The organism is Modestobacter sp. SYSU DS0511, assembly GCF_054050755.1.
On record NZ_JBJGZY010000021.1, the window covers coordinates 1 to 55,136 of the forward strand.

General features: G+C 76.4%; 60 protein-coding genes and 1 riboswitch (1 of these 61 running past the window's edge). Of the genes, 33 read left to right on the top strand and 27 right to left on the bottom strand.

Annotated elements, in window-relative coordinates; genetic code table 11:
• Positions 1-143 precede the first annotated feature (143 nt).
• Positions 144-1,007: a F510_1955 family glycosylhydrolase gene (locus ACI783_RS11955; protein WP_457140634.1), complete on the top strand. Its 864-nt coding sequence runs from the start codon at positions 144-146 to the stop codon at positions 1,005-1,007.
• Positions 1,008-1,084: 77 nt separating this feature from the next.
• Here ACI783_RS11955 and ACI783_RS11960 read toward each other — a convergent pair whose 3' ends face one another.
• The 3 genes from ACI783_RS11960 to ACI783_RS11970 all read right to left on the bottom strand — a co-directional run bounded on the left by ACI783_RS11960 (position 1,085) and on the right by ACI783_RS11970 (position 2,306).
• Positions 1,085-1,228, bottom strand: coding sequence for a hypothetical protein (locus ACI783_RS11960; RefSeq protein ID WP_457140635.1), 144 nt, complete (start codon positions 1,226-1,228; stop codon positions 1,085-1,087).
• A gap of 80 nt (positions 1,229-1,308) precedes the next feature.
• A complete protein-coding gene (locus ACI783_RS11965) occupies positions 1,309-1,686 on the bottom strand; it encodes a nuclear transport factor 2 family protein (RefSeq protein WP_457140636.1) in 378 nt (125 codons plus the stop codon).
• An 83-nt stretch (positions 1,687-1,769) separates the two neighbouring features.
• Entirely contained in the window at positions 1,770-2,306 is a 537-nt protein-coding gene (locus tag ACI783_RS11970) for a DUF1707 SHOCT-like domain-containing protein (RefSeq protein ID WP_457140637.1), read from the bottom strand.
• A gap of 128 nt (positions 2,307-2,434) precedes the next feature.
• Here ACI783_RS11970 and ACI783_RS11975 point away from each other — a divergent pair, with 128 nt between their 5' ends.
• Genes ACI783_RS11975 through ACI783_RS11985 form a run of 3 tightly spaced genes read left to right on the top strand, consistent with a single transcriptional unit; the run spans position 2,435 to position 4,384 of the window.
• Positions 2,435-3,415, top strand: coding sequence for an aldose epimerase family protein (locus ACI783_RS11975; RefSeq protein WP_457140638.1), 981 nt, complete (start codon positions 2,435-2,437; stop codon positions 3,413-3,415).
• On the top strand, positions 3,376-4,134 hold the full coding sequence (locus tag ACI783_RS11980; protein ID WP_457140639.1) for an MOSC N-terminal beta barrel domain-containing protein: 759 nt from the start codon (positions 3,376-3,378) through the stop codon (positions 4,132-4,134). Before ACI783_RS11975 ends, ACI783_RS11980 begins: the two co-directional genes overlap by 40 nt.
• A gap of 34 nt (positions 4,135-4,168) precedes the next feature.
• Positions 4,169-4,384 carry an RNA-binding S4 domain-containing protein gene (locus ACI783_RS11985; RefSeq protein ID WP_457140640.1) on the top strand — a complete coding sequence of 72 codons (216 nt, stop codon included), beginning with the start codon at positions 4,169-4,171 and terminating at the stop codon, positions 4,382-4,384.
• A gap of 188 nt (positions 4,385-4,572) precedes the next feature.
• Here ACI783_RS11985 and ACI783_RS11990 read toward each other — a convergent pair whose 3' ends face one another.
• Positions 4,573-5,547 (bottom strand): endonuclease/exonuclease/phosphatase family protein, encoded by a 975-nt coding sequence (locus tag ACI783_RS11990; protein ID WP_457140641.1) that lies wholly within the window; start codon positions 5,545-5,547, stop codon positions 4,573-4,575.
• A gap of 129 nt (positions 5,548-5,676) precedes the next feature.
• Here ACI783_RS11990 and ACI783_RS11995 point away from each other — a divergent pair, with 129 nt between their 5' ends.
• The 4 genes from ACI783_RS11995 to ACI783_RS12010 all read left to right on the top strand — a co-directional run bounded on the left by ACI783_RS11995 (position 5,677) and on the right by ACI783_RS12010 (position 10,637).
• The gene (locus ACI783_RS11995) at positions 5,677-7,272 is read left to right on the top strand and encodes a CYTH and CHAD domain-containing protein (protein WP_457140642.1); all 1,596 of its coding nucleotides are present in this window, start codon (positions 5,677-5,679) and stop codon (positions 7,270-7,272) included.
• An 88-nt stretch (positions 7,273-7,360) separates the two neighbouring features.
• Positions 7,361-8,593, top strand: coding sequence for a metallophosphoesterase (locus tag ACI783_RS12000; RefSeq protein ID WP_457140643.1), 1,233 nt, complete (start codon positions 7,361-7,363; stop codon positions 8,591-8,593).
• A 20-nt stretch (positions 8,594-8,613) separates the two neighbouring features.
• Positions 8,614-9,564: a hypothetical protein gene (locus ACI783_RS12005; RefSeq protein ID WP_457140644.1), complete on the top strand. Its 951-nt coding sequence runs from the start codon at positions 8,614-8,616 to the stop codon at positions 9,562-9,564.
• Positions 9,565-9,731: 167 nt separating this feature from the next.
• Positions 9,732-10,637 carry a hypothetical protein gene (locus ACI783_RS12010; protein WP_457140645.1) on the top strand — a complete coding sequence of 302 codons (906 nt, stop codon included), beginning with the start codon at positions 9,732-9,734 and terminating at the stop codon, positions 10,635-10,637.
• 4 nt (positions 10,638-10,641) lie between these two features.
• On the opposite strand, the gene ACI783_RS12015 is transcribed toward ACI783_RS12010, so the two are convergent.
• Complete coding sequence (locus ACI783_RS12015) at positions 10,642-11,670, bottom strand: ATP-dependent 6-phosphofructokinase (protein WP_457140646.1); 1,029 nt, start codon at positions 11,668-11,670, stop codon at positions 10,642-10,644.
• A gap of 86 nt (positions 11,671-11,756) precedes the next feature.
• Here ACI783_RS12015 and ACI783_RS12020 point away from each other — a divergent pair, with 86 nt between their 5' ends.
• The gene (locus ACI783_RS12020) at positions 11,757-12,497 is read left to right on the top strand and encodes a GntR family transcriptional regulator (protein WP_457083335.1); all 741 of its coding nucleotides are present in this window, start codon (positions 11,757-11,759) and stop codon (positions 12,495-12,497) included.
• Between the two features lie 18 nt (positions 12,498-12,515).
• Here the strand turns inward: ACI783_RS12020 and ACI783_RS12025 are convergent, their stop codons facing one another.
• Positions 12,516-13,706 carry a GAF domain-containing protein gene (locus ACI783_RS12025; RefSeq protein WP_457140647.1) on the bottom strand — a complete coding sequence of 397 codons (1,191 nt, stop codon included), beginning with the start codon at positions 13,704-13,706 and terminating at the stop codon, positions 12,516-12,518.
• A gap of 69 nt (positions 13,707-13,775) precedes the next feature.
• Between ACI783_RS12025 and ACI783_RS12030 the strand changes: the two genes are divergently transcribed.
• Positions 13,776-15,659, top strand: a complete 1,884-nt coding sequence (locus tag ACI783_RS12030; protein WP_457140648.1) for an EAL domain-containing protein — start codon at positions 13,776-13,778, stop codon at positions 15,657-15,659.
• On the opposite strand, the gene ACI783_RS12035 is transcribed toward ACI783_RS12030, so the two are convergent.
• Complete coding sequence (locus tag ACI783_RS12035) at positions 15,620-16,270, bottom strand: MBL fold metallo-hydrolase (protein WP_457140649.1); 651 nt, start codon at positions 16,268-16,270, stop codon at positions 15,620-15,622. The genes ACI783_RS12030 and ACI783_RS12035 overlap by 40 nt on opposite strands.
• A gap of 159 nt (positions 16,271-16,429) precedes the next feature.
• Here ACI783_RS12035 and ACI783_RS12040 point away from each other — a divergent pair, with 159 nt between their 5' ends.
• Complete coding sequence (locus ACI783_RS12040) at positions 16,430-16,660, top strand: hypothetical protein (protein WP_457140650.1); 231 nt, start codon at positions 16,430-16,432, stop codon at positions 16,658-16,660.
• Positions 16,661-16,699: 39 nt separating this feature from the next.
• Here ACI783_RS12040 and ACI783_RS12045 read toward each other — a convergent pair whose 3' ends face one another.
• Positions 16,700-17,479, bottom strand: a complete 780-nt coding sequence (locus ACI783_RS12045) for an enoyl-CoA hydratase-related protein (RefSeq protein WP_457140651.1) — start codon at positions 17,477-17,479, stop codon at positions 16,700-16,702.
• Between the two features lie 148 nt (positions 17,480-17,627).
• Here ACI783_RS12045 and efeB point away from each other — a divergent pair, with 148 nt between their 5' ends.
• From efeB to ACI783_RS12065, 4 genes are all read left to right on the top strand, one after another.
• Positions 17,628-18,896 (top strand): iron uptake transporter deferrochelatase/peroxidase subunit, encoded by a 1,269-nt coding sequence (gene efeB, locus ACI783_RS12050; protein ID WP_457140652.1) that lies wholly within the window; start codon positions 17,628-17,630, stop codon positions 18,894-18,896.
• 118 nt (positions 18,897-19,014) lie between these two features.
• Positions 19,015-19,506 (top strand): NUDIX hydrolase, encoded by a 492-nt coding sequence (locus ACI783_RS12055; protein WP_457140653.1) that lies wholly within the window; start codon positions 19,015-19,017, stop codon positions 19,504-19,506.
• A gap of 42 nt (positions 19,507-19,548) precedes the next feature.
• Positions 19,549-20,646, top strand: a complete 1,098-nt coding sequence (locus tag ACI783_RS12060; protein ID WP_457140654.1) for a glycerate kinase — start codon at positions 19,549-19,551, stop codon at positions 20,644-20,646.
• 196 nt (positions 20,647-20,842) lie between these two features.
• Positions 20,843-22,582, top strand: a complete 1,740-nt coding sequence (locus ACI783_RS12065) for a protein kinase domain-containing protein (RefSeq protein ID WP_457140655.1) — start codon at positions 20,843-20,845, stop codon at positions 22,580-22,582.
• A 9-nt stretch (positions 22,583-22,591) separates the two neighbouring features.
• On the opposite strand, the gene ACI783_RS12070 is transcribed toward ACI783_RS12065, so the two are convergent.
• Both ACI783_RS12070 and ACI783_RS12075 read right to left on the bottom strand, forming a co-directional pair.
• Positions 22,592-22,897 (bottom strand): hypothetical protein, encoded by a 306-nt coding sequence (locus tag ACI783_RS12070; protein ID WP_457140656.1) that lies wholly within the window; start codon positions 22,895-22,897, stop codon positions 22,592-22,594.
• Positions 22,894-23,733 carry a hypothetical protein gene (locus ACI783_RS12075; RefSeq protein ID WP_457140657.1) on the bottom strand — a complete coding sequence of 280 codons (840 nt, stop codon included), beginning with the start codon at positions 23,731-23,733 and terminating at the stop codon, positions 22,894-22,896. The genes ACI783_RS12070 and ACI783_RS12075 overlap by 4 nt, the downstream gene beginning before the upstream one ends.
• A gap of 111 nt (positions 23,734-23,844) precedes the next feature.
• Here ACI783_RS12075 and ACI783_RS12080 point away from each other — a divergent pair, with 111 nt between their 5' ends.
• Positions 23,845-25,125, top strand: a complete 1,281-nt coding sequence (locus ACI783_RS12080) for a competence/damage-inducible protein A (protein ID WP_457140658.1) — start codon at positions 23,845-23,847, stop codon at positions 25,123-25,125.
• 5 nt (positions 25,126-25,130) lie between these two features.
• Here ACI783_RS12080 and ACI783_RS12085 read toward each other — a convergent pair whose 3' ends face one another.
• Positions 25,131-25,646 (bottom strand): N-acetyltransferase family protein, encoded by a 516-nt coding sequence (locus ACI783_RS12085; protein ID WP_457140659.1) that lies wholly within the window; start codon positions 25,644-25,646, stop codon positions 25,131-25,133.
• Between the two features lie 54 nt (positions 25,647-25,700).
• Here ACI783_RS12085 and ACI783_RS12090 point away from each other — a divergent pair, with 54 nt between their 5' ends.
• The 3 genes from ACI783_RS12090 (at position 25,701) to ACI783_RS12100 (ending at position 28,522) form a co-directional block, all read left to right on the top strand.
• Positions 25,701-26,096, top strand: a complete 396-nt coding sequence (locus ACI783_RS12090; RefSeq protein ID WP_457140660.1) for an SRPBCC family protein — start codon at positions 25,701-25,703, stop codon at positions 26,094-26,096.
• A gap of 30 nt (positions 26,097-26,126) precedes the next feature.
• Positions 26,127-27,746 (top strand): acyl-CoA dehydrogenase family protein, encoded by a 1,620-nt coding sequence (locus ACI783_RS12095; RefSeq protein ID WP_457140661.1) that lies wholly within the window; start codon positions 26,127-26,129, stop codon positions 27,744-27,746.
• A gap of 86 nt (positions 27,747-27,832) precedes the next feature.
• Positions 27,833-28,522, top strand: coding sequence for an NYN domain-containing protein (locus ACI783_RS12100; RefSeq protein ID WP_457083302.1), 690 nt, complete (start codon positions 27,833-27,835; stop codon positions 28,520-28,522).
• Here ACI783_RS12100 and ACI783_RS12105 read toward each other — a convergent pair.
• Positions 28,519-28,866 carry a PRC-barrel domain-containing protein gene (locus ACI783_RS12105; protein WP_457083300.1) on the bottom strand — a complete coding sequence of 116 codons (348 nt, stop codon included), beginning with the start codon at positions 28,864-28,866 and terminating at the stop codon, positions 28,519-28,521. The two genes, ACI783_RS12100 and ACI783_RS12105, sit on opposite strands and share 4 nt — an antisense overlap.
• A gap of 77 nt (positions 28,867-28,943) precedes the next feature.
• Between ACI783_RS12105 and ACI783_RS12110 the strand changes: the two genes are divergently transcribed.
• On the top strand, positions 28,944-29,378 hold the full coding sequence (locus ACI783_RS12110) for an AAA family ATPase (RefSeq protein ID WP_457140662.1): 435 nt from the start codon (positions 28,944-28,946) through the stop codon (positions 29,376-29,378).
• Here ACI783_RS12110 and ACI783_RS12115 read toward each other — a convergent pair.
• Both ACI783_RS12115 and ACI783_RS12120 read right to left on the bottom strand, forming a co-directional pair.
• Positions 29,375-29,857, bottom strand: coding sequence for an ATP-binding protein (locus ACI783_RS12115; RefSeq protein WP_457140663.1), 483 nt, complete (start codon positions 29,855-29,857; stop codon positions 29,375-29,377). The genes ACI783_RS12110 and ACI783_RS12115 overlap by 4 nt on opposite strands.
• A 78-nt stretch (positions 29,858-29,935) precedes the next feature.
• Positions 29,936-30,253 carry an STAS domain-containing protein gene (locus ACI783_RS12120; RefSeq protein ID WP_457140664.1) on the bottom strand — a complete coding sequence of 106 codons (318 nt, stop codon included), beginning with the start codon at positions 30,251-30,253 and terminating at the stop codon, positions 29,936-29,938.
• A gap of 394 nt (positions 30,254-30,647) precedes the next feature.
• Between ACI783_RS12120 and ACI783_RS12125 the strand changes: the two genes are divergently transcribed.
• From ACI783_RS12125 to ACI783_RS12140, 4 genes are read left to right on the top strand one after another with little or no spacing between them, the layout of a single operon-like run.
• Entirely contained in the window at positions 30,648-31,289 is a 642-nt protein-coding gene (locus ACI783_RS12125; protein WP_457140665.1) for an ABC transporter permease, read from the top strand.
• The gene (locus ACI783_RS12130) at positions 31,282-32,514 is read left to right on the top strand and encodes an ABC transporter ATP-binding protein (RefSeq protein ID WP_457140666.1); all 1,233 of its coding nucleotides are present in this window, start codon (positions 31,282-31,284) and stop codon (positions 32,512-32,514) included. Before ACI783_RS12125 ends, ACI783_RS12130 begins: the two co-directional genes overlap by 8 nt.
• The gene (locus tag ACI783_RS12135) at positions 32,511-33,347 is read left to right on the top strand and encodes an ABC transporter permease (RefSeq protein ID WP_457140667.1); all 837 of its coding nucleotides are present in this window, start codon (positions 32,511-32,513) and stop codon (positions 33,345-33,347) included. Before ACI783_RS12130 ends, ACI783_RS12135 begins: the two co-directional genes overlap by 4 nt.
• The gene (locus tag ACI783_RS12140; RefSeq protein ID WP_457140668.1) at positions 33,347-34,333 is read left to right on the top strand and encodes a glycine betaine ABC transporter substrate-binding protein; all 987 of its coding nucleotides are present in this window, start codon (positions 33,347-33,349) and stop codon (positions 34,331-34,333) included. The genes ACI783_RS12135 and ACI783_RS12140 overlap by 1 nt, the downstream gene beginning before the upstream one ends.
• Positions 34,334-34,363: 30 nt before the next feature.
• Here the strand turns inward: ACI783_RS12140 and ACI783_RS12145 are convergent, their stop codons facing one another.
• Positions 34,364-35,335, bottom strand: coding sequence for a nucleoside hydrolase (locus tag ACI783_RS12145; protein ID WP_457140669.1), 972 nt, complete (start codon positions 35,333-35,335; stop codon positions 34,364-34,366).
• A 1,159-nt stretch (positions 35,336-36,494) separates the two neighbouring features.
• Between ACI783_RS12145 and ACI783_RS12150 the strand changes: the two genes are divergently transcribed.
• Positions 36,495-38,339 carry a gamma-glutamyltransferase family protein gene (locus ACI783_RS12150; protein ID WP_457140670.1) on the top strand — a complete coding sequence of 615 codons (1,845 nt, stop codon included), beginning with the start codon at positions 36,495-36,497 and terminating at the stop codon, positions 38,337-38,339.
• Between the two features lie 84 nt (positions 38,340-38,423).
• Here ACI783_RS12150 and ACI783_RS12155 read toward each other — a convergent pair whose 3' ends face one another.
• On the bottom strand, positions 38,424-39,533 hold the full coding sequence (locus tag ACI783_RS12155; RefSeq protein ID WP_457140671.1) for a hypothetical protein: 1,110 nt from the start codon (positions 39,531-39,533) through the stop codon (positions 38,424-38,426).
• A gap of 93 nt (positions 39,534-39,626) precedes the next feature.
• Between ACI783_RS12155 and ACI783_RS12160 the strand changes: the two genes are divergently transcribed.
• A complete protein-coding gene (locus ACI783_RS12160) occupies positions 39,627-42,179 on the top strand; it encodes a SpoIIE family protein phosphatase (RefSeq protein ID WP_457140672.1) in 2,553 nt (850 codons plus the stop codon).
• Positions 42,180-42,186: 7 nt separating this feature from the next.
• On the opposite strand, the gene ACI783_RS12165 is transcribed toward ACI783_RS12160, so the two are convergent.
• The 8 genes from ACI783_RS12165 to ACI783_RS12200 form a co-directional block, all read right to left on the bottom strand.
• Positions 42,187-42,627 (bottom strand): ATP-binding protein, encoded by a 441-nt coding sequence (locus ACI783_RS12165; protein ID WP_457083276.1) that lies wholly within the window; start codon positions 42,625-42,627, stop codon positions 42,187-42,189.
• Between the two features lie 217 nt (positions 42,628-42,844).
• Positions 42,845-43,168, bottom strand: coding sequence for a DMT family transporter (locus ACI783_RS12170; RefSeq protein WP_457140673.1), 324 nt, complete (start codon positions 43,166-43,168; stop codon positions 42,845-42,847).
• 44 nt (positions 43,169-43,212) lie between these two features.
• On the bottom strand, positions 43,213-43,782 hold the full coding sequence (locus ACI783_RS12175; protein WP_457140674.1) for a thiamine phosphate synthase: 570 nt from the start codon (positions 43,780-43,782) through the stop codon (positions 43,213-43,215).
• A gap of 10 nt (positions 43,783-43,792) precedes the next feature.
• Positions 43,793-44,608 carry a thiazole synthase gene (locus ACI783_RS12180; protein ID WP_457140675.1) on the bottom strand — a complete coding sequence of 272 codons (816 nt, stop codon included), beginning with the start codon at positions 44,606-44,608 and terminating at the stop codon, positions 43,793-43,795.
• Position 44,609: 1 nt separating this feature from the next.
• Positions 44,610-44,813: a sulfur carrier protein ThiS gene (thiS, locus tag ACI783_RS12185; protein ID WP_457140676.1), complete on the bottom strand. Its 204-nt coding sequence runs from the start codon at positions 44,811-44,813 to the stop codon at positions 44,610-44,612.
• Positions 44,810-45,991, bottom strand: a complete 1,182-nt coding sequence (gene thiO / locus ACI783_RS12190) for a glycine oxidase ThiO (protein ID WP_457140677.1) — start codon at positions 45,989-45,991, stop codon at positions 44,810-44,812. Before thiO ends, thiS begins: the two co-directional genes overlap by 4 nt.
• Positions 45,988-46,608 (bottom strand): thiamine phosphate synthase, encoded by a 621-nt coding sequence (gene thiE, locus ACI783_RS12195; protein WP_457140678.1) that lies wholly within the window; start codon positions 46,606-46,608, stop codon positions 45,988-45,990. The genes thiO and thiE overlap by 4 nt, the downstream gene beginning before the upstream one ends.
• Positions 46,605-47,939: a purine-cytosine permease family protein gene (locus tag ACI783_RS12200; RefSeq protein ID WP_457140679.1), complete on the bottom strand. Its 1,335-nt coding sequence runs from the start codon at positions 47,937-47,939 to the stop codon at positions 46,605-46,607. Before ACI783_RS12200 ends, thiE begins: the two co-directional genes overlap by 4 nt.
• A riboswitch (TPP riboswitch) is annotated at positions 47,931-48,042 on the bottom strand. It overlaps the preceding gene by 9 nt.
• A 121-nt stretch (positions 48,043-48,163) precedes the next feature.
• Here ACI783_RS12200 and ACI783_RS12205 point away from each other — a divergent pair.
• From ACI783_RS12205 to fabG, 5 genes are read left to right on the top strand one after another with little or no spacing between them, the layout of a single operon-like run.
• Positions 48,164-48,766 carry a thiaminase II/PqqC family protein gene (locus ACI783_RS12205; RefSeq protein WP_457140680.1) on the top strand — a complete coding sequence of 201 codons (603 nt, stop codon included), beginning with the start codon at positions 48,164-48,166 and terminating at the stop codon, positions 48,764-48,766.
• The gene (locus tag ACI783_RS12210) at positions 48,763-49,395 is read left to right on the top strand and encodes a TenA family protein (RefSeq protein ID WP_457140681.1); all 633 of its coding nucleotides are present in this window, start codon (positions 48,763-48,765) and stop codon (positions 49,393-49,395) included. The genes ACI783_RS12205 and ACI783_RS12210 overlap by 4 nt, the downstream gene beginning before the upstream one ends.
• Entirely contained in the window at positions 49,388-50,077 is a 690-nt protein-coding gene (locus tag ACI783_RS12215; protein ID WP_457140682.1) for an ABC transporter ATP-binding protein, read from the top strand. Before ACI783_RS12210 ends, ACI783_RS12215 begins: the two co-directional genes overlap by 8 nt.
• 3 nt (positions 50,078-50,080) lie before the next feature.
• The gene (locus tag ACI783_RS12220) at positions 50,081-51,649 is read left to right on the top strand and encodes a DUF6297 family protein (protein WP_457140683.1); all 1,569 of its coding nucleotides are present in this window, start codon (positions 50,081-50,083) and stop codon (positions 51,647-51,649) included.
• Positions 51,650-51,705: 56 nt separating this feature from the next.
• Complete coding sequence (fabG, locus tag ACI783_RS12225) at positions 51,706-52,461, top strand: 3-oxoacyl-ACP reductase FabG (protein ID WP_457140684.1); 756 nt, start codon at positions 51,706-51,708, stop codon at positions 52,459-52,461.
• 97 nt (positions 52,462-52,558) lie between these two features.
• Here the strand turns inward: fabG and ACI783_RS12230 are convergent, their stop codons facing one another.
• Entirely contained in the window at positions 52,559-53,338 is a 780-nt protein-coding gene (locus ACI783_RS12230) for an SDR family NAD(P)-dependent oxidoreductase (RefSeq protein WP_457140685.1), read from the bottom strand.
• A gap of 24 nt (positions 53,339-53,362) precedes the next feature.
• Here ACI783_RS12230 and ACI783_RS12235 point away from each other — a divergent pair, with 24 nt between their 5' ends.
• Positions 53,363-53,860, top strand: a complete 498-nt coding sequence (locus tag ACI783_RS12235) for a hypothetical protein (protein ID WP_457140686.1) — start codon at positions 53,363-53,365, stop codon at positions 53,858-53,860.
• A gap of 59 nt (positions 53,861-53,919) precedes the next feature.
• Here ACI783_RS12235 and ACI783_RS12240 read toward each other — a convergent pair whose 3' ends face one another.
• A complete protein-coding gene (locus ACI783_RS12240) occupies positions 53,920-54,072 on the bottom strand; it encodes an acetamidase/formamidase family protein (protein WP_457140705.1) in 153 nt (50 codons plus the stop codon).
• Positions 54,073-54,348: 276 nt separating this feature from the next.
• Here ACI783_RS12240 and ACI783_RS12245 point away from each other — a divergent pair, with 276 nt between their 5' ends.
• Entirely contained in the window at positions 54,349-54,849 is a 501-nt protein-coding gene (locus ACI783_RS12245; RefSeq protein WP_457140687.1) for a hypothetical protein, read from the top strand.
• Between the two features lie 30 nt (positions 54,850-54,879).
• Here ACI783_RS12245 and ACI783_RS12250 read toward each other — a convergent pair whose 3' ends face one another.
• Positions 54,880-55,136, bottom strand: partial view of a dihydrofolate reductase family protein gene (locus tag ACI783_RS12250; RefSeq protein ID WP_457140688.1) — the end only. The gene runs 298 nt beyond the window's last position; 257 of the gene's 555 nt are visible here — the last part of the coding sequence; its start codon lies off the right edge, out of view; it ends in the stop codon at positions 54,880-54,882.

Below are 55,136 nucleotides of genomic sequence, written 5' to 3' on the forward strand. Positions count from 1 at the left end.
CACAGCCAAAACGCTCAGATCGCCCATATGCACGGCATGCACACCCAGCGCGCGGGATGACCCGGCCGCGGCGGGGCGGTCGCTCAGCCCCCCCCCGCCCCACACCGGCCCGGTCCGTCCTCGCACCGCCCTGGAGCTCTCCCATGCCCACGAACCGCATCGCTCGCGCCGCCCTCGCCGGCGGCGTCCTGCTCACCCTCCTCACCGGCTGCGCAGCCACCGATGACTCCGCCGCGCCCGCGCCGGGCGACACCCTCGGCACGCTGCCGGCCGCGCACGTGCACGCCGTCGCCGTCGATCCCGGTGACGGTGCGCTGTTGGTGGCCACCCACGAGGGGTTGATCACCCTCGGCGACGACGGCCGACCGGCAGCCGTCGGCCCGGTCATCGACCTGATGGGGTTCACCGTCGCCGGCCCCGACCACTACCTGGCCTCGGGTCACCCCGGGCTGCACACCGACCTGCCCAACCCGGTCGGGCTCATCGAGAGCACCGACGGCGGGAAGACCTGGACGCCGCTGTCGCGTGCCGGGGAGTCGGACTTCCACGCCCTCACCGCCCTCCCCGGCGGCGGTGCGCTGGGCTACGACGGAACGCTGCGCCGCACCAGCGACGGCACCACCTGGGAAACGCTGGTCATCCCGGCCGAGCCGCACACCCTCACCGCCACCCCCGACGGGCAGGTGCTGGCCACCACCGGCGCCGGGCTGCTGCGCTCGGCCGACGCCGGCACGACGTGGGCGCCGGTGGACGGCGCTCCGCTGCTGCAGGTGGTCACCTGGTCCGGCGACGGCACGGCCGCGGTCGGCATCTCCCCGGACGGGGCGGTGTGGACCAGCACCGACGCCGCGGCCACCTGGACCCACCGCGCGCAGCTGGACGGGACGCCGTCGGCGGTGGCGGCGACCACCGACGACGGTGACCCGCGCGTCCTCGTGGTGACCGACCACGGCCTGCTCCAGTCCACCGACGGCGGCACGACGTTCACCACGCTGTTGCCGGCCTGAGCTCGGCGCTGGTCAGCGGGTCGGGCGAGAACGGCCGCATGTCCTGCGGCCTTCGTCGTCCCCGGGCGCGTCGTCGCTCAGGGGTTGTGCGTCACCTGCTCGGCGAACCCGAGCAGCTGCTCCTGAGTGAACGCCTCGGGCCCCCGCAGGAACCGGTCGCGCCGGTCGAGGTAGCCGGTGTCGACCGGCACCAGCCGGGCCGGCCGGTGGTGCACGGTCACGTCCGTCCGGACGACGGGATCCGGATCACGGACGACGGCGCCCCGGCCACCGCCCGGTCGCCGGGGCGCCCGGCGCCGGGTCAGGCGGTGCCGCTGCGGCCCTGGAGGAAGGCCGCCGAGTCGTAGTAGGTGCGCACGCCCGACAGCTGCTCCTCGTCCCCCTCGATCACGGTGACCCCGCGGTAGGTGAACGGCTTCCCGTCGCGCAGCGTGCCGGTGGAGGTCCACTCCAGCGCCGCGCTCGACTCGCCCACCACGGTGTGCGTGAACGTCGTCTCGATGTCGCCGAAGACGTCGCGGTAGTCGGTCCAGAAGGCCTGCGCGCCCTCCCGGCCCCGGGTCTCGTGGTGCTCGTCGAGCTTGACCAGCTGGGTGTCGTCACCGGCGAGCTCGACGAGCGGGCCGGGGTCCCGGTCGGCGTCCAGGCGGTGCAGCGCGTCGGCGAAACGGTCGGTCATGGTGTGCACGGGGGGCCTCCGGTTCCGGGGTCGGTCCCCGCCCGCTACCCGCGCCGGGGCCGGCTGACCCGGACACGCCGGGGTCAGTCCCGGTGGCCGTGCGGGAGCCGGTGGTGCTCGCCGGACCCGCGACCGTGCCCGGCGCCGATCGTCTGGACCGCGAGCACCAGCCCCCACGGCCCGATCACCCAGACCGGCCAGAAGTAGAGGAGCTCCCCCGAACCCCAGGAGCTCATCGCCCAGACGGTCAGCACGATCAGCGCGGTGGCCGCCCAACTGCCCCAGGCGGCGCGCACCGAGGAGCCGCCGGCCCAGGCGTGCGGCCCCCCGAACGGCCCGCCGTTCCCGCCCCAGGGGAAGGTGCCGCCGGTGTGCGCCGACGCCGGACCCCCGGTGCCGGCCGGCCCTGCACCGGGGGCGACCACCTCGGTGGCGCCGGACTCGTCGGGCAGGTCGGCGGTGAGCGGGGCCAGGTCGCCGTAGGTCCTCGCGGCCCAGGCCCGGGCCAGCCGGTCGTCGTACTCCGCGACGGTCAGCCGCCCGGCGGACAGGTTCCGGCCCAGGATCTCGGCGACCGCGGCCCGGTCGGCGTCGGCGGCACGGAGGTGGGGCTCGGGCATCGGTCGCTCCTCAGGGGTCGCTGCCGCTCCAGTCTGCTGGCCGGGGGCCGTCGGCGGCCACTGACGTCTGTCACCAGTTCCACGTGGAACAGCCCGGCCGGTCGGCTGCCGGCTGTGGTGAGCTGTGCGTGACCGCCCACGAGGAGGACCGGATGACCCAGCACACCGACGCTCCCGCCGACACCCTGCCCTGGCCGGCCACCGAGCCCCGCGAGGTCGCGCTCGCCGCCGACGCGGCCGAGCTCGTCGTCGACCTGCGCGGCGGCGGGCCCCGGCGCCTCGTCGTCGGCGACTGGGAGGTGCTCGACGGCTACCCGGCCGGCACCGTCCCCGCCGGCCGGCGGGGTGGCGTGCTGGTGCCGTGGCCCAACCGGCTGCGGAACGGGCAGTGGTCCTGGCGAGGCCGCGACCTGCAGCTGGACGTGGTCAGCGGCTCCTCGCCCAACGCGGTGCACGGGCTGGTGACCGCCCAGCCGTGGACGGTGCTCGCACGCACCGACGACGCGGTGACCGTCGGCACCCTGCTGGAGCCGCGCCCCGGGTACCCGTTCCGGCTCGCGGTCGCGATCGACTACCGGCTGGCCGCCGATCAGCTCACCGTCGTCGTCCGGGTGCGCAACGCCGGGGACGACGACGCTCCGCTGGGCGTCGGCATGCACCCCTACCTGCACGTCGGGGCGTCCCAGGAGAGGGCAGACGCCGAGGGTGGCCTGGCCGACGCCGAGCTGGCGGTGCCGGCGCACACCGTGCTGGAGGTCGACGGCGGGCTGCCCACCGGCGCCCGGCGGCCGTTCGACGGCGACGTCGGCCGGATCGGCGACCGGCAGCTCGACGACCCGGTGACCGACCTGGTCAGGGACGACGACGGCTGGGCCCGGGTGACGCTGCGCGGACCGGCCGGCGCGCTGGAGCTGGCCGTCGACCCGGCATGGTCCTGGCTGCAGGTGTTCTCCGGCGACACGCTGCCGGCCGGCCAGCGCCGCCGGAGCCTGGCGGTGGAGCCGATGACCTGCCCGCCCAACGCCCTGGCCGACGGTGTCGACCTGGTCGTGCTCGCCCCGGGTGGGGTGTGGTCGGGCACCTGGACGCTGCGCTGGTCGCCTGCGTGACCGACCGGGTGCTCGAGCTGTGGCGCTACCCGGTCAAGTCGCTGGTCGGGGAACGGGTGGCCGCTGCCGAGCTCGGCCCGCAGGGGATCGCCGGCGACCGCGGCTGGGCGCTGTTCGACGTCGCCACCGGCCTCGGGCTCACCGCCCGCCGGGTGCCCGAGCTGCTCTTCGCCGCCGGCCGCACCCGCGCCGACGGCGGCGTGGAGGTGGTGCTGCCCGACGGCACCGTCACCCGGGAGGACGCGGTCCTCTCCCGGTGGGTGGGCCGCCCGGTCGCGCTGCGCCCGGCCGCCGAGGTCACCGGCGCCCGGACCTACGAGAACCCGTCCGAGGTCACCGAGGGCACGGAGGACGGCTGGAACCCCTTCGCCGGTGCCGACGGCGCCTTCCACGACAACGCGGGCGCCCGGGTCACCCTGGTCTCCACCGGCACCCTGGGCGGCTGGGACCGGCGGCGGTTCCGCGCCAACGTCGTCCTGGACGGTGCCGGCGAGGAGGGCTGGGTGGGCACGTCGGTGGCGGTCGGGGGCGTGGTGCTGGCCGTCGCCGCACGGGTCCCGCGCTGCGTGATGGTCACCCGGCCGCAGGCCGGCGGCATCCCCCGGGACACCGCCGTGCTGCGCTCGGTGCACCGGGACCGGGGTGGCGCGCTCGCCGTCGGTGCCCCGGTGACCCGCCCCGGCGCGGTCGTGGTGGGCGACGAGGTCCGCCCGGCCTGACCGGCCGACACGGCGGGGGAGGAGGATCGGCGGTGTGCGCACCATCGAGCTCCGCTCCGGCGAGGAGTCCATCCGGCTGGGCCAGCTGCTGAAGCTGGTCGACGCCGTCCCCTCCGGCGCCCAGGTCAAGGACGTGCTGACCAGCGGGGACGTCCGGGTCAACGGGGAGCCCGAGGACCGGCGGGGCCGGCAGCTGCACGCCGGGGACGTCGTCTCGGTGGCCGGCCAGGAGGACGTCCGCATCGGCTGATGCCGCTGCGGTTGGGGCCGTGCGTGCGCGGCCCCCTCCGGAGGGTCGTCCCGCGCGCGGAGCGCGGTGAGTTAACCCAGATGTCACACAGCTCAGGTGCAGGCGGGCGTTTCCCGGGCATGGGGTGCAGTGCCCGGGCGGCGGTGGTGCGGACCCGCCGCCCGGGGAACGACCTCCGACCGTGCCGGTCAGCCGGCCGCGGGGAGCCGCAGGTCGGCGACGAGTGCCCGGTGGTCGGTCCCGGGCACGTGCACCACCTGCAGCGCGTCCACCGCGATCCGCGGGTCGACGAGGACGTGGTCGAGGGTGAGCCGCGGCTGCGGCACCCGCATCGGCCACCAGGTGGCCCGCCGGGCCTGGCCGGTCGCCGCCGCGGCGTCCACCCAGCCGCGGCGCAGCAACCGCCGGAAGGCGGCGTGGTCGGGCGTCGCGTTGAAGTCACCCGCCAGCACCCGGAGCACCCCCGGCTCCGGGTCCGGCAGCAGCTGCAGGTCCTCGACCCAGCGGGCGACCTGCGCGGGTGAGCTGGTCGGCGGGTGCGTGTGCACCGCGGTCACCTCGACGTCGGGAGCGCCCGGCACGGTCAGCAGGGCCGCGGGCTGACCGAACCGGCCCGGCACCACCGTGCGCTGCCGCACGTCCAGACGGGTCCACAGCGCGCCGCCGGCGCCGGCAGGCTGGCCCTCCCCGGCAGGCACCACGTGGCCTGTGGGCAGCAGGTCGGCCACCCCGGCCGCGAGCAGGCCGGACGCCGCCTCGGGCGTGACCTCCATCAGGGCCAGCACGTCGGCGTCCTGATCGGCCGCGAGGGCCACCAGGGCGGCCGGGTCGGCACGGCCGTGCAGCATGTTCGCCGAGACCACCCGCAACCGCGGCCCCTCCGGTCGCGCGGTGGGGGCAGTGGGGGTCGTCCCCCGGAGCACCGCGCCCGTCAGCGCCGCGGCCGACACGGCCGACACCACGGCGGCACCGCGGGAACGAGCCGTCAGCGCCGCGGCCAGCGGGAGCACGCTCGTGGCGGCGGCGTAGGGCGTGAAGGCCAGCGCGGGCACGAAGGGGAAGCCCCGCTCGGTGCCGGTCAGCCGGAGCACGGCCACCGCGGCCCACGGGGCGGCGAACACGGCGGGGGCCCAGCGGCGGCGGTTCGGGGGGCGGCGGGACACGGTGTCCATGGTGCCCATCACCGGCTGCGGTGATCATCGCCGGGTGCGCCGTTCACCCGCGTGCGGTAGGACGGGGGGCTCATGGCGCCGTCCGCGACGAGGACGGCTGCCTGGACGGAGAGGCGGAGCGTGGCTGTCGAGCACCTGGAGATCGAGCGCAAGTTCGACGTCGAGGAGACGTTCGTCCTGCCCGACCTGAGCGGCGTCCCCGGGGTCGCCAGGGTCGCCGATCCGGTCGAGCACGACCTCGAGGCCGCCTACCACGACACCGCCGACCTGCGGCTGGCCCGCTCCCGGGTGACGCTGCGCCGGCGCACCGGTGGCACCGACGCCGGCTGGCACGTCAAGCTGCCCGCGGTGGCCGGCGCGCGCCGAGAGCTGCACTCGCCGCTCGGCCGCGCGACGAAGACCCCGCCCAAGGCGGTGCTCGAGCCGGTGCTGGGCGTCGTCCGCCGCGCCCCGGTCGGTCAGGTCGCGGAGCTGCGCACCCGGCGGGTGGTCACCGCGCTGCAGGACGCCGAGGGCCGGGTGCTCGCCGAGGTCGCCGACGACCACGTCACCGGCACCGCCCTGCCGGCCGAGCCCGGCGCGGCCGCCGTCGTCACCACCTGGCGGGAGGTCGAGGTCGAGCTGGTCGAGGGCGACGAGTCGGTGCTCGCCGCGGTCGGCGAGGCGCTGGTCGCCGCCGGGGCCCGCCCGGCGACGTCCCCGGCGAAGCTGTCCCGGGTGCTGGCCGACCGGATCGCCGCCCTCGACGGTGCGGGCCCGGACGTCCGGCCTGCCGGCCGGACCGCGCCGAAGGGGAAGAAGAAGAAGGGCAAGCAGGCCCGCCGCGCCGCTACCGCCGCACCGGTCGGCGAGGTGGTGCTGGCCGCGCTGCGCGACCAGGTCCAGGCGCTGCAGGACGCCGACCTGATGCTGCGGACCGCGCAGCCGGACGCCGTCCACCAGGTCCGGGTGGCCTGCCGCCGGCTCCGGAGCACGCTGGCCACGGTGCGCCCGGTGCTCGACCGCGAGCGCACCGACCCGGTCCGGGCAGCGCTGGCCGAGGTCGGCAGCGCGCTGTCACCCAGCCGGGACGCCGAGGTCGCCCTCGCCCACCTCCGTGAGCTGGTCGCCGCCCAGCCGGAGGAGCTGGTGCTCGGCCCCGTCGCCGCCCGCCTGCAGCAGGCGGAGACCAAGGACGTCGCCGACGGCGACGCGCAGGCCCGCAAGGCGCTGTCCAGCGCCGGCTACCTGCAGCTGCGCGACGACCTCGACGCGCTGCTCACCGACCCGCCGTTCACCGCGGTGGCGACCGAGCCTGCCGGGGAGGTGCTGCGCGGGGTGCTGGACAAGGCTGCCAAGCGGCTGCGGCGCACCGTGGAGACCGCCCAGGACGCCGAGCCCGGGCACGCCCACGACGAGGCGCTGCACGAGGTGCGCAAGGCGGGCAAGCGGCTGCGCTACACCGCCGAGGCGACCCTGCCCGTGCTGGGTGACCCGGTGAAGGAGCTGGTGACCGCGCTCAAGGCCGTGCAGGAGGTGCTCGGCGACCGCCAGGACACGGTGGTGACCCGGGAACTGTGCACGCAGCTGGGGCGGCAGGCCTTCGCGGCCGGTGAGAACGCCTGGACCTACGGCCGGCTGCACGCCCTGGAGCAGGCCCGTGCCGAGCGCGCCGAGCAGGAGTTCTGGCTGCGCTGGCCGGCGCTGCGCCCGGTGCTCAAGAGAGCCACCCGGTGATGACCTCGGCCGTGGCCGGGTTCCGGCGAGGAGCCCTGCCCTGTCCCTGATCGCGGTCCTCGGCTTCGGCTCCGTCGTCCTGCTGGCCATGGTGCTGCTGCACGGCTACCTGTGGCTCCGGCTGGTGCGGGGCACCACCCGCCCGGGCCGGCTGCGGCGGTGGCTGACCCTGCTCACCGTCGTGCTGGCGGTGCTGCCGGTCGCCGCGGTGCTGCTGCGCCGCTCGCTGCCGCAGGCGGCCGCCACCCCGCTGGACTGGGTCGGGTACACCTGGCTGGGCGTGGCCTTCTACGCGTTCCTGGCGGTGCTGGCGACCGAGCCGATCCGGCTGGTCGCGAGGCTGCTCAGCCGCCGCCGCGACCGGACGCAGGAGGAGGTCGCCGACCAGCCGGCAGCCGTCGGCGCACCGGTGGCCGACGGGACGCCGGTGGCGGCCGACGACCCGGGCCCGGCCGGTGCGCCGGACCCGGTGAGCCGGCGGCTGTTCCTGGCCCGCACGCTGGCCGTCGGGGCCGGTGCGGTCGCGCTGGGCACCGCGGGCACCGGGGCGGTGCTGGCGAACTCCGCACCCGTCGTCCGGCGGGTGCCGATCACGATCCCGCGGCTGGACCCGGCACTGGCCGGGCTGCGGATCGTCACGTTCTCCGACGGGCACCTGTCCTCGACCTACGGCGGACGCCGGTTCGAGCGGGTGGTCGAGACGGTCAACGCCCAGCGGCCCGACGTCGTGGCGATCGTCGGCGACCTGGTCGACGGCGAGCTCGACGAGCTGCGCGAGGACGTCGCCCCGCTGGCCGACCTGGTCAGCGAGCAGGGCGTCTTCTTCGTCACCGGCAACCACGAGTACTTCGTCGACACCTCCGCCTGGCTGCGGCACCTGCCCACCCTGGGCGTGGAGGTGCTGCGCAACGAGCGGGTCGAACTGCGCCGCGGCGGTGCGGCGGTCGACCTGGCCGGGATCGACGACCGCACCGCGGCCGGCTCCGGCCTGCCCGGCCACGGCGCGGACCTGGACGCCGCGCTGGACGGCCGGGACGACGCCCGCCCGGTGGTGCTGATGGCCCACCAGCCGGTGCAGGTCGAGCAGGCCCGGGCGGCCGGGGTCGACCTCCAGCTGTCCGGGCACACCCACGGCGGCCAGCTGTGGCCCTTCGACTACGCCGTCCTACTGGACCAGCCGGCGGTGGAGGGCTGGTCGACCCACGGCGACACCCAGCTCTACGTCACCGCCGGCGCCGGGTACTGGGGGCCGCCGATGCGGGTCGGCGCACGGCCGGAGGTCACCGTGATCGAGCTGCAGCCCGGTGGGGCGGGCGGGTGAGGGAACGGCACACTGCCCGGGTGAGCGGACTCGCGGAGATCGACGACCGGCTGAGTGCGGCGGCCGACCGTTGCCGCCGGCTGGTGCACGCCCGAGCCCAGGCCCAGCAGCTGGAGACCGAGGCGGCCGAGCTCGACGTCCGGCTGGCGGAGCTGGCCGAGCAGGCGGGCGCCGAGGCGGACGACGTCCGGGCCCTGGAGGGCGTCTCGCTGTCCCGGGTGCTGGCCGCGCTGCGGGGCAGCCGGGCGCAGGACCTGGACCGGGAGCGGGCCGAGGCGGACGCCGCCCGACTGCGGCTGCAGGAGGCCGTGGCGTTGCGCGACCGGCTGGACCGGCAGCTGGCCCGGGCCCGGGCGGAGGAGGCGGCGCTCGCCGGCGCCGGCGCGGAGCTGGCCGCCGCGACCGAGGCCAAGGACGCCTGGTTGCAGGCCTCGGGCACGGCGGTGGGGCGCCGGCTGCTGGAGCTCGCCGCCGAGCGCGGGGAACTGGGGGCGGAGTCGGTCGAGGTCGGGGAGGCCCTCGCCGCCGCCGCGGCCGCCCGGGACGCGCTCGCCCGGGTTCAGGACCGGCTGGGCTCCGCACGCTCCTGGTCCGGCTGGGACACCTTCCTCGGCGGCGGGGCACTGGCCAGCTCCGTGAAGCACGACCGGCTGGACCAGGCCGCGGCGGCGGCGGCGGATGCCGACCAGCAGCTGCGGCTGCTGGCCCGGGAGCTGGTCGACGTGCCGGGCGCGGCGGTCGAGCTCCCCGCCCTGGAGCTGGGCCAGCTCACCCGCTTCGTGGACATCTGGTTCGACAACGTGTTCACCGACTGGCAGGTCGGCAACCGGATCGACGAGTCGCTGGCCCGGGTGGGGGAGCTGCGGCAGGTGGTCGACGGCGTCGGCGCGGAGCTCGACCGGCGCGCCACCGAGCTCGCCGCCCGGCTGGGCCGGCTGGCCGACGAGCGGGCCGCGCTGCTGCACGGCTGACGGGCCGGGGGAGTCGGGCACCGCAGGGTCAGGGCGGTGCCCGACCCGCTCCGGTGCGTCGCGAAAGGCCGGTGCCCTGGGGTCGCGCGGCCCCCCGCGTCGCGCGACCCCAGTTCCGGGTTGATACCTGGACGGTGTGGCCGGGACGTGGCCGTGCTGGGGGTGCGATGGAGCAGACGCTCGGGGTGCGCTGGGCCGCGGAGCGGCTGGCGCAGCTGCTGGACGAGCCGCGGTACCGCAGGCACTGGCAGCGGTACAGCAACGTGCGGCGCGGTGAGCTGCCGCGCGCCGCGGTGGCGGCGGTGCTCGCCGAGCACCTGGTCGACACCGGTGAGGCGCCGGCGGATCTCCGGCCGCGGAGCCTGGAGAACCGGGTGGGGCGCGCGCTGAACGGCGACCGGCTGTCCGACCGCACCCTCGAGCTGTTCGTGGCCGCCTTCGGGATGGCCGACGAGCACGCGGAGGAGCTGCGGGCCCTGCGCCGGGGCCGCCCGGCCGGCGACCGGCTGGTGGTGGCCGGCGCGCCGGTGCGCTCCCGCCCCGTGCCTCGGCGCACCGTCCGCACGCTCCAGGTCGCCGAGCACCACGAGGTCGGCGCCGACCGGGTGCCCCGCCGGCACGTCACCCGGCAGCTGGTGGAGGCGGTGGAGGAGACCTCCCGGTACCACTACGTGTTCGACACCGTGCACGCCGCAGTCGCGGTGCGCGGCGGAGGGGTGCCCGTGGACGCCTGGCGGGTCGCCGGGACCCCGCTCTGCGTGGTGGAGATCCTGCTGGCCGAGCCGCTGCTGCCCGGGCAGGCCACCCACCTGGAGTACGAGACCCTCTTCGCCTACCCGGAGCCGCCGGCGCCGGAGTTCCGGCGCGGGGTGACCCCCGGGGTGCGGCACCTGGCGGTCAGCGTGCGGTTCGACGCCGCCGCCCAGCCCCGTGAGGTGTGGTGCTGCCGCTGGCCCGACGTCGCCGCGGCCGAACCGGTGGACGCGATGCCGGTGCCGCTCGTCGGCGGCCAGACCTCGTTCGAGGTCGTGCCCGACGGCGACTGCGTGATCGGCTACAGCTGGCGGTGGTGACCGCTCAGCCGGTGAACGCGCGCAGCTCGGCCAGCCGGGACGCCGGGACGGTCTTCAGCCGAGCGACGGCGTCGGCGAGCGGGACCAGCCCGATCTCGGTGCCCTGCAGGGCCACCATCTGCCCGGTGTGCCCCTCGTGGGCGGCGATGGTGGCGTGGAGCCCGAACCGGGTGGCCAGCACCCGGTCGAAGGACGTCGGGGTGCCGCCGCGCTGCACGTGGCCCAGGACGGTGGTGCGCACCTCCTTGCCGGTGCGCCGCTCCAGCTCGTCGCCCAGCTGCTGGGCCACGCCGGTGAACCGCTTGTGCCCGAACTCGTCGAGGCCGCCCTCGCGCATCGGCATGGTGCCGGGCACCGGCGTCGCGCCCTCGCTGATCACGCCGATCACGTGCCGGTGGCCGCGCTCGAACCGCGCGGTCACCATCCGGCAGACCTCCGCGACGTCGAAGGGCTGCTCGGGGGTGATCACCAGGTGGGCGCCGGCGGCCAGGCCGGAGTTGAGCGCGATCCAGCCGGCGTGCCGGCCCATCACCTCCACCAGCAGCACCCGCTGGTGCGACTCCGCGGTGGTGTGCAGCCGGTCGATCATCTCGGTGGCGATGCTGACCGCGGTGTCGAAGCCGAAGGTCAGGTCGGTGCCGTCGATGTCGTTGTCGATCGTCTTCGGGACGCCGACCACCGGCACGCCCTCGGAGGAGAGCCAGGCAGCGGCCGTCAGGGTGCCCTCGCCGCCGATGGGGACCAGCACGTCGACCCCGTGGTCCTTGAGCACCTCGCGCATGCGGCCCAGGCCGTCGCGCAGCTTCTGCGGCGCCACCCGGGCCGAGCCGAGCACCGTGCCGCCGCGGGTCAGCATGTTGTTGACCATGGGCAGGTCCATCGGCAGGGCGTCGTCCTCGAGCAGCCCGCGCCATCCGTTCCGGAAGCCGACGACGTCGCTCCCGTACTCCTTCGCCGAGGTGCGGACCACGGCCCGCAGGACGGCGTTGAGGCCGGGGCAGTCGCCCCCGCCGGTCAGGACTCCGATGCGCACGAGCTCTCCTCCGGACGAGGGGTGGTGGGCTCCTCGAACGGTACGTCATGACGTATAGACGTCTCTCGGTGCAGTACCTTCTGGGCGTGGCGAGCACCGAAGCGGGGCCCAAGTACCTCGCCGTCCGGGAAGCGCTGCGGCGCCGGGCGCTCGCTCTCCCCGAGCACACCATGCTCCCGCCCGAGCCGGTGCTGTGCGCCGAGTACGGGGTCAGCCGGATCACCCTGCGCCGAGCCGTCGACGGCCTGGTCGCCGACGGCCACCTGGTCCGTGAGCAGGGCCGCGGCACCTACGTCAGCCGCCCGGGCATCCGGCACGAGTACCGGGAGAGCTTCGTCCACCGGATCGCCGGGTTCCAGCAGGTGATGACCGAGCAGGGCGCCCAGGTGGGCACCGCCGTGCTCGGCCAGCAGATCGTGCCCGCCGCCCCGGCGATCGCCACCGAGCTCGACCTGCCGGTCGCCGCGGACGTCGTCGAGCTGGTCCGGCTGCGCAGCGTCGACGGGCTGCCCAACCACGTGGTGCGCAGCTTCCTGCCCGCCGCCCGGTACCCGAAGGCGGCCACCGAGGACTTCGGCCACGGTTCGCTGTACGAGTTCCTGCGTCGCGAGTACACCGCGGACCTGGCCCACGCGCGGATCGTGGTCGACGTCGGCACCGCGGCCGCGGACGAGGCCGACCGGCTGCAGATCGTGGCCGGCTCCCCCCTGCTGGTCGTGCGCACCACGGTGCACGACAGCTCCGGCCACCCGTTGGTGCACTCCTTCTCCCGGCTGCGCCCCGACGTCAGCCAGGTGGAGTTCGAGGTCTCCGTCGGCGGGCGCTGACCGCTCCCTGCGGGCGCGTCAGCCGATGGCGCCGGCGCGGTCCGGCCCGGGCCGGGCGCACTCCAGCCGCAGCCGCTGCTCGCGCAGCAGCACCCGGTCCAGTGCGTGTCCCAGGTGGCGGGCCAGGTCCGCCAGGGCGCTGCGCAGCGGGGCGTCCAGCGCGCGCCGGTGCCCCCAGGTGACCAGCAGCCCGCCGGCCGCCTCGTGCTGGGTGAGCAGCACCGGTACCGCCAGCGCGCTCTCCGGCCGGTCGGCCGGCCCGTCCAGCGCGACCGGGTCGGCGGCGTCGGCCGGGAGCACCGGCACCACCCGGCGCTCGCGGACCGCCTCGGCCAGCGGGTGCGGTGTGCACAGGCCGACCACCGCCGTCGGCCGGGCGTAGGACACCGACCCCGAGGGGGCGTCCCACAGCCGCAGCTCGTCGCCGCCGGACTCGGCCACCCCGACCAGCGCGGCGGAGGCGCCCAGGGGGGAGCGGACCAGCCGGTCGAGTGCGCGCAGCACGTCGGGCATGGTGTCGACCGCCAGCAACCCGGTGCCGAACCGGGACACCAGGCGGGTCCGGTCGGCCTCCACCTCGGCCTCGACGTAGGCGGCCTGGGCGGCCTCCGCGGCCTGCCGGGCGGCGCTCGCCTCCCGGGCGGCCGCGGCCCGGACCTCCTGGTCGGCGAGCTCCAGTGCGCGGAACTGCAGCCGCCGCGAGCCCTCGGCCGCCAGCTGGTGCAGCACGGCGAGGTCGTCGTCGGACCACTGCCGCGGGACGTCGTCGATGACCGCCAGCACCCCGATGGGCCGGCCCTGCCCGTTCCACAGCGGCAGGCCGGCGTACGCGACGACGGCGCCTTCCTGCACGACCGCGGAGTCGCGCAGCACCGGGTCGGCGGTGGCGTCGGAGGTGATCAACGGGCGCCCGCTGCGCACCACGAGCTGGCTGATCGAGAGGGTCAGCGGGGAGGAGCGGCGCGTCGTCCACGGCTCGTGCGTGCCGAAGATGCCGGGGAAGACCTGGCCGCCCTTGGACACCAGCACCATCAGCGCCCGCGGGACCGACAGGCGGCGGGCCACCTCGGCGGCGAGCCGGTCGAACTCGGCATCGGGCTGCGCCGGCAGCGGAGCCCAGGTGGGCAGCTCGTAGACGTCGTCGGAGGGGGTGGCGTGCTCCGTGGGGACCGCCTCCCTCTCCGTGCCGTCGGGCCGACCGGTGCGCACCGGCCGAGGGCTCACCCCTTCGTGGCAGGCCCGATGCTGTCAGACTCGGGAGCGGGATGCCCGCACCCGATGGGGGACGACGTGGACCAGTTGCAGCAGGACCCGGCGGCCCCGGTCGCCGCCGTGCTCCGCGACAGCGCCGTCACCAGCGTCTTCCAGCCCATCGTGGAGCTCGACACCGGGCGCGTGGTCGCCTACGAGGCGCTCGCCCGTGGTCCGGTGGGCCCGTTGCACGCACCCGATGCGCTCTTCGCCGCGGCCCGCGCGGAGGGCCGGCTGGTCGAGCTGGACCACGCCTGCCGGACGTCCGCGCTGCGCGGTGCGGTGCGCGCGGGGCTCCTGGCCCCGCTCACGGTCTTCGTCAACGTCGAGCCCGACGCGGTGGACGAGGCTCCGCTCACCGCCCTGATCGACCGCGCCGACCAGGTGCCCGGCGAGCTGCGGGTGGTCCTGGAGATCACCGAGCGGGCGCTGGCCGCCCGTCCGGCGGAGCTGCTGCGCACCGTCGCCCGGGTGCGGGAGCTCGGCTGGGCCATCGCGCTGGACGACGTCGGCGCCGACTCGCTGTCGCTGGCCTTCATGCCGCTGCTGCGACCGGACGTGGTCAAGCTGGACCTGCGCCTGGTGCAGGAGCGGCCGGGGCCGGCGATCGCCGAGATCATGAACGCGGTCAACGCCTACGCCGAGTCCACCGGCGCGATCGTGCTCGCCGAGGGCATCGAGGACGGCCGGCACCTGGCGATGGCCAGCGCCCTGGGGGCCACCCTGGGCCAGGGCTGGCTGTTCGGCCGCCCGGAGGCCGCGCCGGTCGCCGGCGCGACGGCGGCCTCGCTCCGGCTCCCGGACACCGCACCCACCGACGCCGATGCCGGGGCGCGCTCCCCGTTCGCCTGCCTGCCGCCCGGGTTCCCGCTGCGCGAGTCGCCCAAGGCCCTGCTGATCGAGCTGAGCAAGCAGCTGGAGCGGCAGGCCATGCGGCTGGGGGAGACCTGCGTCGTGGCCGCCACCTTCCAGGAGTCCCGCCACCTCACCCCGGCCACCCGGCTGCGCTACCGCGACCTGGTCGAGCGGGTCGGTTTCGCCTGCGCCCTGGGCGCCGGCCTGCCGCCGGAGCCGTTGCCCGGGCTGCGCGGCGCCGACCTGGTGCCGGGTGACCCGGTGCTCGGGGAGTGGGACCTGGTGGTGCTCAGCCCGCACTTCAGCGCCGCGCTGCTCGCCCACGACCTCGGTGACGACGGTCCGGACCTGGAGCGCCGGTTCGCCTTCGCGCTGACCTACGACCGGGACACCGTCGTCCGGGCCGCCCGGTCACTGCTGTCCCGGGTGGCCCCCTGCACCCGCCCCGACCCGGCGACCCCGGCCGAGTCGACCCCGGCCGAGTCCGCCGGGACGACGCCGGTCCCGGCGCCGACCCCGATGCCGGCCCCCACGCCGGCGGCCGCCCGCATGCTGGCCGGCAGCCCGCGCGAGGCGCTGCTGCAGCGGGCCCTCGCCGCGGTCGACACCGGGGTGACGGTGGTCGACCTGCGGCTGCCCGACCAGCCGCTGGTCTACGTCAACCCCGCCTTCGCCCGGCTGGCCGGTTTCCCGGCCGAGGAGGTGCTCGGGCGCAACTGCCGCTTCCTGCAGAGCCCGGACACCGACCCGGCCCCGGTGGCGCGCGTGCGGGCCGCGATCGCGGCCGGCCAGGAGTGCCGTGAGGTGCTGCTCAACCGGCGGGCCGACGGCAGCACCTGGTGGAACGAGTGCCACCTGATCCCGGTGACGGACCCGACCGGCGCGGTCGTGCAGTACATCGGCATCCAGGCCGACGTGACCGCCCGGGTGGAGACCGAGCGGGCGCTGGCCACCGAGCGGGACCGGTGCCGGGACCTCGACGCCCGGCTCGCCGAGCTGCTGACCACGTCGTCGGGTCAGACGGTGGTCGACTCCCCGGGGGCCAGCCGCGCGTAGGGGGTCGGCTGGCCCGGGCCCCGCTCGCCGACCAGCCCCGCCACCAGGCCGAGGCCGGCGTCGTTGAGCAGGCCGTCGTGCACCGCCAGTGCCCGCTGCGCCCCGACCGCCCGCAGGTAGTCGATGACCTCGGCGGTCTTCGACCAGGGGGCGTGGGCGGGCAGCAGCAGCGTCGGGACGGCGGCCTCGGGCACGGTGAAGGCGTCGCCGGGGTGGAACACCTGCCCGTCGACGAGGAACCCGACGTTGCGCACCCGGGGGATCTCCGGGTGGATCACCGCGTGCCACTCGCCGTGCACCGAGACGTCGAACCCGGCCGCGGTGAACGTGTCGCCGGCCCCGACGACGTGCACGCGCGGGCCGGCGCCCGCCAGCTTCCCGGCGACCGAGGAGTTCGTCCAGACCTCCAGCCCGGGGTCGGCGTCCAGCGCGGCGCGGACCCGGTCGGGGAGGAAGTGGTCGGGGTGTTCGTGGGTGAGCAGCAGGGCGGTCGTGCCGGACGCGGTGCCGGCCAGCGGGTCGTCGGCGGTGAAGGCCCCCGGGTCGACGACGAGCCGGCGGTCCCCGTCGGACAGGACGACGCAGGCGTGTCCGTGCTTGGTGAGCTGCATCCTCGGGCCTCCGGTGCGGTCGGGTGCGAACGGGTCGACCGCACCGTGTCATGCCGCGGCCACCGCGCGGCCGTCGGGGGTTGCGGCCACCTGCCGCCGGCTCACCCCATCGGGTGAGGTCGTGCCCAGGGGCTGTCCGAGGACCGGCGGGATGCCGACATGAGCATCGTGACCGTGAACACCGAGACCTTCGTCGCCGCCCGCGGCCGGGCGCACGGCCGGACGCCGGCGCTGTGGCACGCCGTCGAGGTCCACCGGGCCGTCACCGACCTGGACGGCGCCTGCGAGCTCACCGTCTGCGGCGCCCTGGCCCGGGTGACCAGCGAGCTGCCGTGGCCCCCCGCCGCGGACGGGGACGTCTGCCCGGCCTGCTCGGCCAAGCTCGGTTGACGTGGGCACCGGTTCCACGTGGAACCGGTGCCGCCGAGGTCAGCGGCCGGTGAAGGTGATCGGCTGCTTGGCCAGGAAGGCCTCCACCGCCGCGCGGTGGTCCGCGGTCTGACCGAGCTCGGTCTGCAGCCGGGCCTCCAGGGCGAGCGTGGTCTCCAGCGGGTCGGTGGCCGCGGTCGCCAGCACCTCCTTGATCGCCCGGAGCGCGAGCGTCGGGCCCGTGGCGAGCCGGGCGGCGAGCGCCTGCGCCTGCGGCAGCACCTGCGCCGGCTCGGCGACCTCGTGCACGAGCCCCCACATGGCCGCGGTCTCGGCCGGGAACGGCTCGGGCAGCAGCAGCATCTGCGCGGCGCGCGAGCCCCCGACGCAGTGCACCAGCCGGGAGGCCAGCGCCGAGTCGCTGCCCAGCCCGATCCCCGCGAACGCGGTGGTGAACTTCGCCCCCGCCGCGGCGATCCGCAGGTCGCCGGCGAGCGCGAGCCCCAGCCCCGCTCCCGCGCAGGCCCCGTTGATCCCGACCACCACCGGCACCCGCAGGGCGGCCAGCGCCAGCACCAGCGGGTTGTACTCGTCGGCGACGACCGAGAGGGGTGTGGTCGACGGCTCGCGCAGCTCCGCGGCGTGCTCACCGAGGTCCTGGCCCACGCAGAACGTGCGCCCGGTGCCGGTCAGCAGCACGGCCCGGACGGTGTCGTCGGTGGCCAGGTCACGCACGTGCGCCAGCAGCTCGGTGCGCATGCGGTGGGTCAGCGCGGGGCGCTGCAGCGTGAGCGTCGCGACGCCCTCGGCGTCGGTGCGGGTGACGGTGGGCTCGGACAACGCTGTCGGCTCCTCGGCTGGGCGGTGCGGGACGGCCCACCCTGCCACGGCCCGGGGCCGCCGCCGGAACAGCACCGGCGGGACGTCCGTTGGCCCCTCGGGGACCGGCCCGCACCACCACCGACCTCCCAGGGGGACCGACACCAGCATGAGCTCTGCCAGCCCTGGTCCAGGGGGTCTCTCCCGGCGGCGGTTCTTCGGCCTCGCCGGCGCCGGCACGGCCGGCGTGGTGGTCGCCGGCGCCACTGGTGGCTACCTCGGCCGGGCGACGGCGGAGCGACCCGCAGTGTCCACCCCGCCGGACGTCTCCGCTGCCGTCCGCTTCACCGGAGCCCACCAGGCCGGCATCACCACCCCCGCGCAGGACCGGCTGCACTTCGTGGCCTTCGACGTCGTCACCGACGACCGGGCCGAGCTGGTCGCGCTGCTCCGGGCGTGGACGGCGGCTGCCCGCCGCATGACCGCCGGCCAGGACGCCGGAGAGGTCGGCGCAGTGGGGGGGCCGGACGACGTCCCGGACGACACCGGCGAGGCGCTCGGGCTGCCCGCGTCCGGGCTCACGCTGACCGTCGGGTTCGGCCCCACCCTGTTCACCACCGCCGACGGCGTCGACCGGTTCGGCCTGGCGGCCCGGCGGCCGGCGCCGCTCGCCGAGCTGCCCGCCTTCCCCGGCGACGCGATCGACCCGGCGATCAGCGGCGGCGACCTCTGCGTGCAGGCCTGCGCGAACGACCCGCAGGTCGCGGTGCACGCCGTCCGCAACCTGATCCGGCTGGGCGCCGGTGTGGTCCGGGTCCGCTGGTCCCAGCTCGGCTTCGGCCGGACGTCGTCCACCTCCAGCGCGCAGGCCACCCCGCGCAACCTCTTCGGGTTCAAGGACGGCACCGACAACCTCAAGGCGGAGAACGCCGCCGCCATCGAGCGGTTCGTCTGGGTGGCCGACGGCGACCCGGGCGCCGACTGGCTGGCCGGCGGCTCCTACCTGGTGACCCGGCGGATCCGGATGCTCGTGGAGACGTGGGACGGCGAGACGCTGGCCGAGCAGGAGGCGAGCGTGGGGCGCACCAAGGGTGCCGGGGCGCCGCTGGGCGCGCGGGCGGAGTTCGACCCGGTCGACCTGGCGGCGCTGCCGCCGACCTCGCACGTCTTCCTCGCCCACCCGACCAACGCCGGGACGGCGATCCTGCGCCGCGGCTACAGCTTCGTCGACGGCTCCGACGCCCAGGGACGGCTGGACGCCGGGCTGTTCTTCATCGCCTACCAGCGCGATCCGGGGAACGGGTTCACCCGGATCCAGCGGAACCTGCGCACCGACGCGCTGAACGAGTACCTCCAGCACACCTCCTCGGCGGTCTTCGCCTGCCCGCCCGGGGTCACCGGCGACGACGACTGGTGGGGCCGGGCGCTGTTCAGCTGAGCCGGTGGCCCAGGGGGTCGCTGTGGACCGGGTTGAGCCGGGCCGCCTGATGGTGAGCCGTGCCGTGCCGCGGCTCACCATCAGGTCCGGCGAGTCGAGCCGCCCTAGGCTGGCCGGCGTGCCGGTTCCCGAGTTCATCCGTGACCTGCGCTCCTCCGTCGGCCAAGGGCTGCTCTGGCTGCCCGGGGTGACCGGGGTGGTCACCGACGACGCCGGGCAGGTGCTGCTCACCCAGCGCAGCGACACCGGCCGGTGGGCGCTGCCCAGCGGCATCCCCGAGCCGGGCGAGCAGCTGGCCGTCGCGCTCGCCCGGGAGGTGCTGGAGGAGACCGGCGTCGAGGTGGTCGTCGACCGGCTGGTCAGCCTGTGGACCCAGCCGCCGATGACCTACCCCAACGGCGACGTCTGCCAGTTCGTCGACCACGCCTTCGCCTGCCGGGCGGTCGGGGGCACCGCGCACGTCGCCGACGACGAGTCGCTGGACGTCGTGTGGTGCGACCCCGCCGAACTGCCCGAGCTGGTCGGCGTGCAGGCCCGGCTGGTGGCCCGGGCGCTGTCGGGGGAGACCGCGCCCTGGTTCGCCCGGTCCGAGGACGAGCCCCCCGCCTGACCCGGCTTGCCGCCGGGTGCCGCCACCGGCCAGGGTGTCGGCGTGCGCGTCGTCCTCGCCCCCGACTCGTTCAAGGGCACCCTCGACGCCGCCGCGGCGGCCGAGGCGCTGGCGGCCGGCTGGCGCCGGCGCCGTCCCGACGACGACGTGCGCACCGTCCCGCTGGCCGACGGCGGCGAGGGCACCCTGGAGGCGCTGGGCCACGACCTGCCCGACGTGGCCTGGCGCACCGCCGCGGTGACCGGGCCGGACGGCCGGCCGGTGGACGCGGCCTGGCTGCTGCGCCCGGACGGGACGGCGGTGGTGGAGATGGCCCGCGCCGCCGGCCTCCCGCTGCTCGCCGAGCCCGACCCGCTGGGCGCCACCACCCGTGGCCTGGGCCAGCTGCTGGCGGCCGTGGTGGCGGACCCCGCGGTGGAGCGGGTGGTGCTGACCCTGGGCGGCTCGGCCACCACCGACGGCGGCACCGGCGCCCTGGCCGCGCTCGGTGCCCGTTTCACCGACGCCGAGGGGGCCGACCTCCCGCCCGGTGGCGGCGCGCTGGCCCGGCTCGCCGCCGTCGACCTCTCCGGGCTCGTGCCCCCGCCGCCCGGGGGAGTGCAGTGCCTGGTCGACGTCACCGCCCCGCTGCTCGGCCCGCTGGGGGCGGCCGGCCAGTTCGGCCCGCAGAAGGGCGCGGACCCCGCGCAGGTGGCCGCGCTCGACGCCGGCCTGGCCCGGCTCGCCGAGCTGCTCGGCGGCGACCGCGACGCCCCGGGTGCCGGGGCGGCCGGCGGCACCGCCTACGGCTTCGCCGTCGCGTGGGGCGCGGAGTTCGTCAGCGGCGCGACGGCGGTGGCGGACGCCGCCGGGCTGGACGCCGCCCTGGCCGGAGCCGCCCTGGTGGTCACCGGGGAGGGCCAGTTCGACGCGCAGTCGCTGCGCGGCAAGGTCGTCGGCAACCTGCTGGACCGGGCCGCGGCCGCCGGCGTCCCGGTGGCGGTGGTCGCCGGCCGGGTGGCGGGCGGGGGCCTGCCCGTCCTGCGCGCCGTGTCGCTCACCGACCTGGCCGGTTCGCCGGCCGCGGCCATGGCCGACCCGGCCCGCTGGCTGACCGCAGCGGGAGAGGTGCTGGCAGGCGAGATGTCGGCGGTCACCTGACCGGCGCGTGACGGGGCCGACAGCGGGCCGGGAACGGTCCGTCACGCCCCGGTGTTGTCACGCCCGCATCACACCGTCCGATCGCATGTGTACGAACGCCCGACGGGGGCATCCCCCCTCCCGGTGCGTCCAGCCGCCGGCGTCGGCCGGTGGTGGGCGGGGCCGGTCGACACAGCAGCAGCACGAGGGGGCGCACGTGGTGGAGCCCGCGCGGACCACCCTCGGGGACCGCTACGAGCTGCAGGCGCTGCTGGCCACCGGTGGCATGGGGCAGGTGTGGCGCGCCGAGGACACCCTGCTGGGCCGCACCGTCGCCATCAAGGTGCTGCGCAGCGAGTACACCGGTGACCCGTTGTTCCTGGCCCGCTTCCGCGCCGAGGCGCAGCACACCGCCGCGCTGAGCCACCCGAACATCACCGCCGTCTACGACTACGGCGAGGAGCCGACGGTCGACGGGTCGGGCGAGCACCTGGCCTACCTCGTGATGGAGCTGATCGACGGCGAGTCGCTGGCCACCGTGCTGGCCCGGGACGGCGCGCTGCCCCCGGGCCGGGTGCTCGAGGTGCTCCGGCAGACCGCCTCGGCGCTGGGCGCGGCGCACGCGGCCGGCGTCGTCCACCGGGACGTGAAGCCCGGCAACGTGCTGCTGCGCGCCGACGGCACGGTCGCGATCACCGACTTCGGGATCGCCTCGTCGGCCGGGAGCGTGCCGCTCACCCAGACCGGCCAGGTCATCGGCACCGCCTCCTACCTCTCCCCGGAGCAGGCCTCCGGGGCGCACGCCACCGCCGCCAGCGACGTCTACGCGCTGGGGATGGTCGGCTACGAGCTGCTCACCGGCCGGCGGGCGTTCGACGGCGACAACTCGGTGACGATCGCGCTGCGTCACCTCCGCGACACCCCCGAGCCGCTGCCCGAACACCTGCCGGCCGGGGTCCGCACCCTGATCGAGCGGGCCCTGGTCAAGGACCCGGCGCAGCGCTTCCCCGACGGTGACGCGTTCGCGGCCGCCATCGACGACGTCCTCGCCGGCCGGCTGCTGACCCCCGTCGAGCGCACCGACACCCAGAGCTTCTGGCTGCTCCCCGACGCCGCGGCGCTGGCCGGTGCGTCGAACGCCGACGGCGCGGTGCGCCGCCCGGTCCCCCCGGCACAGGGGCGGCTCGGCCGGGTCCTCGTGCCGCTGGTCGCGCTGCTGGCCGGTGCCGGGGTGGCCGCGGTCGTCCTGCAGGGCCTCGCCCCCGACGGCGGCGGCGCCACCGTGGCCGCCGCCCAGGGCCTCGGTGCGGCCACCGCCACGGCGGACCCCGCCGAGCTGGTGCTGGACGTCGACGACTACGTCGACCGCCCCGTCGCGGCCGTCCAGCGGCAGCTGGAGGCGCTCGGCCTGGTGGTGGAGACCCAGGCGGTGGCGACCGACTCCGTCGAGGCCGGGCTGGTCGTCGACGTCGCACCGCTCGGCCACCGGCTGGTGCGCGGCGCCGAGGTGCTGGTCAGCTACGCCGTGGCACCGGAGGTCGACAGCGGCCCGGTCCAGCGGCAGCGGACCCCGGTCGACGCGGTCCAGGCGCCGGTCGTCCGGGCGCCGGTGAGCGTCGCACCGCCGGCGTCCACGCCCGAGCCGTCGCCGACCCCGGAGCCGACGGCGACCCCGTCCCCGAGCGGGGACGCGGAGGAGACGGAGCCCGGCGGGGACCCGCAGTCGTCGACGCCGGCCAGCGACCCGGCCGCGACCGGCGCGCCGACCCCGTCGGGCGGCAGCACCGCCCCGACCACCGGTGCGGACGACGAGTCGGCCGCACCGGGGAACGGCGCCGGCCAGGGCAACGGTCCGGGGAACGGCAACGGCCAGGGCAACGGTCCGGGGAACGGCAACGGCCAGGGCAACGGCCAGGGCAACGGGAACGGCAACGGCCAGGGCGGCGGCCGCGGCTGAGCCGTCCGCTCAGGCGGGCCGCCTGCGCCGTCCGGCGCGGTGCACGAGCAGGCAGCCGGCCGCAGCAGCCAGGGCGAGCCGCCCGGGCGCGGGGTCGGGACCGCCGAGCAGGACGCCGACGGCGCCGGCGACGACGGCCGCCAGCAGCAACCGGTCGCGGCCGGTGCGCACCGCGGCCACCGTGAGGACCAGACCCAGCGCGACGGCCACGCGTGCCGGGTGCGCTGCTCCCGGCACCGCGCCCCAGGACAACCCCAGCGCGGCGCCGCCGAGGACCGCCGCCGCGCCCAGCCAGCCCCGCGCCGCGCGGGTCACCGCGAGCGGCCGGGCGCCAGCCACACCGCGCCGGCGGCCGCGGCCAGGGCGGCGGTGAGCAGGAAGCCCCGGTCGCTGGCGACCAGCGGCAGCGCCACGAGGACCCAGAACACCGCGAGGCCCGCGGCGCCTCCGGCCCCGACCCGCCACGCCGTCCGCGCGCTGAGCCGGTCGCCGGCCAGCCGGCGCAGCCCCGGCACGAGCGCCACCAGGGCGGCGATCGTGGCGAACGCCGACCACGTCGGCGTCACCTCCCAGACCGACTCGGTGCCGAAGTCCAGTGCCAGCCCCAGTTCGAGCAGCACCAGCCCGAGGACCCCCAGGCCGAGCGCGGCGAGGACGGTCCGGTCCCCACCGGCCCGCTGCACCGCGCCCAGCGCCGCCCGGCCCGCCGTGGCCCCCCGGCGGCCGCGCTCACCGCCGTCGTCGGTGGCCGACGGCCCCGGTGTGGGCCGCGGGGCGGTGGACGGCCCGGGCACCGCCGGCGCGCCGACCATCGTCTGCGGACCGGCGGCGCTGCTGCCCGTGGTGGCCCGGTCGTCGTCCGGCCGCGCGCCGAAGCCGGGGAGGAAGTCCACCGGCCCGGTGGGCTGGCTGGCCGGGACCTGCCCGGGGGCCGCCGGCTCGGCGTCGGGGGAGCTCGTCGGATCCGCGGCGGCCTGCCCCGCCGCCGGCGTCCAGGCCGGGGCGGGCCCGGTCGCCGGGCCGGGCACGGGCGGGGGCTGCTCGGTCTGCCGCTGACTGGGCGGCAGCAGGATCGACTCGGTGCGGGGATCGTCGTCCGGCAGCCCGTCGGCCGGCTGCGGCTCGGGGATCGGCGGGTGGGGCTGGCTCATCGGTCCTCCAGGGAGCAGGCGTCGGGCACGGCAGCCGGGCGGGGCGCCCGTCGAACCGTAGCGGCGCCCACCCGGGCGGCCGGCCAGGTGGGCGGGACCTAAGGTCGGGCCGTGGCTGCACGCGCGGGGATCGTCGTCACGGGCACCGAGGTGCTCACCGGCCGGGTCGCGGACCGGAACGGCCCGTGGCTGGCCGAGGCGCTGCGCGGCCAGGGGGTCGACGTCGGGTCGGTCGTCGTCGTCGGTGACCGGCCCGAGGACCTGCGGTCGGCGCTGGCCTTCCTCGCCGGGGGCAACGACCTGGTGATCACCACCGGCGGGCTCGGCCCCACCGCCGACGACCTGACCGCGGCCGAGGTCGGCGTGTTCCAGGGCCGCCCGTCGGCGCTCGACCGCGCGCTGGAGCAGCGGATCGCCGCCGTCGTCGCCGAGCTGACTGCCCGGCGCGGCTGGGACACCGACCCCGAGTCGGCCGCGGCAGGGATCGCCAAGCAGGCGATGGTGCCCGCCGGCGCCACCGTGCTCGAGCCGGTGGGCACCGCGCCGGGGCTGGTCGTCCCGGTGGCCGACGGCCGCAGCGGGCCGCCGGTGCTGGTGCTGCCCGGCCCGCCGGTGGAGCTGCAGGCCATGTGGCCGGCCGCGCTCGCCGCCGAGCCGGTGCGCCGCGCGCTGGCCGGCGCCACCGAGCTGCGCCAGCGCACGCTGCGGCTGTGGCGGACGCCGGAGTCGGAGCTGGCCGCCACCCTGCGCCGGGTCGAGGACCAGCTGGCCGGCCTGGAGGTGACCACCTGCCTGCGCGACGGCGAGCTGGAGATCGTCACCCGGTACGCACCGGACGCCGAGGAGGCGTACCAGCGGCTCGTCGCGGTGGTCACCGCGGACTTTGGCGCGACGCTGTTCAGCGACGGCCCCACCGTCGACGAGCTCGTCGCCCGCGCGCTGGACGACCGGGGCTGGACGGTGGCGGTGGGCGAGTCGGAGACCGGTGGGCTGCTCACCGCCCGGCTCACCGCACCCGCTGGTGCCTCGGCCCGGGTGCTGGGCGGGGTCGCCGCCTACGCGAACAGCGCCAAGGAGCAGCTGCTCGACGTGCCGGCGGCCACCCTGGGGGTGGGCGGTGCGGTGAGCCCCGAGGTCGCCCGGGCGCTGGCCGAGGGGGCGCGGGCCCGGTTCGGTGCCGACGTCGGCATCGGGGTCACCGGGATCGCCGGCCCGGGGGGTGGCACGCCGGAGAAGCCGGTGGGCACCGTGCACATCGCCGTCGTCGGCCCGACCGGCGCGCTGGACTACTCCGACCGGCTGCGCGGGAACCGCGGCGCCGTCCGGGAGCGCACCGGCACGCTCGCCGTCCACCTGCTGCGGCAGCTGCTGCTCGGCGGCCCGCCGGCCTGAGGGGCTCAGCCCACCCAGCCGACCACCCGGCTGCGCCGCTCCATGAGCAGCACGTCGTGCCAGCTGGCGACGCCGTCGGTGATCCGCCGGCCGACCTTCTCCCGCGTGCCCACCGCCCGGAAGCCGTGCTTCTCGTGCAGCGCGATGCTGGCGGTGTTGGCCGGCAGGATGCCGGCGCGGATCGTCCAGATGCCGGCCGCCTCGGTGGAGGTGATCAGCGCCTGCAGCAGCGCCCCGCCGACCCCGCGGCCCTGCGCGGCGGGGGAGACGTACACCGAGTGCTCGACGACGCCGGCGTAGGCGTCCCGGGTCGACTCGCGGGTGCACGCCGTCCAGCCGAGCAGGACGTCGCCGTCGACGGCGACGTGCCGGTGACCGGGCAGCCGGGAGGCGTCGAACTCCGCCCAGGACGGCGTGGCGGTCTCGAAGGTCGCCAGCTCGGTGGCGATGCCGGCCGCCCAGACGGCCTCGACGGCGGGCCAGTCGTCTGCGGTCATCGGGCGCAGGGCAAGCGTGGGCACGGCGACATCCTGCCGTCGGGGTTCCACGTGGAACGCAGCGGGCAGGAGGAGGCGGTGACGACGCTGACGCTGCACGCCACCGGCCCGGTCGACCCGGCGGAGGTGTGGGACCGCTACCTGCATCCCGCCCGCTGGTCGGAGTGGTCGCCGCAGATCAAGAAGGTGGACGCGAGTGCGCCGCGGATCGCCCCGGGGGTGAGCGGCCGCGTGTACGACCCGATCGGCACCTCGGTCGGCTTCGTGGTCGACGAGGTGTCCGACGCGGAGCGGCGGTGGGCCTGGCAGGTCACCGTCGGTCCGACCCGGCTCGGCCTGGTGCACTGGGTGAGCCCGGCGCCGGACGGCGGGACGACGGCCGGCCTGCGGATCAGCGGGTTCGCGCCGCTGGTGGTCGGCTACGCGCCGCTGGCCCTGCTGGCGCTGAAACGACTGGTCACCATCCGGACGTGATGGTCGGCGGCATCTCGTAGCGTGCCGGGCATGCGCGCCACGCACGAGGTGACCAACCAGGCGCCGCCGCTGGTCGGCCACGACCCGATCGCCGGGGACGCCGCGCTCGCCGAGGCCTGCCTGCGCCACGCCGACGCCGCCACTCTCGCCTCGCTGGCCGACCTGGGGGCGCTGGCCGGCAGCGAGCAGGCCCAGGAGTGGGCCCGGCTGGCGAACGAGCACCCGCCCCGGCTGCGCACCCACGACCGGTACGGCCACCGGGTCGACGAGGTCGAGTTCCACCCGGCATGGCACGAGCTGATGGCCGCCGCGATCGGCCACGGGCTGGCCGGGGTGCCCTGGGTCGACGGCCACCCGCACGCGCACGTCCGCCGCGCGGTGGGCTACCTGGGCTGGACGCAGGTCGAGGCCGGCCACGGCTGCCCGGTGACGATGACCTACGCCGCCGTCCCGGCGCTGCGCGCCGCCCCCGAGCTGGCCGCGGCCCTGGAACCGGGGCTCACCAGCCGCAGCTACGAGTTCGGGCTGACCGACCCGTGGACCAAGCGCGGCCTGGTGGCGGGCATGGGGATGACCGAGAAGCAGGGCGGCTCCGACGTCCGGGCGAACACCACACGGGCCGCCGCGAACGACGACGGCAGCTGGTCGCTGACCGGGCACAAGTGGTTCACCTCCGCGCCGATGAGCGACCTGTTCCTGGTGCTCGCCCAGCTCGACGAGGGGTTGTCCTGCTTCCTGGTGCCTCGGGTGCTGCCCGGCGGGGAGCGCAACGTCGTCCGCCTGCAGCGGCTCAAGGACAAGCTCGGCGACCGCGCCAACGCATCGAGCGAGGTGGAGTTCGACGGGACGACGGCGTGGCTGGTCGGGGAACCGGGCCGCGGCGTACCGACGATCATCGAGATGGTCGCCACCACGCGGCTGGACTGCGTGCTGGGGTCGGCGGCGACGACGCGGGCGGCGCTCACCCAGGCGGTGCACCACGCCCGGCACCGGTCCGCGTTCGGCGCCCTGCTGGCCGACCAGCCGCTGATGCAGAACGTGCTGGCCGACCTGGCGCTGGAGAGCGAGGCGGCCACCGCCCTCGGCGTCCGGCTGGCCGCGGCCCAGGACGCCGGCGAGCGGGACCTGCTGCGGCTGGCCGGTGCCGTGGCCAAGTTCTGGGTGTGCAAGCGCACCCCGGCCGCGGTGGCCGAGGCGCTGGAGGTGCTGGGCGGCAACGGCTACGTCGAGGAGTCGGGGATGCCGCGGCTCTACCGGCAGGCGCCGCTGAACTCCATCTGGGAGGGCTCGGGCAACGTCATCGCGCTGGACGTGCTGCGCGCCCTGGGCGCCGGGTCGGCCGCGCTGGCCGCGGTCACCGCCGAGCTCGACCTGGCCCGCGGCGCCGACCCCCGGTACGACGCCGCCCTGGGCGCGCTGGCCGCCGAGCTCGCCGATCCCGACCAGCTGCCGCTGCGGGCCCGGCGGATCGCGGGCCGGCTCGCGCTGTGCCTGCAGGCATCGCTGCTGCTGCGGTTCGCGCCCGCCGTCGTCGCCGACGCCTTCTGCGCCAGCCGGCTCGGCGGCGACTGGGGCGGCGTGCTGGGCACGCTGCCCGCGGGCACCCCGGTGCGGGCGCTGGTCGAGCGGGCCGCGGTGGTGCCGGCGTGAGCGAGGACGGCCGGCTGCGGCGGCGCCGGCGGGCGACCGCCCCGGCGGGTGCGCCGTCGCCGGCACCGGTTCGGCACACTGCCCCTGTGACCGTTGACGCAGCTGTGCAGACCGAGCCGGCCGACCGGTTCTCCGCGGACGACGACCGCCCCGCGCTGGACCTGCTGGTCTGGGACGCCCCCAACATCGACATGACCCTGGCGACGGTGATCGGCGCCCGGCCGACGGCGGCGTCCCGGCCCCGGTTCGACGCGATCGCGGCCTGGTTCGTCGACGGCGCCGACGACCCGGGTGCCGCGGTGCCGCCGGAGGTCGAGGCCTGCGTCTTCGCCAACGTGCCGCCGCAGCACGCCGTCACCCTGCAGCGCTGGGTGGAGGCGCTGCGCAGCTTCGGCTACGCGGTCTTCGCCCGGCCCAAGCTGCAGGCCGACGACGACATCGACCAGTCGATGCTCGACCACATCAGCGTGCGCGCGCACAGCCACCAGCTGCGCCGGCTGGTGGTCTTCTCCGGCGACGGGCGGAACTTCGCCGAGCCGCTGGAGGACCTCGCCCGCGCCGGCACCGAGGTCGTCGTCGTCGCGTTCAGCGAGGTGGCCGGCTACGCGATCAGCTCCGAGCTGCTGCAGTTCATCGACATCGAGGACGTCCCCGGCGCGTTCGCCGCACCGTTGGACCGGGTGCGGCTCGACGCCCTGCCCGTCGACGGCGCGTGGCTGCGGCCGACCAAGGACCTGCGCGAGGCCGCCGGCTCCTTCCTCGCCCGCCGCGGCTAACGGCGCGCCAGGCGGCGGACGCCGGAGGTGTAGGGCAGCGAGTAGTGCGCGAACACCTCCGGCTCCTGCTCGGCGGTCAGCTCACCGTCGGTGTCGATGGACGGCGCGTCCTTGGCGAGGTCCTTGGGCACGGTGACCCGGATGTGCTCCGGGCTGACCGTGGCGCCGGTGAGCGGGACGAACGTGAGCTGACGCCGACCGATGATCCCGGTCATCACCGCGGCGAAGAACGGCTGGTCGGTGGTCGTGTCGACGTACACCGACTCCAGCGTGCCGATCTTGTGGCCGTCGGGGTCGACGACGTTCATGGTGCGCCAGTCGCGGATGTTCTCGGCGGGGAACACGGGGGCCTCCTCGGGTCGCGGGCAGCTGCTCCACCCTGCCCGGGCGGAGGTGCCGCCAACCGCGCGACGATGACCGGGTGAGCGGCAGCGACCAGGAGCTGGTGGTGATGGTCGGCCTGCAGGGGTCGGGCAAGTCCAGCTGGGTGGCCGCGCACCTGGCCGGCAGCCACGAGGTGGTGAGCAAGGACCACTGGCCGCGGGCCCGGCACCGGGAGGCACGTCAGCAGCGGGTGGTCGGCGAGCTGCTGGCCGGGGGCGCGAGCGTCGTCGTCGACAACACCAACCCCTCCCCCGCCGAGCGGGCCCCGCTGGTCGCGCTCGCCCGGGCGGCCGGGGTCCCGGCGCGGGCGGTGTACCTGGAGACGCCGCTGGAGACGTGCCTGGCGCGCAACGAGGCGCGGGAGGGCCGGGCACGGGTGCCGCTGGTCGGGGTGTTCGGCACCCGCAAGCGGCTCATCCCGCCGACCCTTGCGGAGGGCTTCGCCGCGGTCGAGGTCGTCCGGTCGGGCTAGGACGCGGGGCCGGAGGAGCTGCGCGGCCGGGGCACCGAGGCGGTCGCCAGGCCAGAGGGCAGCCGGGCCCAGACGTGCTTGCGGCCGGCCTCGCTGCACCAGCCGTAGTCGACCGACAGCTGCGCGACCATCGGCAGCCCCATGCCGCCGAACGCGGGGTCGCGGTCGATCGCCGGCCGCGGTGGCGCGTCGGGAGCGCCGTCGGTCAGCCGGATCAGCCAGCCGGTGGGCAGCGCGACGATCAACGCCTCGACGGCGCCGCCTCCGTGCCGCAGGGCGTTCGACGACAGCTCCTCGAAGGTCAGCAGCAGGCCCTCCCGCGCGTCCTCCGTCGACCGGGCGGCCAGCGAGGGGTGGGCGAGGCGCGCCCGCAGGTCCATCCGCACCCGCGAGGCGTCGTGCACCGTCGGCAGCTCCCACCGCCAGACGTCGCCGTCCTCGGTCGGGACCGGGGCCGATGGCCACACCAGTCCACTCACGTCGGGTCCTCTCGCCGGCCGGGTCCTCCGCCGCGGTCCATGGTGGCCGATCACGCTCCGCAGTGCACGGTGGGGGTCTCAGCCGGGCGGCATGCCCTCCACGTCGAGCCGCTCCAGCAGGCCGGTCAGCTCCAGCGGGCCGGTGACGACCCGGCTGGTCGCGACCACCGTGACGTGCTTGCCGGCGGCCTCCCGGTGCTGGCTGACCCAGACCAGCGCGGTCACTCCCGCCGAGCCGAAGAACGTCACCCCGGAGAGGTCGATGGTCAGCAGGCGCTCGGCGTTGCGCAGCGCGCGCAGCAGGGTCTGCTGCAGCAGCGGGTTGCTGGCGGCGTCGAGCTCGCCACGGACCCGGGCGACGACCTGACCGGGCTGCGACCCGTCCGCCAGGGTCACCTCGAACGGCGCCTCGGCAGCCGACCTGACCGTCTTGATGACTCCTCCTCGAGACCACGACCGTGCACCGCTCCGCCGTGCGCTCGACCAGCGCGGCACCTGCCGTGTGTACAGCACCGATCGTGTGCTCCCCGCACACGGTCCGGCCAGGCCACGCCGGAGGTCGTCGCCCGATGGGGGCAGGGAACGCCGGCCGGCGGGTGTCACAGCATCGTCATGAGCCAGGAGTCGCATCGCCGCGCGAGGTGTGTGACCGTGGACGACGGCCGTTTTCCGAGGTCAGCGCAGCGCTCAGGACGCGACAGGGCACACCCGTCGCCAGCGCGCGACCGACCGGTTCCCACGGGTCCCGCCGCCCGCGCAGTCCGACCCTGCAGAGGAGGAGACAGACCGGATGTGGGACTACGTCCTCGACCGGCGAGGCCAGATCGCCTTCCAGGCCTTCCAGCACGTGAGCCTGGTCGTGCAGTGCGTCGTGCTCGGCTCGCTCATCGCCCTGGCGCTGGCCGTGCTGGTCTACCGCAGCCCCCGGGCCACCGGCGTGGCCAACGGTTTCTCGGCGGTGGGTCTGACCGTCCCGGCGTTCGCCCTGCTGGGCATCCTGCTGGCGCCCTTCGGCTTCGGCATCGCCCCGGCGGTCATCGCGGTGACCTTCTACGCGGCGCTCCCCGTGCTGCGCAACGCCGTCGTCGGCCTGGCCGGGGTCGACCCGGCGCTGATCGAGTCGGCGCGCGGCATGGGGATGAGCCGGCTGGCCACCCTGCTGCGGGTGGAGATCCCGCTGGCCTGGCCGGTGATCCTGGCCGGGGTCCGCGTCTCCACCCAGATGGTCATGGGCATCGCGGCCATCGCCGCGTACGTGCTCGGCCCCGGGCTCGGCGGCTTCATCTTCACCGGGCTCTCCCGGCTGGGCGGCGCGAACGCCCTGAACTCCGCGCTCACCGGGACGATCGCCATCGTCGTCCTGGCCCTCGTCCTCGACCTGCTGCTCCTGCTGCTGGGTCGCCTCACCACCCCCAGGGGGATCCGTGCCTGACGCGTCCACATCCGCCGGGACACCTGCCGGCGCCACCGCCACCGCCACCGCCACCGGTCAGCCGGGGAGCGCCCCGGCCACCGGCGAGCGCCGGGTCAGCGGCGTCGCCATCCGGCTGGACGGCGTGACCAAGCGCTACCCGGGCCAGGAGAAGCCCGCCGTCGACAGCGTCTCGCTGGAAATCCCGGCCGGCGAGACGGTCATGTTCGTCGGCCCCTCGGGCTGCGGGAAGACCACCCTGCTGAAGATGGTCAACCGGCTGATCGAGCCGACGGGCGGCAGCATCCACCTCGGTGACGAGGACGTCACCCGGCAGGACCCCGACCAGCTGCGCCGCCGGATCGGGTACGTGATCCAGGCCGGTGGGCTCTTCCCGCACATGACCGTCGGCACGAACGTCGGCATGGTGCCGCGGATGCTGGGCTGGGACAAGGAGCGGGTCACCGCCCGCATCGACGAGCTGCTGGAGCTGGTCGGGCTGGACCCGGAGGTCTACCGGGACCGCTACCCCAAGGAGCTCTCCGGGGGGCAGCAGCAGCGCGTCGGCGTGGCCCGCGCACTGGCGGCGGACCCGCCGGTGCTGCTGATGGACGAGCCGTTCGGCGCCGTCGACCCGATCACCCGCCAGCGGCTGCAGGACGAGCTGCTGCGGATCCAGGAGGAGCTGGGCAAGACCATCGTCTTCGTCACCCACGACTTCGACGAGGCCGTGAAGCTCGGCGACAAGACCGTGGTCTTCGACGTCGGCGCCCGGATCGTCCAGTACGACACCCCCGAGGCGATCCTGGCCGAGCCGGCCGAGGAGTACGTGGCCGACTTCGTCGGTGCCGGGGCCACCCTCAAGCAGCTCACCCTCACCCGGGTGCACGAGCTGGACCTGCGGCCGGTCACCACCGCCTCGGCCGGCGACGACGCCGCCGACGCGGTGGCCCGCGCCCGGGCCGCCGGCGACGACTTCGTCGTGGTGCTCGACCGGCGTGGCCGGCCGATCAGCTGGCCGACGGTGGCCGAGGTCAGCCGGATGTCGACGCTGCCGGCGACCGTCGACGAGCGGCTGCCGGTCGTCGGCCTCGGCTCGACGCTCAACGACGCGCTGGACACCATGCTCGCGGCCAGCCAGGGCGGCGCCGTCGTGGTCGGCCGGCACAACAGCCTCGCCGGGGTCGTCTCGATCGAGACGATCATGGACCGCATCCAGCGCACCCGGAGCGAGGTGAGCGGATGACCGCCGCGCAGCAGTCGGACACCGGGCAGCGCCCCGACCCGCTCCGCCGTCCCGAGGCGGCGCAGAGCGCCAGCCGCGACGCGCGCGACGCGGCCGCCCCGGAGCAGGCGCGCGGTGGCTGGCGTGCGCTGGCCGTGCAGCCGGTGCTGGTCGTCGTCGGCATCGCCGCCTTCCTGCTGTGGCGCACCACCGCCACGCTCACCGAGACCGAGGCCCGGCAGCTGGGCGCGGCCACGCTGTGGGACAGCGTGCTGCGGCACCTGGCGCTGACCGTCGTCGCCGCGGCCATCGTGCTGGCCATCGCGATCCCGCTGGGCATCGCGCTGACCCGCCCCGCGCTGCGCCGGTTCACGCCGGTGGTGATCACCGTGGCCAACATCGGGCAGGCCGCTCCAGCGATCGGCCTGTTCGTGTTGCTGGCGATCTGGCTGGGCTTCGGCTTCTGGACGACGATCGCGGCGCTGGTCATCTACTCGGCGCTGCCGGTCCTGCGCAACACCATGGTCGGCATCCAGGGCGTCGACGCCCGGCTGGTGGAGGCCGGCCGGGGCATGGGCATGAGCGGCGCCGCCGTCCTGCGGAAGGTCGAGTTGCCGCTGGCCGTCCCGGTCATGCTCGCCGGTGTCCGGACGGCGCTGGTGCTGCTGGTGGGCACCGCCACGCTGGCCACCTTCATCTCCGGCGGCGGCCTCGGTGTGCTGATCAACACCGGCATCACGCTGTCGCTCAACTCGCTGCTGTACAGCGGCGGCGTGCTGGTGGGCCTGCTCGCGCTCGCCGTCGACTGGCTGGGCCGGGTCGTCGAGCACGTCGCCCGACCGAAGGGACTCTGATGCGCACGCCGACGAGGTCCGTGGCCGCGCTCGGCGCCGGGGTGCTGCTGCTCAGCGGCTGCGGTCTGCAGAGCGCCACCAGCTTCACCCCGCCGTCCGAGCCGGGGGACATCCAGCCGATCGCCGAGGTCGACGGCGCCCCGATCACCGTGGGCGCGAAGAACTTCACCGAGCAGCTGATCCTGGGCAAGATCGCGGTCATCGCGCTGCAGACGGCCGGCTTCGACGTCACCGACCGCAGCGGCATCCCGGGCGCCGCGCCGGCGCGGGCGGCGATGCTCGAGGGCGAGACCGGCATGCAGTGGGAGTACACCGGCACCGCCTGGATCAACTACCTGGCCCAGCCCGAGGGCATCCCGGACCAGCAGGAGCAGTGGGAGGCGGTCCGGGACGCCGACGCCGAGAACGGGATCACCTGGCTGCCGCCGGCGGAGGCGAACAACACCTACGCCTTCGCCGTGCGCAGCGAGGCGGTCGACGAGCTCGGCGGGGTGGCCGCCCTCTCCGACGTCGCCGAGCTGCCGGTGGAGGAGCGCACCTTCTGCGTGGAGTCGGAGTTCGCCACCCGGGTCGACGGCTTCGAGCCGATGCTGGAGCTCTACGGCATGCCGCTGGGCGACCCCCAGGGCGTGCCGCGGGACAACGTGAGCGTGCTGGACACCGGCGCGGTCTACACCGCGACCGACAACGGGGACATCTGCAACTTCGGCGAGGTCTACACCACCGACGGGCGGATCGCGTCCCTGGACCTGACCGTGCTGGAGGACGACCGCGGCTACTTCCCGGCGTACAACATCGCCCCCGAGGTGCTCACCGAGACGCTCGAGCAGTACCCGGAGATCGCCGACGTCTTCGCCGAGATCACCCCGCTGCTCACCAACGAGGTGATGGTCGAGCTCAACGGCCGGGTCGACGTCGAGGGTGAGGACCCGGCCGAGGTGGCGCTGGACTGGATGGTCTCCGAAGGGCTCGTCGAGCGGGGCTGACGAGCTGCCTGGTCGGTGAGAGGCCCGGGCTCAGCCCCGGGCCAGCTGCTCCAGCCGGCCGACCAGGAACTCCACGGCGGCCGCGCTGTCGACGCCTTCGGCCACCGCGACGGCCGAGGGGGCCGTCGACGGGGCGCGGCGGTCGACCAGCGTCTGACCCCGGCCGGCGCCCGGGCCGGTGTCGACGACGACGTCCCGGCGCACGGTGGACAGCGTGCCCGGCACGATCGCCTCGGTGAGCGCGAGCGCGTCGTGCACCACCACCCCGTCGGTGCCGTAGGCGTCGCGGGCGTGGTCCAGGTACTGGCGCAGGATCGCCGCCGCCTGCGCCCCGACCGGACCGGCGGCGGCGAAGCGGGCGATGCCGGCGCCGGTCAGCACCGTGGGGAGGGTGACGTCCAGCCCGACCAGCACGGTGGGCAGCCCCGCGCCGAGGACGACGGCGGCAGCCTCCGGGTCGGCCCAGACGTTGAACTCCGCGGCGGCGGTGACGTTCCCGCCCCGGGCCGCCGAGCCGCCCATCACGACCAGCCGGCCGATCCGGGCGGCGGCGTCGGGGTACACCGCCAGCAGCAGCGCGAGGTTGGTCAGCGGCCCGATGGCGGCCACCGTGACCGGGGTGGAGCTGGCCAGCAGCTCCTCGGCCAGTGCCACGACCGCCGGCCGCGGGTCGGCCCCCACCGGTGAGGGGGGCAGGTCCACCCCGCCCAGCCCGGCCTCGCCGTGCACGTGCCCGGCCCGCCGCGGCACCGGCACCACGAGCGGGTCGCGGGCGCCGGCGGCGACCGGGACGTCGGACCGGCCGGCCAGGTGGAGCACCCGCAGCGCGTTCTCCGTGGTCTGCGCCAGACCGACGTTCCCGTGCACGGTGGTGACCAGCCGGAGGTCGACCTCCGGGCTGGCCAGCGCGAGCAGCACGGCCAGCGCGTCGTCGATGCCGGGGTCGGTGTCGATCACCAGTGGAGTGGGCGTGGAGCCGTGCTGCGGGGCGGGGTCGGTCACCCGCCCATCCCACCAGACACACCCGACACGCCGGGACGTCGCGGTCGCCGCCGAGGTCATCGTCCGGGCTGTGCCACTGGTCGGCCCGCTGACCTGGGGTTTCCCGCCGGGCTGTCGACATGTGGCCGGTCTGCGGGACGGTGACCCGCCGATTCGCGGGGAGCCGGCAACGGTTCGGTCACGCGATCGGACCGGAGCGTCTCGGGAGCGGGTCCGGAGGCCCCGTCGTCCCTACCTTTCTCCTTGTCCGCGGCCCCTTCCCCGGCCGCGGCGACTACGTCACGGAGGACGACATGGACGACGCACAGCTGGTCCGGACGGCCCGCTCGGCCGCCGCGACCGCAGCGCCGGCCATCGCCCGGGTCGGCGCGCCGGTGACGGCGACCCGGCACCTGACCGGTCACCCCACGCGACGGCCCGACGCGGCCCTCGTCGGGGCCGGGCAGGTCGGCCCCGACGAGTACGGCATGAGCGACCTGGCCGCCGGGCTGGCCGTCGGCCTGGCGGTCGGGGTCCTCGGGCTCCGGACCAGCGGCCCTGCCGAGGGGCAGCCGGAGACCGCCCCGGTCCGCCGCGGCCTGCTCAGCCGGCCCCGCGCCCTGGCGGAGCGGGCCGCCCGGTGGGGCGCCGGGCCCGACGGTGCCCACCTGGCGTGGAACCGGCCGCCGCAGCGCGTCTACCGGCTCACCGACGGCACCGAGCGCCCGGTGCCGCACCCGGTCGCCCAGCGCCCGGCACCCGTCCCCGTCCCGGTGGCCCCGGCACGGCGCGGAACGCCCGTCGACCCCCACCTGGAGGCGGCGATCGCCTTCGCCACCGACTTCGGCACCGACCTGCTCACCACCCCGGTGCGCCTGGCGGCGCCGGCCCCCCGGGTGACCGCCCCGCTGCGTGCCCTGGCGGCCCGGGTGCGCGGCGCAGCCCGCGCGGCCGCCACGTGGGGCAGCGGCGAGCACGGTGCGCACCTGGCGTGGGACCGCCCGCAGCCGCCGCTCGCCCGGCGGCTCGTGCTGACCGAGGAGCGCTCCCCGGCGCTGCCTGCCGACTGGCGCCACCGCGCGCCGGAGGAGGACGAGCCGACGCCGGCCCGGGAGGCACCGCGCAGCCCGGCAGCGCCGCCGCGCAGCGCCACCCGCCCACGCCTCCTTAGGGTGGCTGGGTGTTCACCACGCGGCCGGAGCTCGCCGGCACCTTCGGCATGGTCGCCTCGACGCACTGGCTCGCCAGCGCCGCGGGCATGGCGACCCTCGAGGCCGGTGGGAACGCGTTCGATGCCGCGGTCGCTGCGGGTCTCACCCTGCAGGTGGTCGAGCCGCACCTCAACGGCCCGGGGGGCGAGGTCCCGATCCTCTTCGCCCGGGGCCCGCGGGCAGCCGGAGGCGCGGGCGGGACCTGGGCGGGACAGCCGGTGGTGCTCTCCGGCCAGGGCGTAGCCCCGGCCGCGGCCACCACCCAGGCGTTCGCCGACCTCGGACTCGGGCTCGTGCCCGGAACGGGTCTGCTGGCCGCCACCGTGCCCGGCGCCGTCGGCGCCTGGCTCACGCTCCTGCGCGACCACGGCACCCTGCCGCTGGACGCCGTCCTCCGCTTCGCCATCGAGTACGCCGAGCACGGCCACCCGCTCGTCCCGCGGGTCGCCGCGACCGTCGCCTCGGTCTCCGAGCACTTCACCACGCACTGGCCTACCTCGGCCGCCACCTGGCTCGCCCCCGACGGCGCACCCCCCACCGCCGGCCGCCTGTTCCGCAACCCGGTCCTCGCCTCGACCTACCGCCGACTGCTCGACGCAGCGCGCGGACCCTCCCGAGAGGCGCAGATCGACGCGGCACTGGCGTCCTGGTACACGGGGTTCGTCGCGGAGGCGATCGACGAGTTCTCCCGGTCCCCGGTCATGGACGACTCCGGTCGTCCGCACCGCGGCTTCCTCACCGGTGAGGACCTCGCCCGCTGGCAGCCGACGTACGAGCCGCCGGTCACCCTCGACTGGCGCGGGTGGACGCTCGCGAAGGCCGGGCCGTGGTCCCAGGGCCCGGCGCTGCTCCAGGCGCTCGCGATGCTGGACGGCGTCCTCCCGGTAGGGGGCGCGGGGAGGTCCGCCTCCGTCTCCGAGGACGCCGACACCGCCGAGGTGGTGCATGCCAGCGTCGAGGCGACGAAGCTGGCGATGGCCGACCGCGAGGCCTGGTACGGCGACGAGGAGAGCGTGCCGGTGGACGACCTGCTGTCGGCCGCCTACACCAGCGAACGGCGGGCGCTCATCGGCGACCGGGCCAGCACCGAGCTGCGGCCCGGCTCCCCCGGTGGGCGCCCGCCGCGGCTGCCCCGCTTCGTCACCGACACCTCCGCTGCGGAGCGGCCCTCAGCGGCCACGACCGCCGGCGTCGGTGAGCCGACCGTCGACACGCGCGGCACCACCCGCGGCGACACGTGCCACGTCGACGTCGTCGACCGCTGGGGCAACATCGTCTCGGCCACCCCCTCCGGTGGCTGGCTGCAGAGCTCGCCGGTCATCCCCTCCCTCGGCTTCCCGCTGGGCACCCGGGCGCAGATGTTCTGGCTGGAGCCGGGGCTGCCCAACTCGCTCGTGCCGGGCAAGCGCCCGCGGACCACCCTGACCCCGTCGCTGGCGCTGCGCGGCGGCGTCCCGACGCTGGCCTTCGGCACGCCGGGCGGTGACCAGCAGGAGCAGTGGCAGCTGTGCTTCTGGCTGGCCCACGTGCACGGCGGGCTGGACCTGCAGGCGGCCATCGACGCCCCGGCCTGGCACACCACCAGCTTCCCGTCGTCGTTCTACCCGCGGGAGATGGTCCCCGGCGAGCTGGTGGTGGAGTCCCGGATCGGCGAGGGGGTGCTCGCCGACCTGCGCCGCCGTGGGCACACGGTCACCGTCTCCGACCCCTGGTCGCTCGGCCGGCTCTCGGCGGTCTCGATCGACCCGGAGACCGGCGTGCTCAAGGCGGCGGCCAACCCCCGCGGCATGCAGGGGTACGCGGTCGGCCGCTGAGGGGCACCGGGGGCCTCCGCGGTCCTGCTCCCCGCACCTCCGCCCCGCGCCGATGATCGACTGCGGCAAGAGGTCGACGGCGGGTCAGCGCGGGGCCTCCTCCTCGGCCAGCTCCTGCGGCACGACGGCGGCCAGCGCCCGGCGGATCGCCACCACGACGCTGCTGGCGGCGAACAGGTCGTCGTCGGTCTTCCGCCGCGCCTCCCGGAGGGCGTCGGCGAGCTGGTGCAGCGCGTCGTAGGCGGCCCGGGTCTCGTCCGGGCCGGCGGCGCTCGCCCCGCCGTCCACCGAGCGCAACACCCCGGCCAGCCGGGAGAGCGCCGTCGACGCGGCGGGCCGCAGCGCCGGGCCCAGCGTCACCCGGTCCCGGTCGGCCCGCTCGGTGTCGGCCAGCAGCTCGGTCAGCTCCTCCACCAGCAGGGCCAGCCGCTCCAGCGCCCGGGCCTGCGCGTACTGCCGTTGCGCGTCCTGCCGGTAGCGGCGGGCGCGGAAGTTCCCCTTGCGGGCCTCGTCGGCCTCCTGCACGGCAGTGCGCATCTGGGCCAGCAGCGGGTCGATGGTGTGGGTGCGCCGGCGCCACTCCTCCTCGGTGGGCGGGTGCTCCTGCTCCAGGCCGTCGGCCAGGTCGGCGAGCTGAGCGGCCAGCACGTCGCGCAACCGGGCCAGCTGTTCCTGGGCCGGTGCCAGCGGGAGCTGGGGCAGCAGGGCGGTGACCACGATGCCGATCAGCGCCCCGAACAGGATCAGCCCGACGTACCCGGCGACGTAGTCCAGCGGATCGCGGTCGCCGAAGATCAGTACGAACAGGGCCGCGGTGGGCACCCAGGTCCGGGCGCTGCCCAGCCGGTTCCAGCCGGACAGCAGCACCCCGATCCCGATGACGGTGGCGATGCTGACCAGGTTCGGCGCTGTGACCGCGTCGGCGACCAGTGCGATCGCGGCGCCCAGGGCGACCGCGGCGACGGTCTGGAACGACTCGCGGGCCGAGCCGGCCAGGCTCGTGGTGGTGGCCAGCAGCGCACCCATCGGCGCGTAGTACGGGTAGTCGGCGGCAGGCCCGGGCAACAGCTGCACCAGCGCCCAGGCGATGGCCGCCGCGACGGCGGCCTTGACGGCCAGGCCGGCGCGGGGGTGACGCGCCCAGGTGCGGGCGAGGAACCCGGCCCGGAGATGGGGACGGTGGGGGATCTGCACCCCCGCCTTCCTGCCCCGGGGGGACCGGGCAGAATCGGGTGACGGCACGGCGGCCCCCGCCCCCTGCCGGCGAGGGGGTGGAGGCCACCGAGGATGACGTCGCTGGAGCCGAACGGCACCCTCGGCAGCAGGACGGCAGCCGCCGCCGGCTCGGCCGGGCTGCAGCGGCTGACCGAGCTCGCCGCCACCCTGCTGCGGGCGCCGTCGGCCGGGGTGGCGCTCGCGGGCGAGGTGCAGACCGTGGTGGGCACCGCCGGACGCCCGGTCTGGCAGGTCGGCACCCAACGCCGGCTCGACGACACCCTCGGCGGCACGGTCGTCACCGCCCGGGCGCCCCGGGTCTACCCCGACGCCCGCACCGACCCGCGGGTGGCCACCCTCCCTGCGGTGCAGGCCGGTGAGGTGGCCACCTACCTCGGCGTCCCGCTGTTCGACGCCGGGGGCGAGCACGTCGTGGGCGTGCTCGCGGTGTTCGGGCCCGAGCCGCGGGACTGGACGGCCGAGGAGGTGGCGCTGCTCGAGCGGCTGGCCCACCCGGTGGTCACCGAGTTGGAGCTCTCCGCGGTCACCGCCGAGCTGGAGACCGGCCGGGTGCGCTGGGACCTGGCGATCGACGCGGCCGGGATCGGCAGCTTCGACTGGGACCTGGTCGGCGGCCGGCTCGTCTGGGACGACCGGCTGCTGGCGATGTTCGGCTACGGCCGGGACGACTTCGCCGGCACGATCGAGGCCTTCCTGGGGCGGGTGCACGCCGACGACGTGGAGCGGGTCCGGACGGCGCTGCAGACGGCGGTGGACACGTGCGGGGCGTACGACACCGAGTTCCGCGCGGTGCTGCCCTCCGGGCAGACCCGCTGGATCCGCGGCCGTGGCCGGGCGCTCGGCGACGAGCGCGGCGTGGCGGTCCGGCTGCTCGGCGCCGCGCACGACACCACGGCCGACCGGATGGCCGACGTGCGGGTCTCCCGGGTGCTGGAGTCGATGCCGGCGGCGTTCTTCTCGCTGTCCCGGGACTGGCGGTTCACCTACGTCAACGCGGAGGCGGAACGGCTGCTGGGGCGGCCGCGGGAGGAGCTGTTCGGCGGCGAGGTGTGGGAGCTGTTCCCCGCCGCGGTCGGCAGCGACTTCGAGGTGCACTACCGGGCGGCCGCGGAGACCGGCGAGATGACGGTGTTCCAGGCGTACTACCCGCCCCCGCTGGACAGCTGGTACGAGGTGCGGGCCTGGCCGGACCCCGACGGGCTGGCGGTGTACTTCCTCGACGTCACCCAGCGGCGCCGCGCCGAGGACGCCGCCCGCCGCCGTGAGGAGCGCCTGGCCCTGATCGCCCGGGTCTCCGACGCCCTGTCGACGGCGCTGGTCGAGCGCCGCGGCCCCGGGGAGGCGTTGCAGGGGCTGAGCCGGGCCATCGTCCCGGCGCTGGGCGACTGGGCCATCGTCAGTCTCGTGGAGGAGGACGGCCGGCTGCACGACGTCGCCAGCTGGCACGCCGACCCGGACCTGCGCCCGGCCGCGGCACGCTACGCGGAGCTGCGGCTGGCGGCGCTGGACTCCACCGCGCCGCTGGTGCAGGCGGTGCTCAGCGGCGGCGCCCGGGTCGTGCCCGACGTGGACGCCGCGGTCGGCGATGGGCTGCCGGAGGGCGAGGTCCGGGACGCCTACCGCGCGCTGGCGCCCCGCTCGGCGGTGACCCTGGCGCTGCGGGCCCGCGGCCGGGTGCTGGGCGCGCTGAGCGTCTACCGCGGCGAGGCGCGCGAGCCGATGGACCTCTGGGACCAGGAGACGCTCAGCGAGATCGCCGACCGGGTGGCCCTGGCGCTGGACAGCGCGGCGCTGCAGGAGCAGGAGCGGCGGATGGCCGAGGACCTGCAGCGCAGCCTGCTCACCGCGCCACCGGAGCCCGACCACGCCGAGATCGCCGTGCGCTACGTGCCCGCGGTGCGCGCCGCCCAGGTGGGGGGTGACTGGTACGACGCCTTCCTGCAGCCCGACGGGGCGACCGTCATCGCGATCGGGGACGTCGTCGGCCACGACACGGTGGCCGCCGCGGCGATGGGCCAGCTGCGCAGCCTGCTGCGCGGCATCGCCTACAGCACCAGCGGGGGTCCGGCGCGCGTGCTCGGTGACCTGGACCGGGCCATCGAGGGCCTGCAGGTGCACACCCTGGCCACCGCGGCCGTCGCGCGGTTCGAGCAGAGCCCCGAGGAGCGTGGGCGGGGTGAGACCCGGCTGCGCTGGTCCAGCGCCGGGCACCCGCCGCTCATGGTGCTCGCCCCCGACGGCGCGGTGCAGGTGCTGGCCACCGAGCGCGCCGACCTGATGCTCGGCGTCCACCCGACGGCGCCCCGCAAGGAGCAGGTGCTCACCCTGCCCTGGGGCGCGACGGTCCTGCTGTACACCGACGGGCTGGTCGAGGGGCCGGACCTGCCGCTGGACGACGGCGTCGCCCGGCTGTCCGCGCTGCTCGGTGAACTGGGCCACCTCACCCTCGCCGAGCTGTGTGACCAGCTGGTCGCGCGGATGCGGCCCGGCGGGTCGGAGGACGACGTCGCGCTGGTCGCCGTGCGCCTGCACCCGGAGGACCGGCCGCGCCCGGCGGAGGCCGGGCCGGAGGTCGTGCCGCCGGTGCTTCCGCCGATCGACTGAGCCGAACTCAGCCGCGGGGGAGCAGGGCCCAGACGCTCTTCTGGCCGTCGGCCAGGTGCCAGCCGTGGTCGTCGGCCATCTCGGCGATGAGGTAGAGCCCGAGGCCGCCCTGGCTGGGGTCGCGGCCCACGGCCGGCTGCGGCGGGCGGGTGGCCGCGGAGTCGCGCACCTCGATCAGCCAGGCCCGCGGGGTCTGCTGCACGCGGGCGCGGACCCCGCCGCCGCCGTGCCGCAGGGCGTTGGAGGCCATCTCGTCGAAGGCCAGGACGACGGCCTCGTCGAGCTCCTCGGCGCGGGCGTCGCCGCTGGACCGGGCGGCCAGCCCGCGGCGCAGTTCGGCGCGCACGCGGGGCAGCTCGGCGACCGAGTGCAGCTCCCACGACCAGCCGTCCGCGGCGGGTGGGGGCGGCGACGAGGGCCACGCCAGGCGCGCCGTCTCGCCGCTCACTCGGTCTCCTCGCGCTCACGCCATCGGCTGCTCGACAGCGACCCACTGTCTTGGCTCGGCAGGCCTCGGCCAAACATTCAGCCGGTGTGAGTCAGCTCTCACTCTGTGCCGATGGTCCCGCCGGAACCGGTCCCGGCCGACGCTAGGGCACCCGGCTGCGGCGCAGCGGACATGTGTCCGGACGATCGCGTTCCACAGTCACACCCGCCCCACGGCGTCAGTGCCCGGTCCCACCCAGGTTGAGCAGCACCACGCCGACGACGACGAGCACGAGGCCGGCCACCTGCCACCCGGACAGCGGCTGGCCGAGCAGCGTCGCGCCGATCGCGGCGACGGCGGCGGTGCCCGCCCCGGACCAGATGGCGTACGCGACCGCGACCGGGACGGTCCTGACCACCTGCGCCAGCAGCACGAAGGAGAGCGCGTACCCGGCCAGCACGGCCACCGTGGGCAGTGGCACGGTGAACCCGGCGGTGCGGGGCAGCAGCGAGGTCGCGGCCACCTCGGCGGCGATGGCGCAGGCGAGCAGCAGGTAGGCCACGGCCCGATCCTCCCCGGCGACGCGGACCGCTGGCGGCGGGGCGGTCAGCCCAGGGCGGTCAGGTACGCACCGACGACGGCCGGCTCGCGCATCACCGCGCCCATCACCGCCACCCCGTGCGCTCCCGCGGCCAGGCACCCGGCCACGTCGCGGGGGGCGATGCCGCCGAGCGCGTACACCGGCGGCGCGCCCCGGGCCAGCCTCGCGAGACCGGGGAGCCCCAGCGGCGGGCCGTACCCGGGCTTGGAGGCGGTCGGGTTGACCGGGGAGACGAACACCCAGTCGCAGCCCTCGGCGGCGGCCTGGGCCACCTCGGCGGCGTCGTGGCACGAGCGCCCGACCAGCGCCGGCCGCGGCTCCGGGAACGGGTCGGCCGCGGCCAGGTGGACGGCGTGCCCGCCGGTGCGGCCGGCGCGGACGAGCAGCCCGCCGACGGGCGCGAGCACCGCGGTGAGCTCGTCGGCCAGTCGGTCGCGCTCGGGCTCGGGCAGGTCCTTCTCCCGCAGCACCACCGCGCGGGCCCCGGCGTCGACCACGGTGGCGACGGCGTCGACCAGCGACCCGGCGCACTGGCGCCGGTCGGTGAGCACCAGCAGCCGGGGCAGCGACGTCACCGGTGGGGCCTCACAGTTCGGGGAGCCCCGCCATCGGGGTGGAGGCCTCGGCGTGCCAGCGCCGGGGGATCCGGCCGGCGGTGCGGGCCAGCCGTCCGCCCTCGACCGCCTGGCGCATGGCCAACGCCATCCGCTCCGGGTCACGGGCCCGGGTGACCGCGGAGGCCAGCAGCACCGCATCGCAACCCAGCTCCATCGCCAGGGCTGCGTCGGAGGCGGTGCCGATGCCGGCGTCGAGCACCACCGGGACGTCGACCGCCTCGCGCAGCAGCGCGATGTTGTGCGGGTTGCGGATGCCCAGCCCGCTGCCGATCGGTGAGCCCAGCGGCATGACCGCGGCGCAGCCGGCGTCGGCCAGCCGCCGGCCGAGCACCGGGTCGTCGGTGGTGTAGGCGAGCACCTGGAACCCGTCGGCGACCAGCTGCTCGGCGGCGTCGACCAGTTCCACCGCGTCGGGCAGCAGGGTGTGCTCGTCGCCGATCACCTCCAGCTTGACCCAGTCGGTGCCGAACGCCTCCCGGGCCAGCCGGGCGGTGAGCACCGCCTCGCGGGCGGTGAAGCAGCCGGCGGTGTTGGGCAGCAGCCGGACGCCGCAGCGCTCGAGCACCTGCAGCATCGCGCCGCTGGCGGAGGCCTCGACCCGGCGCAAGGCGATCGTCACCAGCTGCGTGCCCGAGGCGCGGATGGCCCGCTCGAGCACCTCCAGGCTGGGCACGCCCCCGGTGCCGAGCAGCAGCCGGGAGCGGAACGTCTCCCCCGCGAGGGCGAAGGTGTCACCGGACTCCTCGGCGGCCAGCGCCGCGCCCAGCTCCTCTGCGGTGCTCATGTCAGCCTCCTGCGGTCGGGGCGAGCACCTCGACGGTGTCGCCGGTGGTCAGAGGGGTCGCCGGCCAGCTGCTGCGCGGGACGACGTCGCCGTTGCGGGCGACGGCGACCCGGTCGTGGCCCGCGGCGCGCTGGGCCACCAGGTCGGCGACGGTGGCGCCGTCGGGCAGCTCGGCGGGGGAGCCGTTGACGGAGAGGGTGATCACGCGGTCCTCCCGAACCGGTCGGCGGTGAAGGACGAGGCGATCGCCGGCAGCCGGCCCGTGGTCAGCTGCTCGGCGATCACGTCGCCGGTCACCGGGGCGAGCAGGGCCCCGTTGCGGTGGTGGCCGGTGGCCAGCACCAGCCCGGGCAGCGAGGAGGCGCCCAGCAGGGGCGCGTTGTCGGCGGTGCCGGGGCGCCAGCGGGCCAGCGTCTCGGTGAGCTCCAGCTCGGCGACCTCGGGGACGACCTCGATCGCGTCGTGCAGCAGCTCGTGCACGCCGCCGGCGGTCACCCGGGCGTCGAAACCGCGGTCCTCCACGGTGGCCCCGACGATCAGCCGGCCCTCGCCGTAGGGCACCAGGTAGACGTGCCGGCCGCGGACCAGCGCCCGCACCGTGCCGCCCAGCAGCCCGCCCGCGCCGGCCAGCCGCAGGATCTGGCCCTTCACCGGGCGCACCGGCAGCGGCGGCACGCCGGGCAGGCTCCCGCTGTGCGCACCCAGGGCGAGGACGACGACGTGGGCGGCCAGCGGGTCGCCGCCGGCCAGCACGACGCCGGTGGCCCGGCCGGCCACGACGGTGAGCTCGGCGGCGCGGTCGCGCACCAGCCGCACCCCGGCGGCGGCGCCGGCGGCCAGCAGGGCGGCGTGCAGCGCGCGTCCGTCGACGGAGTGGTCGCCGTCGACCGCGAGCCCGCCGCGGAGCCGGGGGGTGAGTGCGGGCTCCCGGCGGCGGGTCTCCCGGGGGGTGAGCCGTTCGGCGGCCAGCCCGAGCTCGGTCTGGAAGGCGTGCAGCTCGTCCAGCTGACGGACGTCGTCGGCGTCGAACCCGACGACCAGCGTCCCGGCGGTGCGCAGCTCCACCGGGAGACCGCTGGCCTGCTCGAGCTCGGCGACGAAGGCGGGGTAGCGCTGCAGCGACGCCACGCACAGTTGCAGCAGCGCCTCCTCGCCGTAGGAGGCCTCGGTGACCGGGGCGAGCATCCCGGCGGCCGCGGCGGAGGCACCGGCACCGGGTGCGTCGTCGACGACGGTGACCGACAGCCCGCGCTGCGCGGCCCGCCAGGCCACCGACAGGCCGATCAGCCCGCCCCCGGCGACGACGACGTCCACCCGGTCACCGCCCACGGGTCCCTCACCGCTTCCGCCAAAATGGCCATTTTGGCGACCAAGGGCGGTCACCGGGCGGCGTCCAGTGCGGTCAGCAGCTCCCGGGTCGCCGCGGCGGGGTCGGCGGCGGCGGAGACCGCGCCCACGACGGCGACCCCGGTGGCCCCGGCGGCCAGCAACGCCGGCACCCGCGCCGCGGTCACCCCGCCGATGGCGATCACCGGGACGTCGACCGCGGCGGCGACCGCCGCGATGCCGCCCGGGCCCAGCGCGTCGGGCAGGCCGGTCTTGGTGGTGGTCGGCCAGGCGGGGCCGACGCCGAGGTAGTCGGCGCCCTCGGAGACCAGCTGCCGGGCGAGCTCGGGGTCGCGGCAGGTTCCGCCGAGCAGGTGACCGGGGCCGGCGACCCGGCGGGCGGCGGCCAACGGCAGGTCGCCGGCGCCCAGGTGGGTGCCGTCGGCGCCGACGGCCAGGGCGACGTCGACCCGGTCGTTGACCAGGCAGGTGGCGCCGGCCGGGGCGCAGACGGCGACGACGGCGCGGGCGAACTCGTACAGCTCGCGGTCGGTGCCGCCCTTGGTGCGGACCTGCACGACCGGCGCCCCGGCGGCGACGGCGGCCTCGACCGCGGCCAGCGCCGCCGCCCCGCCGCGGGCGTCGGTGAGCACGTGCAGCCGCCCCAGGCTCACGACCGGCGCCCCCGCACCAGCGCCGGGGCCCGCACGACCAGGGTGAGCAGCACGGCCACCGCCAGGCTGACCAGCGAGGCGGACCAGCCGTTGGCCGGGTCGATGCCCAGGTCGGTCTGCCGCTCGGTCCACCACGTCGTCCAGCCGGCGCCCGGGCCGGCGAAGTACGTGGGCAGGGTGAGCTGGTAGGCGACGAAGCCCGCGATCCACGGCACCAGCAGCTCCAGGCGGGCCGGCGCGGTGTCGGAGGTGTTCCAGGCGCCGCGGGGCAAGAGCCAGTAGGCCACCAGGAACACCCCGGCCAGCGGCACGAACACCGCACCGATCAGGAAGAGGAACGGCTCGTAGGCGGCGATGTCGAAGGTCAGCGCCAGCAGCGTGGCGACCGCGCCGACGGCGACCGCCAGCACCCGCCGGTCGGCCCGGGCGACGACGTTCTGCGCGGACACCGCGGTCGAGTAGACGTTCGCGAACGCCTCGTCCAGCTCGACGACCACGAGCAGCAGCACCGCCAGCGCACCCAGCGGCACCACCAGCAGTGCGTCGATGACGTCCAGCCCGGCGCTGCCGTAGGCGGCCAGCGCGAGCACCCCGAGGGTGAACATGACGACGGTCGCGATGCCGTATCCCAGACCCGCGCCGAGGCCGGCCGCCCGGCTGCTGCGCACGTGCCGGGTGTAGTCGGCGGCCAGCGGGATCCAGGACACCGGCAGCGCGATGACGATGTCGGCGGCGGTCCAGAACGAGGTGGCGCTGCCCTCGGCGAGCTCGGGCAGGGGCTCGCGGAGCACCTGCACGTAGAGGTAGACCAGCGCGGCCAGCGCCGCCCACACCGCGTAGCGGGCGAGCAGCCGGACGACGCCCAGCGGCCGCAGCGCCATGGCGGTGGCCAGCACCCCGGCGCCGAGGACGAACGGCCAGCGCGGCGCGTCGAGCACCCGGGAGGCGGCCTCGGCGATGATCACGATCTCGAAGGTGGCCCAGCCGACGCACTGCACGAGGTTCAGCGCCGTCGGCAGGTAGGAGCTGCGCCGGCCGAGCAGTCCGCGCAGCAGCACCATCGCCGGCACCTGCTCGCGGGCGCCGGCGGCAGCGGTGGCGCCCAGCAGCGCCGCGCCGATGAGGGCGCCGACCACGATGGCGCCGATCGTCACCGCCAGCGGGCGGCCGGGCAGCACCACGTAGACCGCGGCCACCGGCAGCAGCAGGCTGACGCCGAGGTTGCCCCACAGGCCGAGCGCGTCGCGCAGCCCGAGGGTGCGCGGCGGCGCCTCGGTGAGGGTGAGGGGGGCGTCCCCGGTCACGGGGGACGGAGGGGTGGAGGTGCTCACGGTGTCGCTCCCTACGCCGGCATTATCCGGTCAGGTTCCAGCGGTCGGCGGCGCTCAGCCGCCCTCTCAGCCCGGTTCCGCCCGAGCTCCCGCACATGGCATCGGCCATGACGACCGCCACACTAGCCACCGGGGGCGCACCGGCACACCGCCGGGGAACCTCCTCGTCTGGAACACCCCGTCCGGAACCCGGCTGCGTGGCCGGGCTGGCTAGAGTCCCGGCCGTGCCGGTCGACGAGCTGCTGACCCGTTCCCCCGACTCCTGGCGGGCTGCCACCGCCCATCCCTTCCTCACCGGGGTGCGCGAGGGCACCGTGCCGGTGGCGGCCTTCGAGACCTGGCTGGTGCAGGACGCCCGGTTCGTCGCCGACCTGCTGCGCTTCCAGGCCCGGCTGCTGGCCCGGGCGCCCCGGCCGGCGCAGGCGGTGCTGGCCGGCGGGCTGGTCGCGCTGGTCGACGAGCTGGCCTGGTTCGAGCAGCTGGCCGCGGCCCGCGGGCTGGACCTCGATGCCCCGGCGCTGTCGGCCACCACGGCCTACGCCGAGCTGCTGGCCCGGCTCGACGGCGCCGACGTCCCGACCGGGCTGACCGCGCTGTGGACGATCGAGCGCACCTACCTCGACGCCTGGTCCGGCGCGCTGCCCGGGGCCCCGCAGTACCGCGAGTTCGTCGAGCACTGGACGGTGCCGGGGTTCGCCGGCTACGTGGCCGGGCTGGCCGCGGCCGCCGACGCCCACCCGCCGTCCGCCGCCGAGGCCGACGCCGTGTTCGCCGAGGTGATCGACGCGGAGATCGCCTTCTGGGACATGGCGATGGAGGGGGCGTGAGCGTCTCCGCGGAGCTGTGGGCCGCCGACGCCGACCTGGCCGCGGCCGCGCTGGCGCACCCGTTCGTGCAGGGGATCGCCGACGGCACGCTGCCCCGGGAGCGGTTCGCCGGCTACGTCGCCCAGGACGCGTTCTTCCTCGACGCCTTCGCCCGGGCCTACCGGCTGGGGGCGGAGAGCAGCGGGAACCCCGGCGTGCGTGCAGTGCTCACCGACCTGCGGGCGGGTGTGCAGGAGGAGCTGCGGCTGCACGGCGGCTACGCGGAGCAGTGGGGGATCGACCTCACCGACGTCCAGCCGCTGCCGGCGACGTCGGCGTACGTCGACTTCCTGATCGACGCCGCCGGCCGGGGGGACGCTGCCCTGACCTGCGCCGCGATGACCCCGTGCATGCGGCTCTACGCCCACCTGGGGCAGCAGCTGGCCCCGCGCGCCGCCGGGCCCTACCGGGAGTGGGTGGACACCTACGCCGCACCCGAGTTCGAGGAGCTCGCCGCCACCCTGGAGCGGCTGCTCGACCAGCTGTGCGCCGGCGCCTCCGACGAGCAGCTCGTCGCGGTGCGGGCCGCCCACCGCCGGGCCATGGAGCTGGAGGTCGGCTTCTTCGACGCCGCCTGGGCCGGTGCCTGAGCCGGTGCTCCTCGCGGCGGACGACCTGCTGGTCGGGTACGCCGCGGGTGAGCCGGTCTGCGCGCCGGTCACCGTGGCGGTGCAGCCGGGCACCGCGCTGGGCCTGGTCGGGCCGAACGGCGCGGGCAAGTCGACCGTGCTGCAGACCCTGGTCGGGCTGCTCCCGCCGCTGGGCGGGACGGTGCGCTACGCCGGGGACCCGGTCGACGAGCGCTCGGCGGCCTTCCGCGCCGAGGTGGCCACCGTGCTCGACGAGGACGCGTTCTTCCCCGCGCTCACCGGGGTGGAGCACCTGCTGCTGACCGCCCGCGGGCACGGCGTGGCCGACCCCGAGGACGTCGTCGCCCGGGAGGTCGAGGCGTTCGGGCTGGCCGGGCGGGCCGAGGCGCTGCCCTCGGCGGTCTCCTCCGGGCAGCGGCGGCGGCTCGCGCTGGCCGCGGCGCTCGTGCGCCCGGCCCGGCTCCTGGTGCTCGACGAGCCCGAGCGCCGGCTGGACACCGGGATGCGCCGGCAGCTGGCCGCCCGGCTGCGCGACGACGTCGCCGCGGGCGCCACGGTGGTGTTCGCCAGCCACGACCCGGAGTTCCTCCGCACCCTGGCCGACGACGTGCTGGTCGTCGACGACGAGGACTGCCCGCTGGTCTCCCCGGACGACGCCGTCGCCGCGCTGACCGAGGGCTGAGCGTTGACCGCCGTCGCCGGGGCCCCGGTGCTCAGCGGCGCCCCGCTCACCGGTGGTCAGGTCCGCCGGGTCACCCGCCGGGCGACCGCGGCGCGGGCCGACACCAGCTGGGCGACCCTGGTCGGCGACGTCGTCGGCTGGCTCACCTCGCTCGGCATCCTCGTCGCGGTCGTGGGCGGCACCGTCTCCAGCCTGCGCGACCAGATCGCCGCCCGCCCGGCGACCGGGGCGGCGGTGCTGCCCGGCGCGGTCACCTCCGGAGTCGCCGCGGTGCTGGTGGTCGCCGGCCTGACCTGGGTGCTCGCCCGGCTCGGCCCGGTCAGCGCCACCCCCGCCGCGGCCGTCTGGTGGCTGCCGCTGCCGACCGACCGGCGCGGGCTGCTGCGCGGTGAGCTGGTCCGGGTGGTGCTGCTCGCGGCGACGGCGGCCGCGGTGGTCGCCGTCCCGGTGCTGCTCGCCGTGCCGGTCGCCCCCGCGGCGGCCGACGTGCTGATCGGGGTGGCCGCCGCGGCCCTGCTCACCGCGGCCGGCGCCGGGCTGCTGGTGGTGCTGCAGGCGGCCGGCCGAGGCCGTCGGCTGCCGACCGCCGCAGGGGCGCTGGCCTGCGTGGCGGTGGTGGGCGCCGGGGTCGCCGGGACGGTGCTGGCCGCGGTCGACGCCGGCCCGGTGTCCGGCTGGGCGGTGCAGCCGACCGGGACGCCGCTGGTCGCCGCCGCCGTCGTCGCCGGAGTGCTGGCGGTGCTCGGGGTGGTCGCCGCCGACCGCCGGCTGGGCCGGCTGCGCGCCGGTGACCTGCGGGCCCGCGGGGAGATCGTGCAGTACGCCACCGCCTCGACGTTCTCGATGGACACCCGGGAGCTGGGCCGGGCGCTGGCCAGCTCGCCGCGGGCGCCCCGGCGGCCGCGCCGGTGGCGGCGGGTGCGCGGTGCCCGGTCGGCGCTGCTCGCCGCCGACCTCGTGGTGCTCACCCGGTCGCCGTGGCGCTGGGGTCAGCTGGCGGTGGGCGCGGCGCTGCCGGTGCTGGCCGCCCGCACGTCCGGCCTGGGGAACCTGCCGGCGCTGGTCGCGGTCGCCGCAGTGCTCGGGTGGGCGCTGGCCGCGGTGGCGCTGGGCGAACCCAGCCGGCGGGCGCAGGCCTCCCCGGCGCTGGACCGGGTGCTGCCGCTGTCGGCCGACGCCGCCGTCCGGCTGCGGTCGGTGGTGCCGCTGGCCGCGCTGACGGTGGTGTGCGGCCTCTCCGGCGCGCTGGTCGGTCAGGGCACCGGCTCGATGGCGGTCTGGGCCGGGCTGGGCGTCGCGGTCGCCCCGGCGTGGGCCGGCGCCGCGGTGCGCGGCGGGTACCGGCCCGAGCTCGACTGGTCGGGGCCGGTGGTGGCGACCCCGATGGGGGCGGTGCCCAGCGGGGTCGGCGCGACGCTGGTCCGCGGCACCGACCTGGGTGTGGTGGGCACCCTGCCGTTCGGCATCGCGCTGCTGGTGGGCACGCCGTCGGCGCTGTGGGTGCCGGTGCAGCTGGTCTGGGCGCTGGCCGTAGGCGCCCTCGCCGTCCTCACTGCCCGCGCGAAGGGCTGAGAGGCGCCCGGGTGTAAGCACAGGAGTGACAGCACACGACTCGACGAGGAGATGCAGTGGCAGAGCAGCGGACGGCGATCATCACCGGGGCGGCGCGCGGGATCGGCGCGGCCATCGCGAAGCGGTTCGCCGCGGACGGCATGGCAGTGGCCGTGCTGGACCTGGACGAGGGCGCCTGCGCCGGCACGGTGGAGGCGATCACCGGCGCCGGTGGCCGGGCGCTCGCCGTGGGCGCGAACGTCGCCGAGGAGGACTCCGTGACCGCCGCGGTCGACCGGGTGGCGGCCGAGCTGGGCGCCCCGACCGTGCTGGTGAACAACGCCGGGATCACCCGGGACAACCTGCTGTTCAAGATGAGCGTCGGCGACTGGGACGCGGTCATGGGCGTGCACCTGCGCGGGGCGTTCCTGATGAGCCGGGCGGCGCAGAAGCACATGGTCGAGGCCCAGTGGGGCCGGATCGTGAACCTCTCCAGCGTCTCGGCGCTGGGCAACCGCGGGCAGGCCAACTACTCGGCCGCGAAGGCCGGCATGCAGGGGCTGACCAAGACCCTCGCCATCGAGCTGGGCCGCTACAACGTCACCGCGAACGCGATCGCGCCCGGGTTCATCGAGACCGAGATGACCGCGGCGACCGCGGAGCGGGTCGGGGTGCCGTTCGAGGACTTCAAGGCGGGCGCGGCCAAGGAGATCCCGGTGCGCCGCGTCGGTCAGCCCGAGGACATCGCGCACACCGCCGCGTTCCTGGCCAGCGAGGGCGCGGGCTTCGTCTCCGGCCAGGTCATCTACGTCGCCGGCGGCCCCAAGGACTGAGGCCAGGGCGGGTTGAGCCGCTCCACCGGACGTTGAGCCGTGCTGTGCCGCGGCTCAACGTCCGCCCACCCGGCTCAACCCGCGCGGCGGGCGGCGCTCAACCCTCCCGCCGGCTCGGGCCGCCGTGGAGGCCACGGCGGGCCATGGTGGCGGTCAGCGCGGTCCAGGCCCGCACCGGCACCAGCCGGGCGGTCTTCATCAGCAGCGCCATCGGCAGCGGGAAGACGATCTCCGCCTTGTCCCGGGCGATGCCGTCGGCGATGGTCCGGGCGGCGACGCCGACCGGCACCTTGAACGGCATCGGGAAGCGGTTGCGGTCGGTCATCCGGGTGGTCACGAAGCCGGGGTTGACCAGCTGGACGACGACACCACGCGGGGCCAGCGAGCCGCGCAGGCTCTCCAGCAGGCTGATCAGCGCGGCCTTGCCGGCGTTGTAGGCCTCCGAGCCGGGCAGCCCGCGGTACCCGGCGACCGAGGCGACCCCGACGAGCCGACCCCGCCCGTCGGCGAGCATCTGCGGGACGACGGCCTCGAAGGTGTGCACCGCGCCCATCACGTTGATCCGCAGGTGCTCGGCGAAGGCGTCGGAGTCCCACGGTTCCACGTGGAACCCCGACCAGGTGCCGGCGTTGGCGACGGCGACGTCGATCCCGCCCAGCGCCGCGCGCACCTGCTCGCCCGCGGCCACCGTGGCCGCCCGGTCGGTGACGTCGACCGGGACGGCGGTCATCCGGCCCTCGGCCACCTCGGCCAGCTGCTCGGCGTTGCGGGCGCTGATCGCCACGCGGGCGCCGCGGTCGGCGAGCTCACGGGCGAGCGCCGCGCCGATGCCGGTCGAGGCGCCGGTGACCCAGATCCGTGCTCCGCTGATCTCCATGGCCCCAGCCTGGATGATGGGCGCATGGCCCCGCGCAAGCAGCCCCGCCGGTCCGCTCCGCCGTCCCCGGGGGTCGGTCACGGCGAGTACGTGATGTACCCGGGCACCCGCGCCGAGGTGTACGACCTGCTGGAGCGGTTGTCCACGGCCGCCGGCGACTCACCGGACTACGGGACGCCGGGTCTCAGCCTGGACCGGACCCGGCTGACCGTCCGCTGGTTCGGTGACCTCCCGGCGCACGTCCGGAAGGTGGTCGACGCGGCCGGTGAGGGGCTCACCGTCGTGGTGCAGCGGACCGAGTTCCGCCCCGGCGACCTGCGCGCCGAGGCCGAGCGGATCGCCGCGGAGCACGCCCCGGTCGTCCAGGCGGCCAGCGCGCGGCCCGAGGGTGACGGCGTCGACCTGCTGGTCGCCCCGGACGCCGTCCAGGCCGCCGGCAGCGCGGAGACCGCCGTCCTGGAGGCCGGGGTGGAGAGCGGCTTCCCGCTCTTCCCCGAGGCCGGCGAGGCCCAGCCGGGCTGACCGGCGTCGCCGACGGGCGCGGCCGACCCGGAGCGGGTCGGCCGCGCCCCGGCAGCCGTTCAGAAGCCGGACCGCGGGACCCCCATGCCCGGGTCGATGCGGATCGGCCCCGACGCGGACGGTTCCACGTCGAAGTCGAAGATCCCGGTGGGCAGGTAGACCGTCGAGCACGAGTTCGGGATGTCGACCACCCCGGACAGCCGGCCTTCGATGGGTGCTCATCCGGGCCCCGCGGCGCCGGGCGGCCCGGTCCATCAGCCAGGCCGTCAGCAGCAGCGCGGCGAGCCCGAGGCCCATGACCAGCCAGAAGACGCCCATGGGTGATCGTGGCACATCCGGCCGGTCGGGTCCGCTTCGTGCCGCCTCGTGAGGTGACCTCTGGACCCGGGGAGTCCGGATCGCGATGATCACGCGGTGCAGACCCGTCGCGCCCGGCCACTCGCCGCGCTCCTCGCCGTCCCGGCCGTGGCGCCGTCGAGCTCCACCCGATGCCGGAGCAGGGACCCGAGCCGTCCGAGCTGCTCGACCACGTACCGCCGGAGCCGATGGGGGAGTTGGCGCTCGCACCGGTGACCGACCAGCTGTACGCGTTGATCGAACGGGTCCGGGCGGCGGCCGGGGGATCACCGGACTTCGGCGACGTCGAGCTCGGCCGGGACCGGGACACGCTCACCGTTCGCTGGTACGGCGACCTGCCGCCGGCGGTGCGGGCGGTGGTCGACGACCCGGGCGACGCCGGCGTCGAGGTGGTGGTGGAGCAGACCCGGTTCCGCGTCGGCGACCTGCGCGCGGAGGCGGATCGGCTGTTCACCGAGCACCCTGGCCGGCTCACCGCGATCGGGTTGCGCCCGGCAGGCGACGGGATCGACGTGATGGTCCGCAGCACCGTGGCCGAGCGGTTCGGTGGCGCGCAGAAGGCACTGGAGCGCTCCGGGGTCCGCAGCGACTTCCCGCTGTTCGCCACGGCCGGCGAGATCGTCCCGGCCTGACGTTCCCGCGGGAACGTCAGGTGGCGCGGCTCAGGCGGCGGACGGTCCGTAGGTCAGGTGGGCGACCCCGTTGCTCAGCGGCTCGGCGCCGACCAGCGACAGCGCGATCTGAGGGTGGCCCTCGGGGAACAAGCGGATGCCGGTGCCGACGGCGAGCGGGTAGACGTAGAGGTGCAGCTCGTCGACCAGGCCGTCGGCCAGCAGCGCCCGCACGAGGGTGGCGCTGCCGCTCACGTACAGGTCCCCGACGTCGTCCTTCAGCGCCCGGATGCGGTCAGCGTCGTAGC

Excerpts from the sequence above, each read along its gene's own strand:
- ACI783_RS11955 (WP_457140634.1), top strand. The coding sequence starts at position 144 with ATGCCCACGAACCGCATCGCTCGCGCCGCCCTCGCCGGCGGCGTCCTG.
- ACI783_RS11965 (WP_457140636.1), bottom strand. The coding sequence starts at position 1,686 with ATGACCGACCGTTTCGCCGACGCGCTGCACCGCCTGGACGCCGACCGG.
- ACI783_RS11970 (WP_457140637.1), bottom strand. The coding sequence starts at position 2,306 with ATGCCCGAGCCCCACCTCCGTGCCGCCGACGCCGACCGGGCCGCGGTC.
- ACI783_RS12000 (WP_457140643.1), top strand. The coding sequence starts at position 7,361 with ATGGTGCTGCTGCACGGCTACCTGTGGCTCCGGCTGGTGCGGGGCACC.
- ACI783_RS12010 (WP_457140645.1), top strand. The coding sequence starts at position 9,732 with ATGGAGCAGACGCTCGGGGTGCGCTGGGCCGCGGAGCGGCTGGCGCAG.
- ACI783_RS12030 (WP_457140648.1), top strand. The coding sequence starts at position 13,776 with ATGGGGGACGACGTGGACCAGTTGCAGCAGGACCCGGCGGCCCCGGTC.
- ACI783_RS12035 (WP_457140649.1), bottom strand. The coding sequence starts at position 16,270 with ATGCAGCTCACCAAGCACGGACACGCCTGCGTCGTCCTGTCCGACGGG.
- ACI783_RS12040 (WP_457140650.1), top strand. The coding sequence starts at position 16,430 with ATGAGCATCGTGACCGTGAACACCGAGACCTTCGTCGCCGCCCGCGGC.
- efeB (WP_457140652.1), top strand. The coding sequence starts at position 17,628 with ATGAGCTCTGCCAGCCCTGGTCCAGGGGGTCTCTCCCGGCGGCGGTTC.
- ACI783_RS12075 (WP_457140657.1), bottom strand. The coding sequence starts at position 23,733 with ATGAGCCAGCCCCACCCGCCGATCCCCGAGCCGCAGCCGGCCGACGGG.
- ACI783_RS12095 (WP_457140661.1), top strand. The coding sequence starts at position 26,127 with ATGCGCGCCACGCACGAGGTGACCAACCAGGCGCCGCCGCTGGTCGGC.
- ACI783_RS12125 (WP_457140665.1), top strand. The coding sequence starts at position 30,648 with ATGTGGGACTACGTCCTCGACCGGCGAGGCCAGATCGCCTTCCAGGCC.
- ACI783_RS12135 (WP_457140667.1), top strand. The coding sequence starts at position 32,511 with ATGACCGCCGCGCAGCAGTCGGACACCGGGCAGCGCCCCGACCCGCTC.
- ACI783_RS12140 (WP_457140668.1), top strand. The coding sequence starts at position 33,347 with ATGCGCACGCCGACGAGGTCCGTGGCCGCGCTCGGCGCCGGGGTGCTG.
- ACI783_RS12160 (WP_457140672.1), top strand. The coding sequence starts at position 39,627 with ATGACGTCGCTGGAGCCGAACGGCACCCTCGGCAGCAGGACGGCAGCC.
- ACI783_RS12180 (WP_457140675.1), bottom strand. The coding sequence starts at position 44,608 with ATGAGCACCGCAGAGGAGCTGGGCGCGGCGCTGGCCGCCGAGGAGTCC.
- ACI783_RS12230 (WP_457140685.1), bottom strand. The coding sequence starts at position 53,338 with ATGGAGATCAGCGGAGCACGGATCTGGGTCACCGGCGCCTCGACCGGC.
- ACI783_RS12235 (WP_457140686.1), top strand. The coding sequence starts at position 53,363 with ATGGCCCCGCGCAAGCAGCCCCGCCGGTCCGCTCCGCCGTCCCCGGGG.
- ACI783_RS12245 (WP_457140687.1), top strand. The coding sequence starts at position 54,349 with ATGCCGGAGCAGGGACCCGAGCCGTCCGAGCTGCTCGACCACGTACCG.